This is a genomic window from Clostridium sp. Marseille-P3244 (assembly GCF_900120155.1).
Lineage (GTDB): Bacteria > Bacillota > Clostridia > Lachnospirales > Lachnospiraceae > Mediterraneibacter.
Window position 1 is genome coordinate 2505428 of record NZ_LT635549.1, and the last position, 56907, is coordinate 2562334.

The window sequence follows — 56907 nt, forward strand, 5'->3', positions numbered from 1 at the left end:
TCATCGCACAGGAATACCCTCGGCTGCGTCATCAGAGCCCTGGCAAACACCACCTTCTGCTGGTTTCCGCCGGAGAGTTCGATCATCCTCTGGTCCATCCCGGCCATCTTTATTTTCAAAGCCTCCGCCTTCTCTCTGACGTCTGCTTTTTCCTTCTTCTCATCGAGATATCCGTGTCTGGAATAAGAATCAATACTGGAAAGAAGGATATTGTCCTTTACAGACAGACCTTCTATAATCGCCTTTCCTCTCCTGTCCTCGGAGATCAAAATCATTCCTCTGGCTATAGAGTTGGCCGGAGAAAGTCTGGTCTGCTTCTCTCCATCTATGAAGACGCTGCCTTCCTTAATCGGACGATAGCCGTAAATTGCCTCCAGAAGTTCCGTCCTGCCGCTGCCTCCCAGCCCGAATACGCCAAGGATCTCCTTTTCCCGGACCTGGATCGTGCCATGTTTCATGATCCCGTCCTGGGTCCGGATATCACTTGCCTGAAGCAGCACTTTCCCGAAAGAAGCATTGTGCCGGATCCCCTCTCCGGTCCATTCATCAGTCATCATCGCCACCAGCTGTTCTTTGTCCGTCGATTCCGTATCCACGCAGCCCACCATGGTTCCATTTTTAAATACTGTGATACGGTCCGTCAGACGGAAGATCTCGTCCATTCTGTGGGATACATACAGGACTGCCGTGCCCCGTTGTTTCAGCCTGGCGATAATGTCAAACAAGATCTCTGCTTCCTTATCTGTAAGGGATGCTGTCGGTTCATCCAAAATAAGGAGCCGGCAGTCATTCATCATCGCCCGTATGATCTCCAGGCAGGTCTTCTGGGGCGGCGACAATTCCGCCGCTGTCTGCTCCAGATCAATTTCTATCCCCAGCTGATCCCGGACCTTTTCTACATTTTCCCGCATTTCCTTCCAGTTCACCTGGACCCCGCGATGTGGGTATTCTCTGCCGAGATAGGCGTTCTCTACCCCATCAAATGTAGGAATGAGCGTCCGGTCCTGATGAATCACATTGATACCCAGGTTCCGGCTCTGGGCGGGATCGGTAATATTAACCTTCTGGCCGTCCCAGTATACGGAACCTTCTTCGATCCGGTAGACCCCTGTCAGCATTTTTATCAGGGTGGACTTGCCCGCTCCGTTTTCCCCTACCAGACCATGTACTTCCCCGGCAGCAATCTCAAAATTGACGCCTTTCAGTGCGTAGACCCCGCCGAACTGTTTGCTCAGATTTTCTGTCCTTAAAAGCAATGCTCTGCCTCCGTTCCTCTATGTCCGTAATGATACTTACTCCTGTCCTGCATTTTCCGGGGTAATCAGCGTTGCGTCCGCGTACAGCTCGCCATGCTCTGTCTCCCCTCCGGTAAATAACAGTTCCATCTGCTCCAGCACGATCTGGGCCATGCCCTCGAAATTCTGTTTCACAGTCGCCTTCAGGTTCGTTCCTTCCTGGATCAGAGAGACCGCCTGTTCGTTTCCGTCCACGCCTACTACCAGAATCTCATCTCTCCCCGCTTCCATACATGCCTGTGTGGCGCCGATTGCCGGCTCGTCCCATCCGCACCATATCGCAGTGATAGAATCTTTATCCGGATTGGAGAGCAACAGGTTCTCTACAGTGTCCTGGGCATCATTGATCGGCTGCTCTGCCGGGATATGTTGCTCTGTAATAAGCTCAATACCATCTTCCTCCGCAATCATATCATCAAACGCCTCACACCTCTTCACGACACCCGGATGCGGTCTGTGGGTAAGGGAGATCACTGTTCCCTCTCCACCCATCAGATCATTAAATAGATACTCCGTGATCATCTCGCCCATCTGGTAATTGTCGCTGGTCGCGTTCGTCTCCATTCCTTCGATATATCCGCTGTCACAGCCGAATACCGGTATTCCTGCATCAAAGGCCTCCTGGAGCTGATTCTCCAGCTGAGTTGGATCCGCGCTCACAAGGATAATACCGTCTGTCTGAGCTGTCACCACATCCTCTATCCTGCTGGCCAGAGCAGAAAAATCATTTGCCGTATCAATCACAGTCACCTCTGCGCCTTTCTCTTCGAGTCCGCTCTGCAGATACTCTACCATCTGGTTTGTCGTGACAGAAGAAAGATAGGGAGTCATGATCGATATCTCCTTTCCTTCCAGTCCGTCCGCCGTTTCACTTTCTCCGCCACCTCCACAGGCCGTCAATCCCAGTACCATTGCCAATGCCATCGTCGCTGCTGCAAGTCTCTTTAAATTTTTCATATTCGTCCTCCTTTGTCTTTTCAAAAATTTTTCCAAGATCTTTTGCTGGTTTTATTATAGATTTTATGTTACAATATTTCAATAATAGAAATTAATTTCAAAAGGAGGACTCCTATGTCTGTACTGGATAATACTAGATTAATGGTAGAAGTATGCAAACTCTGCTATGAAGACGGGCTGAGCCAAAAAGAGATCTCCTCCAGGCTCAATATTTCACGGCCTCAAATCTCGCGGATCATGCGCTCAGCCAGAGAAAAAGGTATTCTTACGATCAATATCTCCAATCCTTTTTCTGAAGAATTAAAACTGGAACAGCAGTTAAAAAACCGATTTGGCCTCTCCGGCGCCTTCGTCTGTGATGTCGGAACCGGCTCCTCCGCAGAACAGCTGCCGCTCTTTGCCCGACAGTGTGCTCTTGAGCTGGGAAATTATATCCACGACGGCGACAGGGTCGGTGTTGTCAGTGGTAAAACGCTGAGTGCCGTGGCATCTTCCATGCAGTCTGTCCGGAAAAGAGATCTGCATTTTATTCCGCTGGTGGGCGCACTGGGAAATGTAGGAAACGATTGGAGCGCCAACTCCATTGCCCGTATCCTGGCTTTTAAAATGGATGCATCCTACAGCGTGCTGAACGCCCCCATTCTGATCCGGAACAAGGTTTCCAGAGACATTCTGATCCGGGAGCCGAATATTGCATCTGTCCTGAAGGAGGGAGAATCCTGTGATCTGGCCATCGTCGGCGTTGGACAGGTCAGCACACAATCCACCACTTATCTGAGCGGCGCGTTCAATGATGACGATCTGGTTACCCTCAGAAAAGCCGGAGCAGTTGCCTCTGTTTCCATATCCTACCTCGACAGAAATGGTTCTCTGATCGGCACTGAAATCACCGAACGCTCCATCGCCTGGCAGCTGAGAAAGCGGCCGGGGAGAAAGATCCTTGCAATCTCCACCGGACTGAGCAAAACAGAAGCCCTCCGGGCAGCTCTGCTCAGCGGATATATCGATATTCTTATGACGTCAGTTCCACTTGCAAGAGCCGTCCTCGACAGCGGGCAGGAAGCTTGACAATTCCCGTATTCCACTTTATCCTATTACTATCTTTCAACAGGGAAATTTAAGATAATCTGCCAGAGGAGGAACTGGATATGTCACATATTTATACATCCGTCGGCCAGCTGATCGGAAAGACCCCGCTGCTGGAACTGACGCAGATTGAAAAAGAATACGGCCTGAAGGCCCGCATCCTGGCCAAGCTGGAATACCTGAACCCAGCGGGATCTGTCAAAGACCGGGTGGCGAAAGCCATGATCGATGACGCCGAAGCTTCCGGAAAGCTGAAGCCAGGTTCTGTCATCATCGAGCCCACGTCCGGCAATACCGGCATCGGCCTTGCCGCTGTGGCCGCAGCCAGAGGATACCGGGTGATCATTGTCATGCCTGATACCATGTCCATAGAGCGCCGCCAGCTGATGAAGGCATATGGAGCAGAACTGGTTCTTACCGAGGGAGCAAAAGGAATGGCCGGCGCTATCCGGAGGGCGGAGGAGCTGGCGGCCGAGACACCTGGAAGCTTTATCCCCGGGCAGTTTGTCAACCCTTCCAACCCGAAAGCCCATATGGAGACGACCGGGCCGGAGATCTTCGCCGATACAGACGGCGATGTGGATCTCTTTGTGGCCGGAGTGGGGACCGGCGGCACCGTCACCGGTGTGGGCAGATATTTAAAATCCCGAAAACCGGACGTCCGGGTGATCGCCGTGGAGCCTGCGGATTCTCCGGTTCTCTCCGGAGGCGCGGCAGGCCCTCATCCGATCCAGGGTATCGGCGCCGGCTTTGTCCCGGATGTGCTGGATACCGATGTATACGATGAAGTTATTCCTGTTACAGGAGCTCAGGCTTTCGAAGCCGGGCGCCTGATTGGCAGGCGGGAAGGGATCCTCATCGGCATTTCTTCCGGCGCGGCTCTGTGGGCTGCCATAGAAACCGCCAGGCGGCCGGAAAATGAAGGGAAAACTATCGTGGTGCTGCTGCCGGATACAGGAGACCGCTATCTGTCTACTCCCATGTTTGCGGATTAAACCGGCGGAACAGTCCGCCTCTTGACCTGAAGAAACCCGGTTGGTATAATTTACTGTGCAGACAAAAGCCTGCGGATCATTCATCAGGAGGCGGTCATATATGAAGATTGCGGTAACATATGAAAACGGACAGGTGTTCCAGCATTTCGGACACACGGAACAGTTTAAAGTCTACGAGATCACAGATGGGAAGATCACTTCCTCCTCCGTTGTGGACACAAACGGAAACGGCCACGGTGCTTTGGCGGGATTCCTGAAGGATCTGGGCGTTGACACACTCATCTGCGGCGGCATTGGCGGCGGAGCCCGCACGGCTCTTGACAACGCGGACATCACCCTTTACGGTGGAGTATCCGGTGACACGGACCAGGCGGTAGAAGCGCTGTTGAACGGATCTCTTTCTTTTGATCCCGACGCGTCCTGCAGCCATCATGACGGAGACCATCACGGACATCATAACGGAAGCTGCGGCGGCCATGGAGGAAACTGCGGGCATCATACCTGCGGTTAAATCTGCGAAATGCAGTCCTGCTTTATTAAATGCAGACATAAAAAGTGCCCTCTGGGATTCTCATATATTCTTTGAGAACCTACAGGGCACTTCCTTTTATTTCTTTCTTAAATAACCTTCCGTCTCTCCTGCTGTCTGTTACATTGCCTGTTCCACATCCGCGATGATATCCTCTGCATTCTCCAGACCCACGCTGAAACGGATCAGATCCGGCTGTACGCCTGCCTCTTTCAGTTCCTGCTCATTCATCTGGCGGTGTGTATGGCTTGCCGGATGGAGCACACAGCTCCTGGCGTCGGCCACATGAGTCACGATCGCGATCATCTTCAGTCTGTCCATCATCTCTACTGCCGCGTCTCTTCCTCCTTTCAGTCCGAATGTAAGGACGCCGCATGTGCCATTTGGCATATATTTCTGTGCCAGGCTATAATACTTATCTCCCGGCAGAGAGGGGTAGCTGACCCAGGCCACTTTCTCATGATTTTTGAGATATTCTGCCACTTTCAACGCGTTTTCACAGTGTCTCGGAACTCTTAAATGCAGTGTCTCGAGCCCGATATTTAAAAGGAACGCGTTCTGTGGAGACTGGATAGAGCCCAGATCCCTCATCAGCTGAGCAGTCGCCTTTGTGATATATGCGCCCTTTCCGAACTTCTGCGTATAAACGATTCCATGGTAGGTCTCATCCGGAGTGGTAAGCCCCGGGAATTTCTCCGCATGGGCCTCCCAGTCAAAATTCCCGCTGTCCACAATAGCACCACCCACACAGGCAGCATGGCCGTCCATATATTTCGTAGTAGAGTGAGTCACGATATCCGCTCCCCATTCAAATGGGCGGCAGTTAATGGGCGTGGCAAATGTATTATCTACGATAAACGGAACTCCGTGTCTGTGAGCCGCTGCCGAGAATTTTTCAAAATCCAGTACGACAAGAGCCGGATTGGCAATAGACTCGCCGAACACCGCTTTCGTATTTTCCTGAAAAGCCGCCTCCAGCTCGTCCTCGGTGCAGTCCGGATCCACAAATGTGGCCTCCACGCCCATACGCCTGATGGTATGCGCGTACAGATTGTATGTACCTCCGTACAGGGCGGATGCACACACGATATGATCTCCTGCCTGAACGATATTCATAATAGCATAGAAATTTGCCGCCTGTCCGGAAGAAGTCAGCATCGCGGCCGCCCCTCCCTCCAGGTCGCAGATCTTGGCTGCCACCGCGTCGTTGGTCGGGTTCTGCAGACGGGTATAGAAATATCCTGATTCCTCCAGGTCAAACAGCCGTCCCATCTGCTCGCTGCTTGTATACCGGAATGTCGTGCTCTGGTAGATCGGCACGATCCTCGGCTCTCCGTTTCCCGGTTCATACCCTGACTGTATACATTTTGTCTCGATCCTGTAATCGCTCATCTGTCATCCTCCTGAACTCTGTCTTCTGTTATTTATTTCCATACGATGTTTCACCGCAGCAGTTTTTCTTTTCTGTCTGAAGTTTACATCTGATATAAATATTCCGCCTCCAGCTTACGCACCATATCGCTGTACTTTTCCCGGCATTTTTCATTCTCTCCCTGCTCGATCAGACGGATGCAGGGGTTCAGATAATCTTCCCAGATTTCCCGGTAGATATGATCTGCGTCAGGTTTCCTGCCGATCCGTTTTACGATCGTCGGAGCTATATTATAATATTCTCTGACAAGTTCCTTCCCGTCATCACTGGCGAGAAGATACTCATCCCGATAATTCCTGAGAGCAGTAAGCTCATAGCAGTCGTCCGGCTTATCCAGGCTGCGGCAGACCGCTGTCGTGATGTAGCAGAAAATCCCCTTCTTAAATCCTCCCTTTATATTGCCGTAAGTGGAATGTCCGATCTTGTGTTCGGGCATCTTTGCATTCCAGATTTTTACGATCCGCCTGGTAAATTCCTCCGAGGAAACCGCGGGCATCTCTCCAAGCAGCGGTATAAAGAAAGACACCATATTCATCTTATAATCAAGAGCGGCCGTCTCCCTTTTGCGTTTTGACGGTTCTGACAAAAGTCTTGCCGCCACATATTCCGGCACACATGACGCGACCTGTTCTTTTAACTCTTCATCTGTACTGTCACTAATACGGGCCAGTTCCTGCAGGACAGCCGCATATTTCTCCTTCAGCTTTTCTATATGCGTCTCATAGCTGGCCTTGTGAAAGTCATAGTCCATCGTCACTCTGTAGATTTCTGTCAGTTCATTCTGCAGTTCGTTTATCTCCATGTTATCTCCTCTGTTTCCTTCTACTCGTTCCAGTTATGATACACATCCTGGACATCATCGTCTTCTTCCAGCAGATCTAATGTTTTCTGGATATTTTTAATATCGTCTTCATCCGTCAGCTCCACATAGGTCTGGGGAATCATCGTCACCGCCGCCTCTGCCATCTCTATCCCGGACTCTTCCAGTTTCAGACGGACATCGCTGAATGCCTCCGGCGCGGTCAGGATCTCATAGCTTTCTTCATCCTCCACAAAATCTTCCGCTCCCGCGTCCAGCGCCAGCATCATCAGTTCATCCGCGTCCATGGAGCAGTCTTCCTTTGCCACGAAAATCTGGCCTTTTTCATCAAACATAAAGGAAACACATCCCGGCGTGCCTACATTTCCGCTTCCTTTTGTAAAGGCGTTCCTTACATTGGATGCGGTCCTGTTCTTGTTATCTGTCAGCGTCTTTACGATGATCGCCGTTCCGTTTGGACCATACCCTTCATATGTAATGTGCTCATAATTATCTCCGGATCCTTCCCCTGCCGCCTTCTTGATATTCCTTTCGATGGTATCATTGGGCATATTGTTTGACTTGGCCTTCGCGATGACATCCCTCAGCCTGCTGTTGTTGGCCGGATCGGGACCACCGCCTTCTTTCACGGCAACCGCCAGCTCACGGCCGATCTTTGTAAATATCTTTCCCTTTGCCGCGTCGTTCTTCTCTTTTTTATGTTTGATATTCGCGAATTTTGAATGTCCTGACATATTCTGGATTCTCCTCTTCTCTTTCTCGTACACACGGCGCCCGGCCGCATATTTCGTTTTACAATTCTATCACTCTTTTGTCCTTCTGTAAAGAAGTCTGTGCTATGTAGGCAGTTCCAGACTGATCCTGATGGCCCGGTCCACCTTCCGCATCATTCCACTGTCAACGTGACACACATATTCTTTCAGTCTCTGTTTGTCAATGGTTCTGATCTGCTCCAGCAGAATAACAGAATTCTTTACGATCTTATAATCTTTTGTGCTGATCTCAATGTGGGTGGGGAGCTTTGCCTTGTTCATCTTTGACGTGACGGCGGCGCAGATCACCGTGGGGCTGTGTCTGTTTCCCACATTATTCTGTATGATGAGGACCGGCCGTATCCCGCCCTGTTCCGAACCCACCACAGGGCTTAAGTCCGCATAAAATATATCTCCTCGTCTGATCACCAATTTTTTCACACTCCGATTTCTATACTTGCAGCCCGGCGTTTTTCTTCGCCGTATACTTCAGTATTCCCCGTTTCATCGGATGTATTCAGTTATTTATCCCTCCGTCACTTTTCCGTCTTTTCTGTAGATCCGGGGGATCCGCTTTCCAAGACAACATACGAATTCATAATTGAACCTGCCGCTTAAGGCGGACAGTTCTTCCACGGTAATGCAGTCATCTCCGTCTCTTCCTACCAGCACTGCCCGGTCCATAAATTTGGTCCCGGGAATGTCTGTGACATCCACCATAAACTGATCCATACAGACACGTCCCAGGATTTTCGCCCGTTTCCCGCGGATAAGTACTTCACCTTTATTGGACAGGGATCTGGGGTACCCGTCGCCGTATCCCACCGGGATCGTGGCCACTGTCATCCTTTTATCAGCAATAAAGGTCCCTCCGTAACTGATGGAAGTACCCGGCTCCACCTCCTTGACAAATGTCACGTGGCTGATCAGGGACAGGGCCGGCCTTAGTGGGACAGCCTCCCTGTCCACCTCGTCGGAAGGATACATTCCGTAGGTGGAGATGCCTGCCCGGGCCAGATCATGCTTCATATCCGGGAAATCAATGATCCCCGCACTGTTGTCGCAGTCATAGAACTCAATGGAGAGCCCCTGCTGCTCCATCTGTTCCTTCATCCAGAGAAATTTCCTGTGCTGTTCCAGTGTATAGGATTTGTCTTTCTCATCCGCCTTCGCGAAATGGGTAAACATCCCTTCCAGCCGCACACCCGGCAGCACGCTGATGCGCCGGATGGCGTCCACGCTCTCCTGGTTTACCGGGAACCCCAGCCGTCCCATTCCGGTATCGATCTTGATATGGAAACAGACCGTTTGACCCAGACGCACTGCTTCCGCAGACATGGCCTCTGCCATCTCTTCTGTATAAACAGTAGGTCGTATGTGGCTTTGGATCATCTCTTCATACTGATCCGGGAACACGCACCCAAGGACAAGGATCGGCTTTTGGATCCCGTTCTCTCTCAGAGCCGTCCCTTCTTCCAGACATGCCACCGCATATCCCCACACATAGGGTACATCCTCCAGCATTCGGGCGACAGGTACCGCTCCGTGGCCATAGCCGTCCGTCTTGACTACTGCCATCAGACGGGCGCCCGGCCCGATCCTTTTCTTCATCTGTTCTATATTATATGAGACAGCGTCAAGATCGATCTCGGCACATACTCTGTTATGCTGTTTCATTTTCTTATGTTCTCCTCTGCTTCTTTCATTGCTTTCTCGATCCCGCGGATCAGATCGCCGGCAAGGACGCTGTAGCTTCCTTTTTCTGTCCGGGCCTCATCCCCGCCGCAGGCATGAAGGAACACGCCCAGGGAGGCACACTCCCACCCGGACATGCCCTGGGCGGCCAGGCCGGTGATCACCCCGGACAGCACATCGCCGGATCCGGCCTTCGCCATGGCGTTATTCCCCGCCAGGTTCACAAATGTATGGCGTCCCTGCTCTGCCACCATCGTCCGGCTGTCTTTCAGAACACAGACCACCGGATATTCCCGGACAAACTCCCGGAGCAGATCTCTCCGGTTCTTTGCGATCTCTTCCACACGCTTTCCCGTCAGCCTGGACATCTCCTTCATATGAGGGGTCAGGATAACAGGAGAATGGATTCCCCCAAGCAGCTCCATATGGCCGCTCAGCAGATTCAGACCGTCCGCGTCAATGATACACGGAATTTTTTTCTCTCCCGCCATCTGTATCGTATCGGCCAGAAGATGTCCGGCTGTATCACTTTTTCCGAGTCCGCAGCCGATGCACACCACATCTGCCCATTCCAGAAGCGGCTCCAGCTGATCTCTGTCGTACTCCTTATAGCAGGATATAATGGCTTCCGGAAGAAGCTGCTGCAGGATCGTCCGGTTCTCTTCTGCCGTAAAGATCTGCACAAGCCCGGCCCCCACGGCATAGGCCGCTCTGGCCGACAGATAGGACGCTCCTGCTATCCCGGCGCTGCCGGTAATCATGAGGACTTTCCCGTAAGTTCCTTTATGAGAGTCCGCCTTTCTCCGCGGCAGAAGATCCCCCAGGCAGTCTCTGTCAAAAGTCACACATACGTCCGTATCATTCGCGAAATAATCCGGGTTAATTCCGATCGGAACAGGAATGGTCTTCCCGGAAAAGGACTTGCCCGGGAACAGCTCGCATCCCACTTTCACACAGGCCATGGCCACCGTCAGATCTGCCCGGAAGGCAATCCCCAATACGTTTCCGGTCTGCGCGCACACGCCGGACGGAATGTCCACAGCCGCCTTCGCGCATTTCTGTTCATTCATCCAGCGGATGATACCGCAGTACCTGCCGGTGATCTCCCGGCTTAAGCCTACGCCGAACACCGCGTCTATTATAACAGTATATTCTTCGTCCGGGATATCAGTGAACACCGGAATCCCCATGCGCTCTGTAATCTTCTTCTGAAGCGCGCATTCTTCGCTCAGAGACGTCTCCTTCCCGGCAAAAAGGACTTCCGCGCACAGTCCCTCCTCAGTCAGAAGTCTTGCCACGGCAAATCCGTCTCCTCCATTATTCCCGCTGCCGCACACAACCAGGGCTTTTGTCAGATCCATCCCGCTGCTGCGCATAACTTTTACCGTCTCCAGAGCCGCCCTCTCCATAAGTACCAGGGATGGGATCCCCTGATGTCCGATCGTATAGGCATCCGCGCCTTTCATCTGGATACCGTCCGGAAGATATCTCATCTGCTCCACCGACCTTTCTCTATAAGATACCCCGCAGCAAGCTGCGGGGTTGCCCTTTTTCTATTTCTATTTTCTCTGCCTTTTCTCCTGCCGGCTGATATTGTAAGACAGCTCCATTAGGCTGTCTGAGAGATGAACGCTCTCGATCACTACATCCTGGGGAAGGTTCAGATCTGTATGTGCGAAATTCCAGATCCCCTTGATCCCGTTGGCGATCAGAATGTCACTTACCTCTACCGCCTTTGATTTCGGAATTGTGAGAGCCGCGATCTCAATATCATTATTCTGAAGAAAATCTACCAGCTCATCCATCATCCGCACCTGGATCCCCCGGATCGTCACGCCCTCCAGCCTGGGATTGACATCAAACAGGCTCTTCAGGATAAATCCGCTCCTCTCAAAAGACGCGTAATTGGCCAGCGCCTGTCCGAGATTTCCTGCTCCGATTATAATAAAATTATGCGTCTTGTCCAGCCCGAGTATCTTTCCGATCTCCGTGTAGAGATACTTCACATTATATCCGTATCCCTGCTGTCCGAAGCCGCCGAAATTATTCAGATCCTGGCGTATCTGCGACGCCGTGACATGCATCTTTTTGCTCAGATCATTGGAGGATATCCTCTCCACTCCCGCTTCCAGCAAATCTCCAAGATACCTGTAATATCTCGGCAGCCTTGAGATCACCGCCCGGGATATTTTTCTCTGTTCCAATTTCATCACCTTCCATTCAATATTAAATAAAAAGCGATTCCCTGCCTCTCCTGTATGCTGTCGTGGGCGGAATGCGTCTTCTGTATTTTTTCGTCTGTTTTATTATATAAAATAGTTAATATTATGTCAATTTTTACTTTTTGCTTTTTATTTCTGTCCGGTTCCGCTATAATATAGCGGTACAGCTTACCATATGGCACTTGACATTTACAGTATAGAGGAGGACAGACATGGTACTTGCATGTCATAACATAAAGAAATCTTTTGGAGACCATCTGATCGTCCGGGAAGGATCCTTCCATATCGAAGACCGGGAGAAGGCCGCGCTGGTAGGCGTCAACGGGGCCGGAAAGTCTACCGTACTCAAAATGATCGTCGGAGAGGAGCCTCTGGATAGCGGAGAAGTCATTCTCGCGAAAGGAAAGACCATCGGATATCTTGCCCAGCATCAGGATCTTCTCTCAGACGCTACGATCTATGAAGAGCTCAGATCAGCCAGGGCGGATATTCTCGAGATGGAACAAAAACTCCGCTCCATCGAGAAAGAATTAAAGTCGCTGTCAGGAGATGCCTTAAGCAGCCGTCTTGAGACATACAACCGGCTTCAGTCGGAATTTGAAGCCAGAAACGGCTATGCCTGCGAAAGCGAGATCACCGGTGTCCTGAAAGGGCTCGGTTTTACAGAGAACGAATTTTCCAAAAAGACCAAAACCCTGTCCGGGGGACAGAAGACCCGTGTAGCGCTGGGAAAACTTCTGCTCACGGATCCCGATATCCTGCTGCTGGACGAGCCCACCAACCATCTGGATCTGAACTCCATTGCCTGGCTGGAGACTTACCTGGGCAACTATCAGGGCGCCGTCTTCATCGTCTCCCACGACCGTTTCTTCCTGAACCGCGTCGTCACAAAGGTGGTGGAGATCGAAAACGGAACCATCCGCATGTATATGGGGAATTACCAGGCATATTCTGAGAAAAAGCAGCAGATCCGGGACGCCCGCCTGAAAGAGTATTTCAATCAGCAGAGGGAGATCCGGCACCAGCAGGCCGTTATTGAAAAACTCCGTTCCTTCAACCGGGAGAAATCCATCCGCCGGGCGGAAAGCCGCGAAAAAATGCTGGAAAAGATGACTCCGCTGGAAAAGCCCCAGGAGACGCAGGAGATCCACTTCACTCTGGAACCTTCCTGTGTCAGCGGTAATGATGTACTTTCTGTAGAAGGACTTTCCAAGTCCTTCGGAAGCCTGGAACTCTTCCGGGATGTGCATTTTGAGATCCGCCGTGGAGAGCATGTGGCCGTCATCGGGGACAACGGGACCGGGAAGACCACTCTCCTGAAGATCCTCAACCAAGCGGAGCATGCAGATTCCGGTTCCTTCACCCTGGGAGCGAAAGTCCGGATCGGCTATTATGACCAGGAATACCATGTCCTTCACGATGATAAGACCATCTTCGAGGAGATTTCCGATGACTATCCGGCTCTTACGAACACGCAGATCCGCAACACGCTGGCCGCCTTTCAGTTCACGGGGGATGAAGTTTTTCAGAAGATCCACACATTGAGCGGCGGTGAGAAAGGCCGCGTCTCTCTGGCCAAGCTGATGCTCTCCGAGGCAAACTTTCTCATACTGGACGAGCCCACAAACCATCTGGACATCGCTTCCAAGGAGATCCTGGAAGAGGCGCTCAACAACTACAGCGGGACTGTGCTGTACGTCTCCCATGACCGTTACTTCATCAACCGCACCGCCACCAGGATCCTGGAACTTGTGAACCGGACATTTGTAAACTATATCGGAAATTATGATTATTATCTGGAGAAAAAAGAAGAACTGACCCGCTCTTATGCTCCGGAAAATCCTTCCGGGCCTCTCCCGGCTGCCGGATCTTCCGGGGAAATATCTTCGGGCTCCGACTCCGCGGACAGCGCAGCGTCCGGCTCGAAGTTAAGCTGGCAGGAGCAGAAAGAACAGCAGGCAAAAGACCGCAAGCGGAAAAATGATCTCAAAAAGACAGAAGAAGAGATTGCCAGGCTGGAAGAACGCAATGCCGCCATTGACCGGGAACTGACATCTGAAGAAGTCTATTCCAATTCGGTAAAATGCCAGGAACTGGCCAATGAACGTTCCCAGAATGAAAGCCGGCTGGAAGAACTTTATGAATTGTGGGGATCGCTGGCGGAATAAGGGCAGAACAGTAAAAACGGGCCGGAAGCTGTCTTCCGGCCCGCCGTCTGCCTTTCTGGCTGTCAGTCACAGTATTTAATCGTTATATCCGTTGGGATTCTGACTCTGCCATCTCCAGGAGTCCTCACACATCTCTTCCAGTCCGCGCTCTGCCTCCCAGTGGAGTTCTTTCTTCGCCTTTGACGCGTCGCAGTAGCATGTCGCGATGTCTCCCGCCCGGCGCGGTTTGATCTCATAGGGGATCTCCTTCCCGCAGGCTTTGCCAAACGCCTTCACCATATCCAGCACAGAATATCCGTTGCCTGTTCCCAGGTTGTAGACAGATACGCCGGCCTTCTCTTTCAGCTTCTCCACGGCCCGTACATGACCGACGGCAAGATCCACTACATGGATGTAATCCCGGACTCCTGTTCCGTCAGGGGTGTCATAGTCGTTTCCGAACACGCCCAGGCATTTCAGCTTCCCGATGGCAACCTGTGTGATATATGGCATCAGGTTGTTCGGAATTCCCTTCGGATCTTCTCCGATCAGACCGCTCTTGTGTGCGCCGATGGGATTAAAGTAACGCAGAAGTACCACATTCCACTCCGGATCCGCCGTGTGCAGGTCTGTCAGGATCTGCTCCAGCATCCATTTCGTCCATCCGTACGGATTCGTGCATGTTCCCTTCGGGCACTCCTCCGTGATCGGAATGAATGCCGGGTCTCCGTATACTGTGGCGGAAGAACTGAAAATGATGTTCTTTACGCCGTGATTTCTCATTACATCGCAGAGAGTGATGGTGCCTCCGATATTGTTCTCATAGTATTCCAGAGGCTTCTGAACGGACTCGCCGACTGCCTTGAGTCCCGCGAAATGGATGACCGCCTCCACGTCCTCTTTGTCAAATACTTCATTCAGCGCTTCTCTGTCCCGGATATCCACTTTGTAGAATCTGAGATCTTTTCCGGTGATCTGTTTTACCCGGTCAAGGGCCTTCTCTGACGCGTTGTACAGATTGTCTACTACCGCCACGTCATATCCTGCGTTTAAAAGTTCCACACATGTGTGGCTGCCGATAAATCCTGCTCCTCCGGTTACTAAGATTGCCATAATGATTCCTCCTTACACTGAGTGTGCCCTGGGCACGTGCCGCTCTTTGTCTTCGTTAACAGTATAGCATGAGTCCTCCGGAAAATCTTTATAATTTTAGCTCATATATTGGTAAAAATGTTGCACACTTTCAATCAATCCCACAACTTAATCCCACAGCCTTTGGGGATACATTCCCTGATCCTTCAGTGACTGGACCGCCGCGACCACTACCGGTTTGTCCTCTTTATAGGTAACACCGTACCATTTGTCCTCTGATTCCAGCACCTTTACCGCCGCCCGGCCTTCCTTAAGAAGCCCGCTCACCACTGCCGGCAGGAAATATTCACACTTGAGAGGATTCTCCTTAAGCCCTCTCTCCAGAAATGCCGGGAATCCGGATTGAATCTCATCCAGGATACTTCGGGTAAATCCCCACATATTCATGGATACAAGAGTATCCCCGCTGATCGGTGTCCAGCTTTCTCCATCATCCTCAGAGTACGCGATGCCGCCGTCACGCTTCTCGATCCGGGTGCGCTCCGTTACACTGACAAGCTCCTTCTTTTCGTTGAGTCCGCAGATCCCTCTGGCCACATGCCCGTTGTCGGTGACGGTATTCTTCAGACGGTACGCTACCATTGTATACCGGTACTTATCGTCATCCTCATGGGTCGTAAGATAATCATAGATCGTCTGGAACGCATGGCGCCCATAATAATCATCGGCGTTGATGACCGCGAAAGGCCCGTCGATCTCATCGATGGCGCTTAGGACCGCATGGGCGGTCCCCCATGGTTTTACGCGTCCCTCCGGCACCTGGAATCCCTCCGGGATGTTGGAAAGTTCCTGATAAACATATGCCACCTGCATCACTTTCCCGATCCGGTTTCCGACCGCCTCTTTAAAGTCCGCCTCATTCTCTTTTTTGATAATAAAAACAACTTTCTCAAATCCGGCGCGCTTCGCGTCATAGATTGAGAAATCCATAATGATATGCCCTTCCTGGTCCACCGGGTCGATCTGCTTAAGGCCGCCGTATCTGCTCCCCATTCCTGCCGCCATAATAACTAATACCGGTTTTTTCATAATCGATCTCCCTCCTGTCAATTTATCTCTATTTCATACCGGTTCTATTTTATGATAAACAGCTGTTGTTTTCAAGCCACTTTGATAAATGCGTGCACCGTTTCCAAATAGAACTGAAAAGATCATAAAAACCACAATTTTTTCTTGACTGTAAACCTGGTTGACACCTTATACTTGCCCCGGATACAATAGAACAGCAAGGGGGATCTTACCATGACGATCAAAGAAATCGAGAACCTTTCAGGAATGACCCGCGCCAACATCCGTTTCTATGAAACGGAAGGGCTGCTGACTCCCTCCAGGGATTCAAACGGTTACAGAAACTATACAGAAAAAGATCTGGAAATACTCAAGCGGATCCGGCTTCTGCGCACTCTTCATTTAAGTCTCGCCGATATCCGCGCGGCGGACAGCGGGGAACGCAGGCTGGATGAAGTGCTGGCCGGGCATCTGCATGCCCTGGAAGAAGAAGAGGCCGGTCTGAGCCAGTGCCAGGATGTCTGTGAACAGATGTGCCGTGACCATGTGGTCTATGACACCTTCGACGCCCAGCGCTATCTTGATCTTCTAAACTCCCCGGGCCACAATGACCCGCCGGAGCTGAAGGAAGACACGGTCCCGAAAGTGACTTCTCCCTGGATCCGTTTCTTTGCCCGGGAGATAGACTGGACGCTCTGGAGTCTGGTCTTAAACGCGCTTCTGGCGCTCGTTCTCGGCATCAGCATTGACACCAGCCTTCCCATGGGTGCCCGGACATTTCCTTCCGCCTTATTCTGGTCCGGTATCGGGAGCATTCTCGCCTCCAATATCTTTGTACTGATCTTTGAACCGGTCTTTCTTTCCCTGACAGGGACTACACCGGGGAAATTTGTCTTCGGCCTCAGCGTCACATCCGTAGACGGAAAACGGCTCACTTACCGGGAGGCATTGTGCAGGACCTGGGATGTCCTGAGAAAAGGCTATGGCTTCTTCATCCCCATACTCACACTGATCGACCTGTATCTGTCTTACCGCTCATGCAAAGCGGAAAAAACGCTGTACTGGGAAGAAGATTCTACCCTCCATCTGAAGAGTGAGCGCCTACCTCTCGGCGTTCTGGCCTGTATCTTTACTCTGGCGCTGTCCCTGGGCCTGAACTGTCTGATGGACCAGACCGCAGCTCTTCCCCCTAACCGGGGAGAGCTCACTGTGGCAGAATTCTGCGAGAATTACAATGACACGCAGGATTTCTACAGTGTCGACCGGCAGCTGAACCTCCCGCCATCCGTCAGTTCCGGGATCTCCGGTATCCCGGATTCGGCCCTGTATCTGGATCCGACAGGAAACTGGGAGAAGAAGCCGGGCACTCCCTACATTGTTTCCTCCGGAGAATACGCGCCTCTGCCTGACTTTCATTTCACAGTGTCAGACAAAGTCGTGACAGGCGTAGAATTCTCTTACCGCGTAGAGAATGAAAACGTAAAGATTTCCTCTTTCGGAGAGCTTATGTCTCTTGCCGCAGTCTCCTATATCTGCGCACAGGAAGATTACTCCCTTTTTCCGGATACGCCGGACCGGATCCACACCCGTATAACCGAGGCCGCGGACCTGTTTGAAAATTTCAGTTTTTCAGAAGCGGGAGTTTCGGTGACATGCCAGATCTCTCATGAAGGATATGACCTTGAATTTGGTTCCTTTGACTCTGCAGTCCTGGAACCGGTATACGGAGAGAACGCCTGTTTCAGCATTGAGTTTTCCATGCAGATCGCACACTGATCCTGCAAAGGAGTATCACCCCAATGATTTTTCCATATAGATACAGGGGAAAGTCCAGCTCTGGACAGTTCTGCCGGGATCGGCAGTATATCCCAGTTTCTCATAGAAACCGACAGCCACGTCGCGGCTGTGGAGCACGGCTTTCCTGCACCCCAGCTCCCGGGCCCACTTTTCGGCTTCGGTGACCACCAGGCGGCCAAGCCCCTGTTTTCTGTATTCCGGTAGGACAACGATCCGGCCAAACATCATGGCCGGGATGCCGTCCTCCTGTTCCGGCAATTCATATAACCGGCAGGTGGCAACGGGAAAATCCCCATCCAGTATAACGATATATTTTGTATCAGGTGTATCATATTCATCGAACTCTTCCTGCAGCGTAATGTGATGCTGCCTTGCCATCGCCTGTACACGCACATAATATGCCCCCGCCTGCTGCCATGTCTGCATGGCTCTCATGACTTTAAAATCCATAGGTATCCTCCGTTTTCTCCAGGGTTCTTCTTGTTCCTCTCTCTATTCATCCATATTCATTTATTGTATCATGGTTCTTTTAATATTCAATGTTTTCCCACCGGATCAGTTTCGTAAAAAACTCCGGTCAGGTCTGGTCCCTGCCGGAGTTTCTGATTTCTTTTCTATGATTTCACTGTACATCCGTTTCTTCTTTATCTCTTTACATGAAATGCGTCAAATCCCGGATATACTGCGCCCACGCCCAGTTCTTCTTCAATGCGGATCAGCTGGTTGTACTTCGCCACACGCTCGCTTCTGCTGGGAGCACCCGTCTTGATCTGCCCGGTATTGAGAGCCACCGCCAGATCCGCGATCGTCGTATCTTCCGTCTCGCCGGACCGGTGGGAGGTCACCGCCGTGTATCCTGCTTTATGGGCCATCTTGATCGCCTCCAGTGTCTCGGACACAGATCCGATCTGGTTCAGTTTAATCAGGATCGAGTTTCCGCAGCCCAGATCGATCCCCTTTTTCAGCCTTTCCGTATTTGTAACAAACAGATCGTCACCGACAAGCTGAACTTTTCCGCCCAGCTCTTTCGTCAGGATCTTCCAGCCGTCCCAGTCCTCCTCATCCAGTCCGTCCTCGATGGACCAGATCGGATATTTATCCACCAGTGTTCTCCAGTGTTCCACCAGTTCTGCGGAGGTAAATCTGCTGCCGCATTTGGGAAGTACATACTCTCCTTTCACGCCGCTCTTCCACTCGCTGGACGCCGCGTCCATAGCCAGCACAAAATCTCTGCCCGGTTCATACCCGGCATCCTGTACCGCCTGGAGAATGTACTGGATGGCCTCTTCATCACTTCCAAGATCCGGAGCGAAACCGCCCTCGTCACCTACAGCTGTTGCCAGGCCTTTTGATTTCAACAGCGCGGCAAGTGCATGAAACACTTCCGTACACCATCTCAGGCCTTCTGTAAAACTGTCTGCTCCTGCCGGCATGATCATAAATTCCTGAACATCTACCGTATTCGCCGCGTGGGCTCCACCATTTAAAATGTTCATCATCGGTACCGGAAGGCAGTTTCCGTTGACGCCTCCCAGGAACCGGTACAGAGGAATGCCCAGGGAAGTCGCCGCCGCTCTGGCACACGCAATGGACACTGCCAGGATCGCGTTTGCTCCCAGATTGGATTTGTCTTTTGTTCCGTCTGCCGTGATCATTGCCTTGTCCACCGCGTAAATATTCCCTGCGTCCATACCCTGCAATGTATGGCAGATCACTGTATTGATATTTTCTACTGCTTTGGAGACACCCTTGCCTCCATATCTGCTCTTGTCTTTGTCTCTTAACTCCAGCGCTTCAAACTCACCTGTGGAAGCTCCGCTTGGAGCTGCCCCTCTGGCACTTGTCCCGGCTGCAAGATAAACTTCTGCCTCCACGGTAGGATTTCCTCTTGAGTCAATGATCTCCCGTCCGACCACTTTTTCAATCTCTAAATAATGCATACTTTTTGTCCTTTCCCACGGAGTTCCCTCTGCCCTGATTCAGGCAGTTCAGAGCAAAAGGAATTTCCATGATTCATTCACATATAGTTAGTGTTAACTAACTATATGTATTATACCAAATCCGGTGGTCAGGTTCAAGAAATTTATTGAGATTGATTCTCGTTTATGTCCGTTTCTGTCTTTCTTACAGGCTGTTTTTGCTCTTAACTCTGCTGCTCCCTATTATTTCCATTTTCCCGGTCTTTCATTCCGTTTTTTCTTACCGCCGCTTTTGTCTGTCTCCTTCTTCTGCGATACTGAACTTCTTTTCCTCTGAGAAGCTTTCTTCACGCTGTATCCAAATGTCCCCAGCTTTTTCCCCAGACCGAGATATTCTCCATGAGAATAAGCCATAAGCCCCGTCCTGTTCAGGTCAAACCGGCCATTCTCATCCATATAGTCTTCCTCTGCCTGCACGGCGGTCACTTCCGCCAGGAACATGTGGTGACTTCCCAACTCCTGGACATTCCTAACCTTACATTCGATATTGACCGGAGATTCCTGTATAACAGGCGCATGATCAAGAGATACAGCCCTTCCCTTTGTAAGACCGCATATTTTCCATTTATCCACGTCTTTCCCGGAACGGACTCCGCAGTAGTCTGTTGCCCGTGTAAGGTTCTCCGTAGTAAGGTTAATGACAAACTCTCCGGATTCTTTGATCATATGGTAAGAATAACGCCCCGGCCGCACAGAAATATAGACCAGCGGAGGGTTTGTACAGACGGTCCCGGTCCATGCGACCGTCAGGATGTTCGCATTTCCTTCCCTGTCTGCCACGCTGACCATGACGGCTGGAAGTGGATAGAGCATATTCCCAGGCTTCCAAATCTGTTTTGTCATTCTTTCCTCTCCTTTTGCTTTCTGTCATACCTGCAGGCTTCCCACCAGCGTGGGAACCAGCTGTTTCTTCCTGGATACTACGCCCTTTAACCGGATCCTCTCCGTATCCTCCGGAAGGTCATAGGCATTGAGTATCTTCTCCCGGGCTTCCGGCCCGCTGCACAGCAGTTCCGAAGATTCTGTAATAATGTTTGTCAGCATAAAGAAGATCATGTTCAGTCCATGGCTGTTTCGCGCCTTCTCCAGATGAGGCCCTACAATATCCCGGATCTCTTCCAGTTCTTCCGCACTCATGGAATTCACCTGCCCTACGCCGAACACCGTATCGTTGACGGTAAACTGTTTAAAGTCGAGAAAACAGATCTCCTCCGCGCTTTTTCCTCTCAGGTTACTTCCCGCGTTAAACATTTCCTGAGCCAGTGTCTCGATCTCGACCCCCGCGATCTTTGCCAGAGCTCTGGCTGCCTGCTCATCCAGAGGCGTGCATGTAGGAGAGCGGAACATCAGTGTATCAGAAATGATGGCGGCACACAGAAGCGCCGCGTGGACCGGCTCTACCAGGATACATTCTTCCTGATACATCTGATATACGATGGTCGCAGTACATCCCACCGGCTGGTTTCGGAAAAATACCGGCCCCATCGTCTCGATACTGCTCCCCAGTCTGTGGTGGTCGATGATCTCCAGAACATCTGCTTCCTCTATGCCGTCCACTGCCTGATTTTTTTCATTATGATCCACAAGAACAACCTGTTTCTTTCTGACATTGAGCAGCCGCCGTCTTGAAATCAGTCCCACAAACTTACCCTTGTTGTCCACAATGGGAAAATCCCGGAATCTTTTCTTGGCCATTACTTCTTTCACATCATCCAGGTAGTCCTTCATCCGGAATGTGACCAGATGGTCCCTGGTCATAAAATATTTTACAGGAATACTCTGATTGATATGCTGCGCTGCTGTGAATGTATCATGAGATGTGCGGATGATCACAATCTGTTTCTCCTCCGCCTGCCGGATAATACTCTCAGATATAGGCGCATTCTGACACACGACCATACAGCTCGCGTTTCTGTCCACCGCGCACTGCTGGGCGTCCTTCCGGTTTCCCATGATCACCAGGTCATCCTGGTCGATAAAATCAGACATCAGGATCTTACTGGATGCCGCAATAGCCACCTTCCCTTTCAGGAGATAACTGTGCTCATTTCCCGTCACAACCTCGCCGTCCACTGCCCGGGCAATATTCCGGTACTGGGTCCTGGCTTTGGACAAGATCGTACTGTCATATACTTCCATATAAGTCTTGGCAATATCCCCAATGGTGATCAGCCCTTCCAGCTTTCTGTCTCTTGTCACAGGAAGGGTATGTATATTATACTCCTGCATCTTTTCCCAGGCCGTGCGGATGGACACGCTGCTTCTGAGGCCCTCCACTTCCTTGAGTTCCACATCCCTGACCTGCTGCTTTAAATCTGTCAGGAGTTTGGGTACTTTCACGCCAAAACGTTCCAGTACATACTGGGTTTCTTCATTAAGCTGTCCCGCGCGCCGCGGTTCGTACTCCCGCCCTGTCAGTTTTGTCTTAAGCGCCGCGTATACGATGGCAGAGCAGATTGAATCCGTATCCGGATTCTTATGGCCCACTACGTACACTTTTCTTTCTTTTTCCTTTTCCATATACCTGTCTCCCGTCTGAACGCAGAAGACATTTAAGTCTTCCCGCTTCTTCTTTCCCTATGTCGATGGAATTCTTCTCATTCAAGCTTGCCATTTTTTTGCAGGATAGTCAACCGGATTTTTGTATTTTACGGAATACAAATTTCTTCCGAATGTGTTATCTGTGGCAGTTGTTTTTTGTGCCCCATATATGATATACTAGTAACACTGAAAAACAATTAATGAAGTTGAGGTGCTGCACAATGAGCGAAGAAATGAAAGAAGAATTACAGACAAACGAAACAGAAGGACAGACAGAAGTGGCAGCTGAGGCGCAGCCTGCAAATGAGGAGACCGCCGGATCTGAGACAGAAGCCGCAAAAGAGACCGAGGCAGTTTCAGAGGAGACAATGGCTGACTATGAAGACCATTTTGATGATGCCAATCCCTGGAACAGGGTTACCGAATATATGGAGAAGAAAACGATTCTTCCTGTGAAAGTAGAAGGCGTGGTAAACGGCGGTGTCATCGTCATGGTGGAAGGGCTGAGAGGATTCGTTCCCGCTTCCAAGCTCTCTCTTACCTACATTGAAGATCTTGAGACATATCTTCTCAAGGATATTGAAGTACAGGTCATCGACGTAGACCAGGCAAGCAACCGTCTTGTCCTTTCTGCCCGTGAGATCCTTAAGGCAAAAGAGAAGAAAGCACGGGAAGAACAGATCGCAAATCTGAAAGTAGGAACTGTCCTGGAAGGAACTGTTGAGACACTGCAGAACTACGGAGCGTTCGTCAAGATGGAAAACGGCCTGTCCGGCCTGGTACATGTGTCACAGATTTCCCAGAAGCGCGTCAAGGTTCCGTCTGATGTACTGAATGTAGGCGACAAAGTTACCGTAAAGGTTATCGGAATCAAGGACGGCAAAGTCAGCCTCAGCATGAAGGCGCTGGAGGAAGCCAAATCTGAGCCTGAAGAAAAAGTCGTTATCCCGAAGAGCGAAAACATCGGGACAAGTCTCGGGGATCTCTTCAAAAATCTGAAAATCTGAGTTTATCATTGATTTTTTGAAACGGCGCAGCCTGTGGCTGTGCCGTTTTTCTTTGGGCCCGTTTCCGTTCTGCCAAATAAAGCAATTCCTGTTATACACAGATTTAACCGAAAATAGACCGTTGCTTAATGCTGTACACTATTCATCTTCGCGGCGGTTCCGGCTTTACCCACATACACTTCCCAGTATTTCTTCCAGCGCGTTCTTGCTGCTTGTATGGCATCTCACCACATCTGCATTGCATCTCTCTGCCTCTTCTACCGCACACCGCACCATTTTATGGGATACCGTATTGGTAAAGAGCACGATCAGATCCGGACTCCCTATCTGTTTGCTGAGACTGGCCGACATTTGAGTGAACACTTTTGCCTTACAGTTAAACTGCCTGCAGATCTTTTTATACTGGCACACCATCCTGTCATGACCGCCGATTATAACAACACTCATAGAAAACCTCCTGAAAAGAAATAGAAAAACGTTGTTCCTTCTAGTTAGTTTTATCTAACTTATATAATAATCATACTATATTATGTAAGAATTGGCAATAAAAATTTTGATATCGTTTCTCATTTAACATCTTTTTCTTGTACACCCCTGATGTTCTACTATATAATAAAGCCTAGAATCTAAAAATTTTTTAGGAGGAATGAAATCCTATGCCAAAGAGAACAGATATCCAAAAGATCCTTATCATCGGCTCCGGCCCTATCATCATCGGCCAGGCCTGTGAGTTCGACTATTCAGGCACTCAGGCGTGCAAGGCGCTGCGCAGCCTGGGTTATGAGATCGTCCTTGTCAATTCCAATCCGGCTACCATCATGACGGATCCGGAAATGGCTGATGCCACGTACATTGAGCCCCTGAATGTAAAACGCCTGGAGCAGATCATAGCAAAGGAGCGCCCGGACGCGCTTCTCCCCAATCTGGGCGGGCAGTCAGGACTCAATCTTTGTTCCGAGCTGGCAAAAGAAGGTGTCCTGGAAAAATATCATGTTCAGGTCATCGGCGTTCAGGTAGATGCCATAGAGCGCGGGGAAGACCGCATCGAATTTAAAAAGTCCATGGAAGCTCTGGGTATTGAAATGGCCCGCAGCCAGGTGGCCTACAGTGTGGAAGAGGCCCTTGACATCGCGGACCGTCTGGGTTATCCGGTGGTACTCAGGCCGGCCTACACCATGGGAGGCGCAGGAGGCGGTCTCGTCTACAACAGGGAGGAACTGAAAACTGTCTGTGCACGGGGACTTCAGGCCAGCCTTGTCGGCCAGGTGCTGGTGGAAGAATCTGTTCTCGGCTGGGAGGAGCTGGAGCTGGAGATCGTGCGGGATGCGGACAATAATATGATCACGGTCTGCTTTATCGAAAATATCGATCCCATGGGCGTCCATACCGGCGATTCCTTCTGTTCCGCCCCTATGCTGACGATTTCTGAGGAAGTGCAGAAAAGACTTCAGGAACAGGCCTACCGGATCGTGGAGTCCGTCCAGGTCATCGGCGGGACAAATGTACAGTTCGCCCATGATCCGGTCAGCGACCGTATTGTCGTCATTGAGATCAATCCCCGGACCTCCCGCTCCTCGGCTCTGGCCTCCAAAGCTACCGGCTTCCCCATTGCGCTTGTGTCTGCCATGCTTGCGGCAGGACTTACGCTTAAAGACATTCCCTGTGGGAAATATGGTACTCTGGATAAATATGTTCCTGACGGGGACTATGTGGTCATCAAATTTGCCCGCTGGGCCTTCGAGAAATTCAAAGGGGTTGAGGACAGGCTGGGAACGCAGATGCGCGCGGTAGGCGAGGTCATGAGCATTGGTAAAACCTATAAGGAAGCTTTCCAGAAGGCCATCCGCAGTCTGGAGACCGGACGCTATGGTCTGGGATTTGCAAAAAACTATAATGAAATGTCAAAGGAAGAACTCCTGCGTCTGCTCACTTCCCCGTCCAGTGACCGCCATTTCATCATGTATGAAGCTCTTCGTAAGGGGGCTTCTGTAAAAGAACTGCATGATCTTACAAAGGTTAAGACATGGTTCATCACTCAGATGAAGGAACTGGTAAAAGAGGAGGAAGAACTTCTGGAATACCGGGGAGGCCTTCCCTCTGACCAGCTTCTCATCTCCGCGAAGAAAGACGGATTCTCTGACAAATATTTAAGCCGGCTTCTGGAGCTTTCTGAGGATGAGATCCGAAGCCGCCGTAAAGCGCTGGGTGTAACAGAAGCATGGGAAGGCGTCCATGTCAGCGGGACTCCCGACAGTGCGTACTACTATTCTACCTATAATGCCCCGGACAAAAATCCGGTCAGCACCGGCCGTCCCAAGGTCATGATCCTGGGAGGCGGACCGAACCGCATCGGTCAGGGAATCGAATTCGATTACTGTTGTGTCCACGCTGCCCTTTCTCTGAAAAAGCTGGGATTTGAGACGATCATCGTAAACTGTAATCCGGAAACCGTCTCCACAGATTATGATACTTCAGACAAACTGTATTTCGAGCCTTTGACCCTGGAAGATGTACTGAGTATCTACGAAAAAGAAAAACCTGTAGGGGTAATCGCCCAGTTCGGCGGACAGACGCCGCTCAACCTGGCGTCTGAGCTTGAGAAAAATGGGGTTAACATCCTGGGTACACCTCCTTCTGTCATCGACCTGGCCGAGGACAGAGATCTGTTCCGTGACATGATGGATAAACTTGAGATCCCCATGCCGGAGTCCGGTATGGCGTCCACGGTGGATGAAGCTCTTTCCATCGCGAAACGGATCGGGTATCCGGTCATGGTGCGCCCGTCTTATGTACTGGGCGGCCGCGGTATGGAAGTAGTGTATGACGATGAAAGTATGAAAGGGTATATGACAGCAGCCGTGGGCGTAACACCCGATCGTCCGATCCTGATCGACCGCTTCCTGAATCATGCGCTGGAATGTGAAGCTGACGCCATCAGTGACGGCACCCATGCCTTTGTTCCTGCGGTGATGGAGCATATCGAGCTGGCGGGAATTCACTCCGGTGACTCAGCCTGTGTCATCCCCTCCCTGCACATCTCCGAAGAAAATGTCCGGACGATCAAAGAATACACGAGAAAGATCGCGGAAGAGATGCATGTCAAAGGCCTGATGAACATGCAGTACGCGATTGAAAACGGAAAAGTATATGTACTGGAGGCCAATCCAAGAGCTTCCCGCACGGTGCCTCTTGTTTCCAAGGTGTGCAATATCCGCATGGTGCCCCTTGCCATTGAGGTTATTACCTCCGAGCTGACCGGACGGCCGTCACCGGTGCCCGGCCTGAAAGAGCAGAACATTCCTTACTACGGGGTGAAAGAAGCCGTGTTCCCCTTTAACATGTTCCCGGAAGTGGATCCTGTCCTGGGCCCGGAAATGCGCTCCACCGGAGAGGTCCTTGGACTTTCCGCCGATTATGGAGAAGCTTTTTACAAGGCCCAGGAAGCGACCCAGACATGCCTGCCTTTGAGCGGCACTGTATTGATCTCGGTCAATAAGCGCGACAAACCGGAAGTCGTGGAAATCGCGAAAGGATTCGCGGAATGCGGGTTCCGTATCCTCTCCACCGGAGAAACATGCCGGCTGATCCAGGAAGCAGGGATCAAAGCAGAAAAAGTGAAAAAGCTTTACGAAGGGCGCCCCAATATCCTGGATATGATCACCAACGGAGAGATCGACCTGATCGTCAACTCCCCATCCGGCAAGGAAAGCGTCCACGATGACAGTTATCTGCGGAAGGCTGCCATCAAGGCAAAAATCCCTTATGTGACTACCATTGCGGCCGCCAGAGCTACCTGCAGCGGTATCCGCTATGTGCAGGAGCACGGCAACGGGGATGTCAAATCCTTACAGCAGCTGCACAGCGAGATCCGTCCTGTGTAGAGACGGTAACCTCTTAAGATCTATATACGATTACGGCTCAGCTACGAAAAAGACCGGTTCGGACAAGATTTCCGACCGGTCTTTTAGACGCTGTCCAGCCAAAGTTCTTTTTAATATGGTCCCTATACTGTTGTCCTACTCGTCCAGGATCTTTCCATCCGTGGATATGGTAACCACAGTCCAGGGGATCCGTTTCCCGCTGTTCTTAAGTGCTTCTCTGACCGCATACTCGATCCCGCCGCAGCAGGGCACTTCCATCCGGACCACAGTCACGCTCCTGATGTCATTTTCCCGGATAATCTCCGTCAGCTTCTCGGCATAATCCACGCCGTCCAGCTTTGGGCATCCGACCAGCGTGATGCGCCCACGGATAAACGCCTCGTGGAACCCGGGATATGCATAGCCCGTACAGTCGGCCGCCACGAGCAGCTCTGCTCCGTCAAAATAAGGGGCTTTCACCGGCACCAGTTTGATCTGCACCGGCCACTGGGACAGACGGCTTTCTTTCCTGCGCTGATTCGCCAGCACTGCTTCAAGATCATAGGCTGCGGCCTCCCGCTCAGTAAAGGTAATGGCGTCCACCGGACATACGGGGAGACAGTCTCCCAGTCCGTCACAGTAATCATCCCTCAGAAGTTTCGCTTTTCCGTTCACCATCCCGATCGCGCCCTCATGGCAGGCCTCGGCGCAGGCCCCGCACCCGTTGCATTTTTCTTCATCAATGTGTATGATCTTACGTACCATAATGATGGTTCTCCTCTCAGTTATTTTTATACGATATTTCCTTGACGCTTCATGTGAAGTATGACATAATACGAAACAAAAATCCGTTGTTATAACAACACGAAAGGTGAAATTTATGGAAACAGATCTGTCACGCATACAGCTTTTCTCCGGGATCAAAGATGAAGATATCCCGTCCATGCTCCACTGTCTCGGGGCAAAGGAACGATTTTACAAAAAAGGCGAGACTGTCTTTTCTCCAGGGGTTCCCACTGCACATCTGGGCCTCGTAAAAAGCGGACTAATTCTTATTGAACATATCGATGTCTGGGGCGGCAACAGCATCCTTGGAAATGCCGGGCCCGGAGCCATTTTCGGGGAAGCCTACGCCTGTCTTCCGAATGAGCCTCTCATGATCCATGCCACTGCGGCAAAAGACAGCCGGATCCTGCTGTTAGACGCAGCCAAAATCTGTCAGACCTGTCCCTCCTCCTGCCCTTTTCACGTAAAGCTGATCCGTAATCTTTTGTCTATCTGTGCTTCAAAAAATCTCCAGCTTTCCCGGAAAATTCTGCACACAGGGCCAAAATCCATCCGCGGAAAGTTGAAGTCTTATTTTTCCGACTGCATCCAGGCTTCCGGCAGCTATACCTTTGATATCCCCTATAACCGCCAGCAGCTGGCTGATTATCTTAACACTGACAGAAGCGCTCTGTCCGGTGAGCTGTCGAAAATGCAGAAGGAGGGGCTGATCCGGTATCACAAGAATCATTTTGTAGTGGACCGGGAAATATAAAGCGAAAATTCCGAACGCTCTGTTATTTTTCTGTTAAATTAGTTCATACTTCCCTAACTCTGCTTGTGAGGCCTCAATAAGTTTGATAAAATTAATACAGATATTTATATTTCAAGGAGGAAAAAGGAAATGAAAAAACGTATTCAAAGATTGTTGCTGATCATGTGCGTTTCCGCATCTGTGTTTGCCTTCACTGCATGTGGAAACTCTGACAGCTCTGATCCGGAAACACAGAAGGAAGACGTGAAGGAAGAAGACAAAGAAGCAGAAGATCCGGCTGAAGAAGAACCGGCCGCAGAAGACGCATCCGCAGCGGAAGCTGACGGAGAAGACACTGCAGATCTGCCTTCCGGGAAATTCGCGACAATTGAAGAAATGATCAATTCTGATCTGATGAAAGACACGCTGGAGTCCCAGCTTTCCTCACTGGAAGGCAGCGGCATCAGTGCATCACTTGCAGCTGACGGGAATAAACTGATCTATAATTTCACAATTGAGGATCCCAACCTTGCTGCTGCCATGGATACCGCTACCCTGGAATCATCTCTTGATTCCCAGGCTTCTACTTTTGGCTCCGTTGCTTCCAGTCTGTCGGCTGCGGTAGAAGTAGAAAACCCGGTGATCGTTGTCCGCTATCTGGACAGCAATGGAAATGAACTCGCCTCAAGAGAATTCACCGGCTGATTTTTTCATTGTTCTTAAGGGAACACCTTTTTATAATTGCTGATAAAAAACGATCTCAGACATCATACCCGTGTCTGAGATCGTTTTTATCAGAAGCTTTTTCTTCCCTCTGGCAGAAGCTCTTCCATACTCTTCAGGCTGATTGCCAGTGTGGACGTATTGTGCAGGAGTGCCGAGACAGCAGGACGGATCGCTCCTGTAACGCCCAGGATAATAAGTCCTGCATTGACGCCTACGATGCTCCTGTAATTTGTCTGTATCCTTTTCATCAATTCATTCGCCAGCTGTCTGAGTACCACGATCTCGCGCAGGTCATCCACTGCCATAGTAATATCGGCAATTTCCCTGGCAATCTCTGCTCCGTCACTGATGGCAATTCCGGCATCGGCCGCGGACAGGGCCGGAGAGTCGTTGATACCGTCTCCGATCATAATGACCTTTCGTCCGGAAGCTTTCTCTTTCTCAACAAATTCCACCTTGTCTTCCGGCAGGACTTCCGCATAGTATTCATCTACCCCGATCCTTCCCGCCACAGACGCGGCAGTACGTTCACTGTCTCCTGTCATCATAACGATTTTAGAGATACCTTCTCTTCTGAGCATCTGCACCATATCCCCGGCCTCAGCCCGGAGTGGGTCTTCAATACAGATAACAGCGGCCAGCACTCCGTCCACTGCCAGATACAGATGAGAGTACTCCGGAGGCAGAGCTTCAAACTGTGCCTGGTATTCCGGCCGTATAGTGCATTTCTCATCTTCAAATACAAAATGGCTGCTGCCGATCACCACTTTTTTCCCTTCAATAGCGGAAGAAATCCCGTGAGCCACTACATATTCTACTCTGGAATGCATTTCTTCGTGGAACAGCCTTTTCTTTTTTGCCGCGTCAACTACAGCCTTTGCCATAGAATGAGGAAAATGTTCTTCCAGGCAGGCGGCAATCCTCAGTGCTTCATCCTCGGGATAATCCGAGAAGGCTACAACTTTTATGACAGTAGGTTTCGCCTTTGTCAATGTTCCCGTTTTATCAAACACAATCGTATCCGCTTCCGCGACGGCCTCCAGATACTTTCCACCTTTTACCGTGATCCCATGCTGTCCTGCCTCGCGGATGGCTGAAAGGACTGAGATCGGAATAGCCAGTTTCAATGCACAGGAGAAATCTACCATAAGCACTGCCAGAGCTTTTGTCACATTCCTCGTCAAGATTCCCGCGATACCTGTACCGAGCAGCGTATATGGCACAAGCCGGTCCGCCAGGTGTTCTGCTTTGCTTTCCAGAGATGATTTTAATTTCTCCGAGTCTTCGATCATAGCAACAATCTTTTCAAATCTGGTTGATCCGGACACTGCTTTAACCAGGATCTCAAGTTCTCCCTCCTCCACCACGGTCCCGGCATAGACGGACTGTCCCACAGCTCTTCTGACCGGCACCGGTTCTCCTGTAAGTGAAGCCTGATTCACCATGCCTTCTCCCCCTGAGACTTCACCGTCAAAGGGGATTACATTTCCCATATGTACCACGACAAGATCCCCGGGAGTGATCTCGGAAGCGTCAACGAGCACTTCCTGTCCCTGATTCTTTTGCCATACTTTTTTGATATTTAAGGACATGCTGCGCGCAAGGTCTCTGACCGATTTCTTGTGAGTCCACTCTTCCAGTATTTCGCCCACACCCAAAAGGAACATGACAGAGCCGGCCGTATTAAAGTCTCCCCTAAGAACAGACACCCCGATAGCAGCCGCGTCAAGTACGGGGACTTCCATCTTTTTTCTTCCCAGACATTTCATTCCATTCCAGATATAACCCATGGCCCTCATCGTCATCCATATTTTTCTGAGGGAATAGGGAATGAAAAACCTTCCTCCGTAATGGAGAAGAGTCTTCATGATCAGCCTTTCTCTGTAAATTGAATTCATTTTTCTGCCTGAGCTTGTCAGTACATTTTCAGGTACATCCGCCTTCTCATAGCTGAAAGCTCTTAATATAGAAATCAAATCTTCCCGGCTTCCGTCATAACAGATGACGGCGTCTGCGGTGCGTTCATACACCTTTACATCTGTTACACTTTCCTGCTTTTCCAGAAACCAGCAAAGAGTATCCGCCTGCGCATAGGACATCCTGTCCTGGACAACATGTATACGCAGACGGCCTTTAATCTCATGCTTTATAATAAATTTCATAACCTGTTATACAGTCTCTTCCCTGAGATCATCCGCACCGGCACTATTCTCAGAGAAAATGTCTTCCTGCACGGCAGCAGCCTCCTCGGCCGCTCTCTTCTCATTAATCTGCTGAGCCTCCGCAAGGATATCCTCCGCATTCTCCTGCACAGTTGCCGCCGTTTTCATCACACAATCCTTTGCTCTCAGAGCTGCGGCAGTACAGTTGGTATAGACCTTCTTCGCGTCCTTGCTGGAAAGCATTTTCACACCGGCAGTCCCAAACAGGACACCTCCCGCAAAAAGTCCGATCTTCTTCATAGTCGAAATACTGAACATAAAAATACCTCCTGTAAATCTAAAAATTTTCATTCATCAGTTGTGATCTGGGCTTATTTGTGTCTGTAACCTGTATAAAACAGCATCAGAAAACAGAAAACCGATGCCCACGCCCAGAATTTATGCTGTTTCATGTTCCACCACTTCCTTTAATAAATGCATGTAAATTATCTGATCCTGTCACATCATAGCAATCTTATTTGAAAATAGTCAATTCTAATAAGGCTTAATGAAAAATATTATCAGTTTGAAAATTGGGGACAGGTACCTTTTAAAAGGTACCTGTCCCCAATTTTCGCCAAAATCAGAATATTCTGAATATATCTGTAAAATTACTATTTATGTATTCTAATTTGTGTAATCTTCTGATCTTTAAGATAACCGCACTGCTTCATCCCTTCCCGGATCACTGTATTCCATCTGTTTTGTGACAGATGATACGTTGTATTGTCATCCAGTACGATCACGCACCCATCCCCTGCCGAATCCTCTATTTTCTCTTCTCCGGGATATTCTACTTTGTACATATTCTTCCGGCTGATCGCGCCGATATCCTCCAAAGCGTTTACCATCCGGTACACTGTCGCCACTCCGATCCCGCTGTCTGTCTTTGATGCCTTATAAAAAATCTCCTTACAGCTTGAACAGTCATTTTCAAGAATGATATCAATGAGCATCTGGCGCTGCTTTGTAATACGGCATCCATTTTCTTTCAGTTTTTCTATGATCTGTTCTTTCTTACCCACGACAGATTTCCTCTTTCCGTCCTGCCTTCGCACAGCTCCCACAGTTGCGGATGACAGAGTTTCCCTTATGAGATATTGACAACTTCAAATCCCGCGCTTTCCACGGCCCGCTTCAGTTCACTTTCCTCTATCTCGCGGTCAAAGATCACTTCCGCACTGCCATCACTCAGGCTCACCTTCGCAGATACGCCATCAAGCGCATTAAGTGCGCCTGCAACACTGTTGACACAGTTCTGGCAGTGCATTCCTGAAATCTTTATGACTTTTCTGCCTTTTACCGGTCCGGACAGTTTCTTTTTCTTTGTCCGGACTGTGCCCGGACCGCCCCCGCAGCACGCCCCTTCTCCTTTAAAATGTTTGATCGAATTTTTTACCGCAAAGATAAGAACTACGATCACGATCAGTATGATGATCACATCAGTCATTACAATCCCTCTTTCATCTTTTTGAAATACTGATGACCTGATATCCTGCTTTTTCTACTGCTTTTTTCAGGATGTCATCCCCGACTTCCCTGTCAAGAGAAATCCTTGCCGTGCCTTTCGAAAAATTGATATCTGCCTGTACTCCATCGATCCGATTCAGAACATTTGTTATATCCATCGCGCAATGTGCACATTGCATTCCGGAAATCTTCATAGTCTTTCTTCCAACCACCGGTCCATCCAGCTTTTTCTCCGGCATTTTTACGCTTCCGGGGCAGCTGCCTCCGGCCGGACATCCGATACACTTCACCCCACTTCTTTTTGCCTTTATTATATATGTCACCGCGCCTCCAACCAGAATCACCAGAAGGATTATCACAATAATATTTACCATCAATACCTCCTCTCTGCTTCAACGCCAAAAGGCGGACAAAGCAGATGCGCTTCGTCCACCACTGGCCACTGTAATTATATTCTACGCATGCAGGCTGTATTCTGCCGCAAATTCTCTGTCCGACTTACGGATACGCCATATAATAATGACCGCAAATACCAGAATGGCAATCAGACCCGGAACAAAAGCGGTTCCCAGGGATCCGGTGGCAGATAGAGTCCCGATCTGGTAGACCAAGAAAGCTACTGTATAACCTGTCGCCAGCTGCAGGCATATACCGCCAAACAGCCATTTCCTGCTCTTCATCTCGGAGTTCATTGCTCCGAGAGCCGCAAAACAGGGCGGGGTATAGAGGTTAAACATCAGGTAAGCCAAAGCGGCCGCTTTTGTAAGACCCATGATCGTCGCTACTTCATTACCGCTTCCGACCAAAGCCAGTTCATCTGTATCAATCAGATTCGTAACACCGTATACCACTGCCAGAGTTCCCACCACATTCTCTTTCGCGATAAATCCTGTGATCGCCGCTGCCGCAAGCTGCCATACTCCAAACCCGAGCGGGATAAACAGAATCGCAAAGGGATGCGCGATACTTGCCAGGATAGAGGTACTCTCCGCGCCCTCCTCCACAAGCTGGAACTGCCAGTTAAATGTCTGCATGATCTGTACAACTGTATTGCACACCAGGATGATCGTTCCCGCTTTTATAATATAGGCTTTTCCACGCTCAAGCATAGAGACGCACGCTCTCTTCAGGCTTGGGATCTTGTATTCCGGAAGTTCAATGATAAAGAAAGATTTCCGGTATTTCTGACCTGTGATCCTCTTTACCAGAAGTGCGCCCAGCAGTACCAGCACGATACCGACAAGATACATCGTAGCTGACACCCACCATGCATCTGCGAAAAACGCTCCCGCGAACAGCGCGATTACAGGTATTTTTGCTCCACAAGGCATAAATGGAGTAAGCATTGCCGTTGTTCTGCGCTCCCTCTCATTTCGGATCGTACGGGAAGCCATAATACCGGGGATCGCACATCCGGTACCAATGACCATCGGGATTACCGATTTTCCGGAAAGTCCTACTCTCTTGAAGATCGGATCAAGCACGACGGTCGCACGGGCCATATAGCCACAGTCCTCCAAAAGCGCGATCAGGAAATACATGACCATTACCAGCGGCAGGAATCCCACCACCGCGCCGACTCCGCCGATAATTCCATCTACCAGAAGCGCATACAGAAGCGGATTCGCGTTCGCCATCAGTTCACCGACCCACCCCTGGAAGGTCTCGATCCAACCTACCAGCCAGTCCGCGATCCAGGTCCCCAAAGTCGTCTGGGATATGTAAAATACGAGAAAAATAATTGCGGCAAAAATCGGGATCCCGATAATTTTATGTGTAATGATACCGTCAATCTTATCCTGAATATTTTTATCTTTTGTAAAGACTTTTCTCTTTTCTACCTGCCTGACAATATTATTGACAAACTCAAAACGTTTTCTGTCCGCGGCCTCTACCGCGTCCTTGTCCTTCAGATCGATCTCCTCCTGAATATAGGGCGCTTTCTGGTCCTTGCCCTTCGAAGCGGCAGCTAAAGCAACAGCTTCTTTCAGCCCTTCATGTCCTGAAGATGTAGAAATCGTCCTGATAACCGGGCAGCCCAGTTTCTCTGACAGCAGTTTTCCGTCGATCTTCGTCTGCTTTTTGTCTGTGATGTCACTCTTATTCAGAGCCACGACCACGGGAACTCCCAGTTCCAGAAGCTGCGTGGTAAAAAACAGACTACGGCTTAGATTGGTCGCATCAACAATATTAATGATCACATCCGGATGCTCATTTTTCACATAACTGCTGGTAATGCTCTCCTCGGAAGTAAACGGGGACATCGAATAAGCGCCCGGCAAGTCTACCGCTACCAGTTCCTCCGCCCCGTCATAATACGCCTTTTTGATCAGGCTTTCCTTTCGCTCCACCGTAACACCGGCCCAGTTTCCAACACGTTCGTTTCTTCCTGTCAACGCATTGTACATTGTAGTTTTTCCGCTGTTAGGATTTCCTGCAAAAGCAATTCTCATCTTACAATTCTCCTCCTTTATTGTGATTAGAAAAGACTAACCTTTTTATAAAAAAAATAGTTGACCAGGTCACTATTTTTTATTATATTGATATGGCTTTCGCCAGATCAGTATCAATATTGTATCTGCCATCTTTGATCGAAACCACGCAGCCGCCTCTTACGCGGGAAACTACAGTGATCGGCTCACCGCTGTAACAGCCAAGAGAAAAAAGGAAAGCCTCCAGTTCCTCATCTTCGGTCATAACGTCTTTTACGATATATTCTTCCCCTTCTTTTGCCTCCAGTAAATTCATATTCTAACAGACCTCTCAATATTATATCGTTTCGGATGATTTTCCTGTCATCATCCGAAATCTTCATCTCATCTAACAGAAGATAGTTTAAACTAACACTTTGTGTTTGTCAATGCTTTTGTTTAAAAATTCTCAGAGAAATTTTGAAATTTTGAATGGGAAAATTTTCAGCACACTTTCTCCCCAGTTTAAATCAGAAGTTCTAAAACTTTTATAATTATGATTTGCTGTCACTGACTGAATATGATATACTTAGTGGAAAGTATTTGAAAAAAGTGAGGTGACACCTATGCCCGGAAATGAATCCGCTGAAAACTATCTGGAAACTATCCTGATCTTAAGCCAGAAGCTTCCGGTCGTCCGTTCGGTCGATATCGCGACAGAACTGAATTTTAAAAAATCCAGCGTAAGCGTGGCTATGAAAAAGCTAAGAGAAAACGGCCATATCGTTGTCTCCCCAGAAGGATATATCTCCCTCACCTCGTCCGGAAAACAGATCGCTGACCAGATCTACGAACGGCATACTCTCCTGTCATCCTGGCTGGAACGTCTGGGTGTGGATTCAAAAGTCGCGGCAGAAGACGCGTGCAGGATTGAACATGTGATCAGTTCCGAAAGCTTTGAAGCTATAAAGCAGCATATTAAATAAATCTGCAAAAACCGGCGGTAATACGCCGGTTTTTTCTAAAATATCTTACAATTATGAAAGGCCGATCTCCTTGAGCACGCTCTTTAATTCCTCTGCTGATCTTCTCAGTTTTTCTGTCTCCTCTTTATCAAAATTGATCTCCAGTATCTGCTCTGCTCCACCTCTCCCTATCAATGTCGGAATGCTCAGGCAGAGACCGGACAATCCATATTCTCCGTTCAGCGACACAGAGACCGGCGCCACAGTATGGCTGTCTCTGACGATCGCCTCTGTGATCTTCGCCGCTGCCATTCCTATGCCATAATATGTTGCTCCCTTGCGATCGATAATCTCGTAAGCACTGTCTCGGACCGCATGATAAAGCTCGTCTTTTTCCTTCCGGAAATCTGCAAATCCCTCTATTTTCGCGAACTCATCCAACCCTATCCCATAGATATTCGCGCAGCTCCACACAGCCAATTCACTGTCCCCATGCTCTCCTGCGATAAAAGCATGGACGTTCCGGCTGTCTACATTCAGCTTCTCGCTGATCAGATATTTTAAACGCGCCGTGTCAAGGACCGTACCGGATCCAATCACACGCTCTTTGGGAAATCCGGATTCTTTCAATGCCACCTGTGTCAGGATATCTACCGGATTAGACACGATAAGAAGGATTCCTTCGCATTTCACCCGTTTAATCTCTCCGATAATCATCCTCATAATCTTCGCATTCTTCTGGACCAGATCCAATCTTGTCTCACCCGGCTTCTGATTGGCCCCCGCTGTGATGATAATGACAGATGCGTCCGCGATGTCTTCATAGTCTCCCGCCTGAATATCCATGGCATGGGCAAAAGGAAGCCCGTGGCTGATATCCATGGCCTCTCCTTCCGCTTTCGGTCCGTTTGCGTCCAGAAGTACCATCTCTGAAAACAAACCTTTCTGCATCAAAGTATATGCTATCGTAGAACCTACAAAGCCACACCCGATCACTGCGGCTTTCTGTATATTTACCATATGTGTTGTCCTCCTTTTTTATTTTTATAATCCCTAGTAAATTACTAGGGATTATTTACATCTTTATTATATAGTGATCTCCAAAAAAAGCAATACCATATCTGGTATTTTTTCCCGTACAATTTCATTGCTTTTCATTGATATCAGTTTTATACTATTAACTGTAACAAATAATCCATGAAAGGAGACCTTTACCATGCTAAACGAAAAAATCGCAGAATTATTAAACACACAGGTTAACAAAGAGTTTTATTCGGCCTATCTCTATCTGGCATTTTCTAATTATTTTTCTGAGGAAGGTCTGGACGGATTCGCAAACTGGTACCAGATCCAGGCGCAGGAAGAACGCGATCATGCGATGCTGTTCGTACAGTACATGCAGAATAATGACGCTAAAGTCACCTATGACGCCATCGACAGGCCAGACTTCAAAGCGGACAGCCATTTGGATATTTTAAATGCCGGACTCAGGCATGAACGCTACGTCACAGGTCTTATCAACAATATTTACGGAGCAGCTTATGAAGCCAAAGATTTCCGTACCATGCAGTTTCTTGACTGGTTTGTCAAAGAGCAGGGAGAAGAAGAAACGAACGCCACCGATCTGATCAAAAAAATGGAGCTGTTCGGATCCGATCCAAAAAGCCTTTACCTTCTGGATCAGGAGATGGCCGCGCGCGCATATACCGCACCGTCACTTACCCTCTAAAAGGACGATCCGGGTTTGCCGGAGTGATTCAGGAGACGCCGGGGAGGATGATTAAGCTTAGGGAAATAAAAAAATCTGGCATCGAAAGACGTATTCTGCGGCAACAGAATGGGTGTCTCCGCAGAAAGGTTCTTCCGATTGCCGCTCTTTCCCTTTCCTGCGCTTCGTCCATCCCCCGGCGTCACGATTCATTCCCCGTCAATCTCACGGTTAGAAGGGAATACGTGAAAGGAACTCCATTGGAGAAAAAGACATATACGGATCTCTGGCATATCTCTTCCGGCTTTTTGATGACGGGCTGTACAGTCGATAACGTTCCACTTTCACAATCACTTCTAAATCGCGAGATTGTTGAATGGAGAGGACAGGGAGCCGTGGAAGGAAGAGGTGTCCATCAAGGGCCGTGCAGCAACGCCGGCATTTGGGGCGCGTCCTTTGCGCCCTTATGTGCCGCTGCGTTGCAGCCCCGAGCGAAAGCGTGCCCGAGATGGATATCCTCTTCCTTCCACGGCAGCCACACCCACCCATCAACAACCTCAGATTTTCTTGCGCTTTATTGTTCTTCGCTTTATAATGTAACGGCAATATTTTACAGAACGGAAAGGAGATACACCATGAAGCTAGGTTCACACGTTGGAATGAACGGCAGGGAGATGCTCCTTGGCTCTGCCAAAGAAGCGGTATCATACGGCGCGGACACTTTTATGTTCTATACGGGCGCGCCTCAGAACACTCGCAGGAAAGACATCAGCGAACTCAATATTGATCCTGCCTGGGAATATATGAAAGAGCATAATATCCAGGAAATCATTGTCCATGCCCCTTATATCATAAATCTGGGGAATACTGTAAAACCCGAAACCTTTTCACTGGCCGTCGAGTTTCTGGCGAAAGAGATCGACCGTACAGTAAGCTGCCATAGTCATACCCTCATCCTTCATCCGGGGTCTCACGTAGGAGAGGGAGTACAGGCCGGTACTGACCAGATCATCAAGGGACTGAACGAGGTACTGACCGCAGATACGGAATGCCGGATCGCTCTTGAGACAATGGCCGGAAAAGGTTCTGAGATCGGCCGTACTTTTGAAGAACTGGCCCGCATTTATGACGGTGTCAGGTACAACGACAAGCTGAGAGTGTGCTTTGATACCTGTCATACCAGCGACAGCGGATACGATATCATCCACCACTTTGATCAGGTAATGGAGGAGTTTGACCGGATCATCGGAAAAGAGCAGATCGCCGTATTCCATATCAATGACAGTAAAAATGTCCCCGGCGCCGCGAAAGACCGCCACGAAAATGTGGGATTCGGGCAGATTGGATTTAACGCACTCAACTATATCGTGCGCCATGCGGATTTTACAGATGTTCCTAAAATACTGGAAACACCTTATATCCCCTCCCCTTCAAATCCAAAAAAATCTTACGCGCCCTACAGATATGAGATCGCGATGCTTCGCAGCGGCATTTTTGATCCCGATATGAAAAAACGGATCATCCTGGAAAATGAAGGGGAATGATCTGTTCTGATCCAATTCAGAAATTTCATCAAAATCCAGAAACCTCTTGACAGCCCCCCCCTTGCGTCGTATGATTGTATTATATATATAATACAGTTTGTAAATGAAAGAAAACGAGGTGATTCGATGCCATGGGATCTGGATAATGACCGTCCTATCTATCTTCAATTGATGGAACGTATTCAACATGACATTATTTCCGGGCTTTACAGGCCAGGGGACAAGCTTCCCTCTGTCCGGGATCTTGCTCTTGACGCCGCAGTCAATCCCAACACAATGCAGAAAGCACTTTCAGAACTGGAGCGCAGCGGCCTTGTGTATTCTCAGCGGACCAATGGACGATTTATCACAGAGGATGCATCTCTTTTGAAAGAGACACGGGAGGATCTGGTCCGCAGCCATATCCGTCAGTTTTTTGAACAGATGCGCAATCTGGGGCTGAGTGATGAAGAGACTCTGGAAATAATACAGAAATATTTAAAGGAGAAGAACCATGAGACCAATTCTTGAATGCCAGGGGCTCACAAAAAAATACGGAAATTTTTTTGCTCTTTCCAATCTGACGCTCTCGCTTGAGCGAGGCCAGATCGTTGGTCTGCTCGGGCCCAACGGTAGCGGAAAGACCACATTGATCAAACTTGCCAATGCCCTTCTGATCCCCACGGACGGACATATCATGATTAATGGTCACTCTCCGGGAACAGAAACCAAGCAGATCGTATCGTATCTGCCAGACCGTAATTTTTTGAATGACCACATGCGGGTAAATGATATCCTGTCTTATTATAATGATTTTTATAAAAATTTCAGTATGGAACGGGCCTCAAAGATGCTGGACACACTTGAGATCGACAAACGTGCCCGGCTGCACGCTCTGTCCAAAGGGACCAGAGAAAAAGTACAGCTTGTGCTTGTCATGAGCAGGGATGCCGATCTGTATATACTGGATGAGCCGATCGGAGGCGTAGATCCCGCGGCAAGAGATTATATTCTCCAGACGATCCTGGCAAATTACAATGAAAATGCCACAGTATTAATTTCCACTCATCTGATATCTGATATTGAAAACACTCTTGATCGGGTGCTTTTTCTTCAGAACGGGCAGCTTATGCTTAATGCCACTGTCGACGAGATAAGATCAAAATATGGCAAATCTGTGGATGTGCTGTTCCGGGAGGTGTTTAAATGTTAGGAAAACTGATCAAATATGACTTCAAAGCATCAGCCAAGATCTTCATCCTGTTTCACGCTGCTTTTATCCTTGCCTGTCTGCTGTGCCGTATCCTGTTTGTCGATCATCTGCGGTTTGACGCTCCCATAGATCCGCTGGTCACCTCCATTGCCGTTTTTTCTTCTCTGATGATCTTTTTGTGTATCGCCGTGAACTTTGCTACATGGCTTCAGATTACATTCCGGTTTTACCGGAATCTTTTCAGCAGAGAAGGTTATCTTTCCTGGACTCTTCCGGTCTCGGGAGTGCAGCAGCTTTGGGGGAAGATCATATCCGGATATATTTTTATGGCTGTGGATATCATTGTCATAGCCGGCGGTATCCTCCTTCTGGTCACAGCAAAAAATATCACTACAGCCTACAGTTCCATTGCTCCGGAAATGACAGAAGCGCTGGGAATGCCCCTGAGTACGCTCGCCTTTTATCTGTTCCTCTTCTGTCTTGTCTCCGGCATCAGCGCGGTGATCATGAGCTATTTTTGTATCGCCGTAGGACAGCTTTTCCCCGGACACCGGATCTTATGTGCTGTCGCCGCGTATTTTATCACAAGCTTTGTTGTACAGATTTTTTCACTGATTGTTATGGCCGTATCTGGAATATTTCCAGGATATAACTTTTTACCGGACACAGGCACTACCATATCGGACTATCTGTTCAATATATTTGCGCTGAGCGGTGTGCTGTCGTTTATTGTAACGGTCATTCAATACATTGTCACTCACTATATTATGAAAAAGAAGATCAATCTGATATGATATAAAAAGGGAGCCGCGAATGCAGCTCCCTTTTTATATCCAGCGTCTGAACGGAGTCGAACCGTCGCACATGCCTCCGGAGGGCATTGCTCTATCCACTGAGCTACAGACGCATCAGGCTGTTCCAGAAAAATTTACTGTCTCTGTAAACAGCCTTAATTATCCTAGCATAAATCCCGGAAAAAGTAAAGTCCTTTATCTTAGATGTCCACTATATGACCGCTATATTCTTCTCCGCCCTCCTGTCTTCTTTTTCCGGACCTTTGAACTCCAGAGCACAGCCATTGCCGACAGGACCGTCCCGGCCGCGAAAATACAGATTCTTCCTGCTATGCTGTTATCTCCCGTACTGACCGGCTTTTCCGGCTCCTGCAGTATCGAAACTGTCTGTCGGGGATCATTGATATCTTCGTGTGATGAGATCAGGGTATCCCCCTCCCAAAGATATTCAAAAACTACAATCTCTCTGTCCGGAAAGTTTCCGGTATCCACAGAAAATTCTATCTCAATCCCTTCTGCCCCCTCTTTCCCCGTAAAGTTTCGTTCTCCGGATATTCGCTGTCCCTCCTTAATGAGCAGGTTTCCAGTCTCTTTGTCTGCCAGCACACCTGTCAGAGTGTACTCTTTCTCCGGATCCAGATTTTCCATTATTACAGTATCTACAAGCAGCTTCTCTCCACCGGATGGGATTTCTTTTATTCTGCTCTCCTTCCAGACCGCATAAGTGTCTGTAATCTTTGTCCTGTCATTCTCGACAAGGATAGCAGACTCTGTCTGACCCTCTACCGTCCCGTCTTCTTTTATGGTAAATTCCCATACATCAGAACAGCCGGGATATCCCGACAGACTTTTTGTTTCCCGTACAAAGTAGCTGCCTGGCAGAAGATATTTTAAAACGATCTTTCCCTCTTCATCGGTAACGGAGATGATCCCCTCTTCTTCCGTATCCTCTTTATTCCAGACCGTGAATTCCACTCCTTTCAAAGGCTTTTTTGTACCGCTTTCTGTCTTATATATCGTCACCTCAGTGGGATGATTTTTAATCTCCAGCTTTTCTGTGATAATCTCGATCTTCTGATCTTCATACTGCAGCATCACTTCATAGGGCTTATCAGGCAGGACATATCCCGGCGCCTGCCGGATCTCCCTGATTTCATAGTCTCCCAGATACAGGTGTCCGGAAGTGGCTGTGCCGTCTTCTCCTGTCTCCAGAATTTCTGCTACACTGTCTTTTTCTACCCTTACATTGCCCTGGGGCGTCAGGATATCTTCCTTTGCGCGGATCTCAAATTTTACTCCGGGAATGCCTTCTCCTGTGTCATGATCTGTTTTCCGGATATGGATGACACCTCTGGCAGGTTCATTCTCACATTCAACTGTAAAGGGATCGTTCCAGTCATGTTCCTTTTCTACTGTAAATCCGATCGGCTCCTCGTTCAGCACATACCCTTGCGGCGCCCGGATTTCCTGAAAATAATATCTGCCCGCCGGCAGCTTTTCCGGCAGTACAAAGCTCCCGCTTTCATCTGTCTCAAACACACTGTAGACGGTTTCTTCGGGATAGTGAGATCTCATTGTGATCTCTTCTTTGTCTTCATTGAGGAGACGGAACTGAACCCCTGCCACAGGAATGACCTCACCGGTACTGCTGTCTTTCTTGACCAGTCTTACCGGGGAAAATATCATCTTGTTCTCCAATATATAATGGAGCGTTTTTCCTTCTTCACTGATCGTAATCTCAAACTCTGCGGCCGGTTTTAATCCCGGGGGAGCATTTTCTTCCTTCACTGTATAAATATCATATGGCAGTCCTCCCCGGCCTTCATGCAGCTGTTTTGTGGACGCATACCCGTTTTCGTCGGTCGTAATTTTGTATACCTGTCCTGTTGTCCTGGAGGTAATGGTAAACAGGATTCCCTCCATTGCTGCCTTCCTCTCTGTTTCCGGATCTTCTCTGAACTTCAGGATCTGCAGGTCTCCCCGGATTACCTCTTCTGAGACGGTCGGAGTATGGTATACCGTGTCCTGTTTCCCGTCCGGATCTTCTGTGATCTTCTCCACAATCACCTCCTCGTTCAAGAGATAACCCTCCGGAGCTTTTGTCTCCTGAAACGTAACGGTTCCCAACGGCAGGACCGTATTTCCGGAACTGTTTTGGTAAAATTCATCTCCGCTTACTTTCTGTTCTTCTGTCATGACTATTTTCCCTTCTGCATTGGCTGCCAGCACCCAGGTTCTCTCTGGCGCAACATTGAGCAGAGCCGGATCTGAATCGTAGTACCCTTTATAGTATTTCACAGTGAACTCTGCGCCCTCCAGGCTTGCCGCCCCCTGAGGAACAGAACTCTTTGTCCCGGCATCGATCTTGTGAAGCAGCAGGCCGGCTGAATAACTTTTTGCTCTGTTCACCCAGTCATACTGACAGATTTGATTGTCTTCCACACGGATCTGCTGTCTCTCCCCGCTCAAGGCAAATCCCAACGGGTTTTCGATCTCTGCCATCTCATATGTCCCTATGGGGATATCGTCCAGTCTTCCATAACCGTTTGAATCTGTAACTATCTTCCAGGCAGGGCTGTCCTCACCCGGCCTGTATATTCCGAATACTGCGCCAGCCAGTGAATAACATGGATTGCCTTCCGTCCATTCCGGACGGTCTGACTTTTTTTGGATCTCGACACTTCCCGTACGGTCCTTTCCACTTCCTCCCATGGCCTGGGCGTCCCCGCCCATATTGAACAGAAACGCGTAAAAAGATTCCGGCGGATCCGGGAGAGACCGGATATTCTCGATCTTCTGTTTCAACAGAGCTACTGCTCTCTCTGTCAGTCCGGTAAAAGCCTCGGGGCTCCCTGAATACATATAGGACAGAATACAGTGGCTCATACAGTATTCTTCATCCGCTGTCCGGTTCCCACTGACTCCCAGCATGCCAAATTTCTGAAAGTATATCTCATATCCCGGCCCGCCATATGCATAGTACAGTCCTTTCCGAAGCTGCACGTTTCCCAGAGGCTGTACTTTATAATTTCCGGATAGGGGGGTATCCTTGAGAGGTTCCAGGCAGTATGCCGTCTTTCCGTTAACATCAAAATAATTAGTACTGTAACTTCCGTAAAAAATCTCCCTCCCTACAGTCAAATCTACTGATCCCCCTGTATTCTGTCCGGCAGCGGCCAGAATCAGCGGTTCCCCTTCGTCCGTCTTTTCAATATCTGTCTCAATGTCTTTTTTATCCGTTTCCCCGCGAACAACAACAGGCCAGAACACTGCCGACAGAAGAACTGCAAAAAGGAAAAGTACCGTTCTTTTTATCCGTCCTCTCATCCCATCCTCCTCTCCGCGGGCAGTCCCCTCCCTGCCAAAAGCCTTTCCGAACGCCATTTATACAGATAGGCATGTCCGCTGAGCACTTCTTCCTCAGCCACCTGTGTAGCATTGATCTCTGTTACCATGTCATCCAGATCAGACCACCGAAGTTCCGGTGCCCAGGGAACAATCACTACCTCATGGACACTGCTGGGAAGGATATAGTAATCTTTTCTGAGAATCTGCCCGATCATTTTCAGGACATGGGGATATGCTATACAGGCGGCTCCATAACTTCTGATCTTGTTAGAGAGTACATACATTCCGTCCTTATCCGCTGTTTCCCCAAGAAGAAGGTTCCCGTCTCCTCTCTCATTTGCCGGGGTTTCTCCCAGCATCTCTTTCAGAGCGTGATTCATCGTAAAAAATTCTGCCGGCAGAAGAGTCTTTCCATTTTCCACCGCGGCTTTCCAGAGCGTATCTGTCTCTACCCTCCATTGCTCTGCATGATCATTGCCGATGACCATGGCAGCCGTCCCCTCATCGGTCACTTCCAGGAGAACATAAAACACGATCGAAAGATCCAAAAACGCATAATGAGGCACTGTAGTAAGGAAATCTCTGTTGGCGGCCGTATTGATCAGTTTAAAAACAATCCTGTCCTTTATCCCTTCATAGTTCAGGATCTGATCACAGTCCCAGGCTACTTCCCGCCGCATACTGTTGTAAAAACATTCAATCTCTCCGGCTATCCTGTCGATGGGTTTTCCTTCCAGATAAGCCTGATAATAGTCCTCAAGATAAATCGTCGGAGAAACATGAACTCCCGGCGCCTGAAGCAGCACCCCTGTCCTCTCTTTGCCATTATTTTTTACCGTTGTATATAAACTGGCCTGCACTCCCCCTTTCATCCTTTTACGAATCTCTTTCTCTACCGCGCCTGTAAATTCTCTGTAATCCATTCTTCTCCTTTCTTAAACCGCGCGGTCCATTTTAATATTAAATGAGAAATCCGGTACGAAATGTACCATTGAAATTAGATATAACTTAAAGGAACAATATTATGTGCCCTTGATTATAACTGAATCAATGATAAAAGACAATGGTGCAAAATTCACAAAATCAGGATGATCGTCTCAAAATGAGAGGCCCGCCGGAAAATCCGGCCGACCTCTCTGAAAATCTCAGTTGCCCGATGTAATTTTGTCAGGCGCCTTTTCTGCAGAGCAGTCCGGTACCTTTTCCTCTGAGCTGTTTTTCACTGAGAATAGCGCCTGCTCCGAAAAAGAACGCCCAGATGCCAAGTGTGGTGCAAAAGACTTTCCATCCCGGATAACGGGCACTCCTTTGAAGCGCCAGTCTGTCCCGCCGGACCGCGATGATCTGCCTGGGCTGCTGCATCCACTGCCGGAAAGGCAATATACTGTCCTTCTCTTTCCGGACAATATTTCCTTGTTCTTCCGGGTAAAAACTGCCGGCTTTCCGCCGCTGTTCTGTCAACTCCTGATACTCCTTCCGGAGTTGTTCCATCTGTGCCCACAAATCTTCCTCATCCACTCCTCCGAAAAGCTTTCTCCGGAATTGCAGCTTTTGCAGCCGGCGGGCCATTTCTTCCGTGTTTTTTGCCATCGTTATCTTCCTCCTCTTCTTTGCCTCCCGCGGGAGCGCAGGAACAGGAAGGAGCCGCCCCCTCAGCCGGCTTTTATCTCCCCATTCCAAACAGAATCCCGACTGAGACAGATGATAACTTGCAGAAAAGAGCTCTGATATCCGGCCTTCAGAACTTATGTTACATAATGTGCGTTATGTTGCGTAATGCTCTGCTTTTGCTCTGTTCTTCTTATATCCCGAGGAGATTACAGACGTTTTTGGGTATAACAATAAGACCTTTTCTCTATATTTGAGGTTTCCCTGGGAAAAGGTCTATTTGTCATGTCCGCTATTCGCCATATCTATGTAAAAGCCTCCCGCCCTGGATCTTTCAGATTGACTTTTCAGGCTCTGTATACTATCATTTACATATAAATTATTAGAAAAGTGCTCTGTCCCCTCAGTTTAACGCAACATAACGCACATTATGTTGCGTTTTAGTCTTCTGCTCTTTTTCAGAGGACCAATTGCATCCTCTCTACTTTTCTCCTGTGTTCTGCCCCGGTGGACATAATATAAATCCGGGTCGTATCGATACTGGAGTGACCCAGAAGATCTGCCAGTTTAGCAATGTCTTTCTCAATTCCGTAAAATGTTCTGGCAAAAAGCCTCCTGAGATTATGAGGAAATACCTTTCCCTGTTCCACGCCGGCTCTTTCGCACAGTTCCTTCATTTCCCTCCAGACTGTATGCCGGCTTACCGGCCGTCCCGTTCTGCTAAGAAAAAGTACACCTTCTGTAATCCCCTTTTCCCGGGCATATTGCCGCAACATGTTCCGCAATTTCGGCGGCAGAAATACTGTACGGTTCTTTCCCTTGCAGGACACCTGCACCTGCCCCTGACGTGCTGCCTCCACAGTAATATACTTCAGTTCACTGACCCGGATCCCGGTGGCGCAGATCGTCTGCAGGATCAGGCTCAGCCTTAAGCTCTTCTGATTCCGTGCTGTATTCACCAGCCGCATATACTCTTGTTTTGTCAGTTCTTTTTCACCGGGCCGGAAAGTTTCTCTCTGTATTTTAAACTGCCGCACACAGCTGCCGGCCAATCCGGCAAATCGCAAAAATCCGTTGACCGCAGCTAGCATGCTGTTGGCACTGGTCACAGCGTAATGTTCACGCAGCCAGTCTTTGTACTCCATGATCAGGGATTTCTCCAGTACCCGTTTGCCCGCAAAAGCTGTAAAACATCTAAGATCACGGGCATATTTTTCAATCGTCGCGCCGCTCTTTTCTTCCAGTTTCAGATGTTCCAGATAGGTTCTGATCTGCCCTTCCGATAATCTTGTCTCCATATCTGTTCCTCCAGGTTTTCTTTGATCGCTTTTCTTTTTTTCCAATAGTATGAGTATATCCTGTTATCCTGTCTTCTAAAAGCCATTTCCGGAAAAACAAAATGCCCCTCAGACGGTCCTCTTATGAGGCTCCGTCTGAGGGGTAACCGGTCCGGAATCCGTATGATCATCCGTCCGCCGCGTTCAGTCAGACTCTTGACAGATATTCACCTGTACGGGTATCGATCTTCAGTACATCGCCAGTCTCACAGAACAGAGGGACATTAACAGTAGCCCCGGTTTCCACCGTAGCCGGCTTTGTTGCTCCCTGCGCTGTGTCGCCTTTGAATCCCGGCTCTGTCTCTGTGATCGCCAGTTCTACAAAAAGTGGGGGTTCAACAGAAAATACATTACCTTTGTGAGAACAGATCTTCACAGTCTCATTCTCTTTTACGAATTTCAAAGCGTCTCCGACAACATCTGAATTCAGAGCGATCTGATCATATGTCTCCACATCCATAAAGTTATAAAGATCACCGTCTTTATACAGATACTGCATCTCTTTCCTGTCAATATGCGCGTTCTCAAACTTCTCAGTGGGACGGAATGTCTTTTCCACAACGCCTCCGCTGATGATATTTTTTAACTTTGTCCTGACAAAGGCTGCTCCTTTTCCGGGTTTTACATGCTGGAATTCCAAAATCTGATAAATATTACCGTCTATCTCTACTGTAATACCGTTCTTAAAATCACCTGCTGCGACCATTTATCTTCCTCCTTCGATCACGCGCCTTCCCGGCGCTCCACTTTATAATTCTACCTTAATCTTCCTTATTTTTCAATCTTTTTTTATAGAAATGAAGGACAATCTGTTCAAGGCGGCGTTTCAGTACGATCTGTATCTCTTCTTTCGGATGGATAGGCTTTACGAGAATATTGTAAATCCCTGCTCTCTTTGCCCCCCAGACATCCGTGAAAAGCTGATCACCGACAAACACGGTATTCGTCCTGTCAGTCCCCATGATCTCCATAGCTCTGATATAATTTTTCGTGGATGGCTTGTGAGCATTGTAAATATAATTTGTTCTGATCTCCTGATTAAACATTTTTACCCTGGCCTCCCGGTTGTTTGAGATCAGGCAGGAGGCAAATCCGATCTTTTCCAGCCTTTTAAACAGTTTCTTCGCCCGTTCATCCGCCGGCGCTCCATGAGGCACGAGTGTATTATCAATGTCAAAGATCACCCCTCTGTAGCCTTTCTCATACAATTTTTCAAAAGGGATCTTATACGTGGATACCATATAATCATCCGGAAAAAATCTTTCAAACATTATTATCCATCCAACTCCGTTAATTTTGTGATCAGTTCCTCACAGATCTGCAGGATCGTCTTGTCATCGGTCTGTACTACGATATCCGCGGCCTCTTCGTATTTTTCCCGGCGTTTTTCCATCATATCCGCAATAAATTCCACGCTGTTATTACCGTTCAACAGTGGTCTGTCATTGCCGTCTTTGACCCGCTCGTAGATGGTCTCCGGGCTTGCAGTCAGGAGGACTACTCTCCCGTTCTTTTTCATTTCCACTACATTCTCACTGCGAAGCGCTGCTCCTCCTCCGCAGGAAATAATGCAGTTTCTGCCGGTCTGCAGTTCTCTCAGCAGTTCTGTTTCCAGATTCCTGAAATATTCTTCGCCGTAAGTGGCAAAAATATCCGGAATACTCATTTCTTCCCTGTCAGAAATCTCCTGATCCATCTCCACCAGTTTCATGTCAAACATTGTACTCAGATAATCAGCGATCGTGGATTTCCCGGCTCCCATAAAACCGATCAGCACTATATTATAAGAAAAAAGCTTCCTGGCCTGGATCCGTTTACTGTTTCTTAAGATTCTGGCAAAGACATCCTGTATCTCTTCCCGGTACTTGTTTTCCTTAAGTTTTTCATCCAGCCTTTTCTGCTGTTTTGCCTCCTGTGCCGGCTGCAGGATCGGCATGCCATATTTCTCTTTATATGCCATGATCTTTTCGATGATGGCGTTTCTCTCTACAAGGGCATCTATGATCTTATCGTCACAGATAGCCAGCTGCTCCCTGTACATTTCCAAATCGTTCATTTTGAACCTCCATCTTCAGTCTGACCAGTACAGTATAGCAACTTTCCCATCACTTCGCAACATAGAATCCGGGCCTTTCTCCCCTATGTCTGAGTCTTTTGGATCGCCCTTCCTACATCTGTCCTGAAATCCTCCCACGCATTCTCATCTTCCACAAAATACTTGGGGCAGATTTTTCCGGTGACGTCATAATGACGGATTACATCCTCTTCTGAAAGTCCGAATTTTACGCACAGCCATGATGTAAGCTGCACGAGTGACCGATACGTTTCCTCTGTAAATTTTCCTGTCTCATCAGGATGGCAGACTTCTATGGAGACCGTATCAGAATTCCTCTCATTGGAGGCGTAGGCCACCTCCCATGTGGGAACACACTGAATGATCTCGCCTTCCAGACCGACTATAAAATTGCTGCTGGCTTCTGTTTCCTGAGAATACTGAAGACCATTAAAATAGTCCCGGTTCTCCTGGGCCGTACTTCCGGGATTCGCAGTATAATGGATCACAATTCCTGTGATCCCGTCGCTCTCAATCCCCGGTCTGGAAAATGGATTTACGTCAAGCAGCTGCACATCGATCTCCGGTTGTGACGCGTCCACGTCTACCTGATATCCTCTCCCGGATACACAGGACCGGATTCCCAGCACGATCGTCAGGATTACAAGAATAAGCAGGCCTCCCGCGGCATATTTTCGCCTGATATCCTCTTTTTTGCGAACTGTTTTTCCTCTTCTGTTTCTTCTGTATGAACCCATCTGTATGCCTCGCTGCCATCATTTGTGTTATCTGCCGCTACAGTATATATGCCGGACAGATATTTCCCATCATTGAATCATAACACAGAAATATTTCCGTATGGTGAAAAAACTCTTATAAATTTTTAAAGCTTTCTGCCAAAGCGCAGCGTCCGGCAGTTACACTCTGCCGGACGCTGCGCGTGAATGCTCCCTTTTATTCTTTTAATATTGACCCTGACATCTTTTACTCATCTACACTGTAATTGGGTGCTTCTTTTGTAATATGGATGTCATGAGGATGGCTTTCCTTCAATGACGCGGCAGAAATCTTCATAAACCTGCCGTTTGCTTTCAGTTCTTCTATAGTGTGCGTACCACAGTAACCCATACCGGAACGCAGCCCGCCCATGAGCTGGAAAACAGTATCCTCCACTGTTCCTTTATATGCCACGCGGCCTTCTACGCCTTCCGGCACCAATTTCTTCGCGTTTTCCTGGAAATAACGGTCTTTGCTTCCGTTTTCCATTGCCGCGATCGATCCCATTCCACGATATACTTTATATTTTCTTCCCTGATACAGTTCAAAAGTTCCCGGACTCTCATCGCAGCCCGCGAAAATACTTCCCATCATGCATACATTGGCCCCGGCCGCAATCGCTTTTGTCATATCGCCGGAATATTTAATGCCGCCATCCGCGATGACCGGGATTCCATATTCTCTCGCCGCCTCATAACAGTTCATGACTGCCGTAATCTGGGGAACACCGATACCGGCTACCACACGGGTCGTACAGATGGAACCCGGACCGATCCCTACCTTCACCGCGTCCACACCTGCCTCGATAAGCGCTTTTGCGCCCTCTCCTGTAGCCACATTTCCCGCGATCACCTGAAGGTCCGGATACTGCTCTTTTACCATGCGTACCGTGCGGAGAACATTTGCAGAATGGCCATGTGCTGAATCCATCACGATCACATCTACTTTTGCCCTCACGAGTTCAGCCACACGCTCCAGACAGTTCGCAGTGATACCGATGGCAGCCCCACAGAGAAGGCGGCCCTGGGAGTCCTTGGCGGACAAAGGATACTTGATCTGTTTCTCAATATCTTTTATCGTGATAAGTCCTTTCAGATTGCCTTCATCATCTACAATAGGAAGTTTTTCCTTCCTTGCCTTTGCCAGGATCTTCTTCGCCTCCTCAAGAGTGATCCCCTCTTTCGCGGTGATCAGTCCTTCTGAGGTCATGGATTCTTTTATTTTTTTTGAGAAGTCTTCTTCAAATTTCAGGTCACGGTTTGTAATGATTCCTACAAGCTTACGTCCCTCTGTGATCGGGACTCCCGAGATACGGAATTTTGCCATCAGATTATTGGCATCCTCCAGAGTATTCTCCGGAGACAGATAAAACGGATCCGTGATCACGCCATTCTCTGATCTCTTTACCTTGTCAACCTCCTCTGCCTGCGCCTCGATAGACATATTCTTATGTATGATTCCTATACCGCCCTGGCGCGCCATGGCGATAGCCATCCGGTGCTCAGTCACTGTGTCCATACCTGCGCTCATCATCGGAATGTTCAGCCTGATCTTTTTCGTCAGATCGGTTGACAGATCCACCTCATTTGGAATTACTTCGGAATATGCCGGGATAAGCAGTACATCATCAAAAGTAATTCCTTCCCCAATAATCTTTCCCATTTTGTCTGACCTCTCTTTCTTTTGAATCCACATATGTAAAACTTTTACCTGATATACTACAGAAATTCAATCCGTATGTCAACAGTTTTCCTCCCGGATCATATGAAAGTGTTCCAGAGCGCGCCGGATCCCATCCTGATCCGCTCTTTCTGTCACATAATCCGCAGAATATCTGACTCTTTCTTCTGCGTTTCCCATAGCAACTCCGATCCCCGCATATTTGAGCATGTCAATGTCATTTTCAGCATCTCCAAAGGCCATTGTCTCACTGGGCAGGAACCCCAGTTTCCTCATAAAATACTCCATGCCTCTCGCCTTTCCCCCTCCGGCCGGAATAATATCAATGGCTCTGCTGCTCCAGTGGGTGATTTTGCAGTCGGACCCAAGATCCCTTTCTATTCTGTCCTGTCCGTCTTTTTCAAGATAAGCAATGGCCTGATACAGCGGCTGGCCACTGTATTCCCCCATATCCGGAAGCGGAGTGGATATTTCTGCCTGGGCTTCCCGCACAGTCTGGTCGATCTTGTTAATATAAAACCGGCCTTCCTCGATTAATATGAGGGGGATCTTCCCCGAATGAAATATGGATACAAGCCGTTCTGTCATTTCTCTGTCAAACGGAGCGCCCCACAAAAATTTCTTCCTGCCGTCCAGACACAGCTGCCCATTCAGGGTAATGTATCCGTCGAAATCCATTCCGTCTAACGTCAGCTGCTCCAGCTCGGCCGTGTGCCTGCCGGTAGACACAAAAACTTTTATACCATTTTCCCTCAGTTGTCTTACAGCGGCTCTTGCGCTGTATGGCACTCTCCCCAGTTCGTGAGAGAACAGGGTGTCGTCAATATCGAAAAATACTGCTTTAATCATGTTAAATTTCTTTGTTCCTTTATTTTCTGCCTGTTTTATCAGGCAGTCATTTTCATTCTCAATTGTTGATTATATCAGACAATCTATTATAAGACAAATTCGAGGAACGCGTTATTCTGTCCGGCATTACCGATTTGTATCTGTAATGTATGCTGTCCCCAGACCCGGAAAAGGACGTACAGCCCTCTGGCTATACGTCCTTTTTGCTTTATACTTTATCAACGGTGTGAAATTACATCATACCCATTCCGCCTGCGCCGCCTGCCGGAACTGCCGGTGCCGACTCTTTGATCGTGCTTACCACTGACTCTGTCGTGAGCAGTGTGGAAGCTACGCTTGTGGCGTTCTGCAGAGCGCTTCTTGTAACCTTGGCCGGATCAAGGATTCCCTTTCTGACCATATCCACATATTTTTCTTCATATGCGTCAAATCCTCTGCCCGGTTTTGACTCTTTTACTTTATTAACGATAACCGCACCCTCAAGACCGGCATTTTCAGCGATCTGATACAGAGGAGCTTCCAGAGCCTTCAGAATGATCTTTGCGCCTGTCTTCTCGTCTCCTTCCAGAGTCTCTGCCAGCTCTGCCACTTCCTTGGCAGCATGGATATACGCGGAACCGCCGCCTGCGATGATACCTTCTTCTACCGCTGCCCTTGTAGCATTCAGAGCGTCCTCCATACGAAGCTTTGCTTCTTTCATCTCAGTCTCTGTAGCCGCGCCTACACGTATAACCGCTACGCCGCCTGACAGTTTTGCGAGTCTTTCCTGAAGCTTCTCTCTGTCAAAATCAGAAGTTGTCTCTTCAATAGCCACCTTGATCTGGCTGATTCTGTCGTTGATCGCATCCTTAGATCCGCATCCGTCAACGATAACAGTATTTTCTTTCTGTACTTTAACGGATTTTGCCCGTCCAAGCTGTTCCATCGTTGTTTCTTTCAGCTCAAGGCCAAGCTCCTCAGAGATAACCTGCCCGCCTGTCAGGATCGCGATATCCTGAAGCATTTCTTTTCTCCTGTCGCCGTATCCCGGAGCTTTCACTGCGACTACATTGAATGTTCCGCGCAGCTTGTTGACGATCAGAGTCGTAAGAGCTTCTCCTTCAATATCCTCTGCGATGATAAGAAGTCTTGCTCCGGACTGTACGATCTGCTCAAGGATCGGAAGGATATCCTGAATATTGGAGATCTTCTTGTCTGTGATCAGGATATACGGATCGTCCAGGACTGCCTCCATCTTCTCCATATCTGTTGCCATGTAAGCGGAAATATATCCGCGGTCAAACTGCATTCCTTCTACAAGATCCAGCTCTGTCTGCATCGTCTTGGACTCTTCAATAGTAATAACACCGTCATTGGAGACCTTCTCCATTGCATCGGCCACCATCTTTCCTACTTCTTCATCTCCGGAAGAAACTGTGGCAACTCTTGCGATCTGCTCCTTGCCCTTTACTTTGCTGCTCATAGCCTGGATCGCCTCAACAGCCTTGTCTGTGGCCTTCTTCATACCTTTTCTCAGTACGATCGGGTTCGCGCCTGCTTCCAGGTTCTTCATTCCTTCATGCACCATAGCCTGTGCCAGAACAGTCGCTGTCGTTGTACCGTCTCCGGCCACATCATTCGTCTTGGAAGCTACTTCTCTGATCAGCTGTGCTCCCATATTCTCAAATCCGTCTTCCAGCTCGATCTCTTTGGCGATCGTAACGCCGTCGTTCGTGATCAGCGGCGCGCCGAAAGATTTGTCAAGGACTACATTCCTTCCCTTTGGTCCAAGTGTTACCTTTACTGTATCTGCCAGTTTATCAACGCCTTTTTCCAGTGCTGCCCTGGCTTCAGCTCCGTATTTGATTTCCTTTGCCATCTCTGAACATCTCCTTTATTCTTTAATTATTCACTCACAATCGCAAGAATGTCGTTCTGTTTTACGATAATGTATTCCTCGCCGTCAAGTTCCACTTCTGTTCCGGCATATTTAGAATAAATAACCTTCTCTCCGACTTTCACCTGCATAACGACTTCTTTGCCATCTATATTTCCGCCGGGTCCCACAGCGATAACTTCTGCTTCCTGCGGTTTTTCTTTCGCCTGTCCCGGGAGCACGATACCGGACTTTGTCGTCTCTTCTGCTTCTAACTGTTTTAAAACAATTTTGTCACCCAAAGGTACTAACTTCATTGTAATTCCTCCTTAAGCTTTGTTTATTAGCACTCATTTCTTTCGAGTGCTAAACCTCATGAATATAAAATAGCACTCTGCTCTCGATTTGTCAACACAGTTTATGAGGTTTTTATAAAGAACCTTTTACGGATTCGTAATTATACTGTTTTCCCATCATAAAAAGCGTGCCGCTCAGGCACGCTTTGCAATACTTTTTCCTTCATATACATTATAAAAACCGTTTTCGATCCGGAACTTCAGGAGATTTTTATTTTCCATGCAGTACCGCTCCTTTACCACACCTGTACAATACAGTAATTCAGTCTTTGTGGATATATAGCACCGGTACTTCGCGTCCAGAGAAATGGCCGTCAATTCATCTTCCTTAAGCTCCAGATAAATATTATCCTCTTCCGGGTCATATTTATGGACCCTGCACTGGCGGGTAGAATCATCAAAAATGCCGTCCGCCGAAATGTTCTTTTCCATCCGAAGATCTACAGGATTGCCTTCATACATAACAGCCTGCCTCCTGATCACATACGCTCTTTTTTGATCTTATCAAGCTCGGCAAACACATATTCATTCAGAACTTTGATATATGTACCCTTCATCCCTGATGAACGGGACTCGATCACCCCCGCGCTCTCAAACTTACGCAGCGCGTTGACGATAACAGAGCGGGTAATTCCAACACGGTCCGCGACTTTGCTCGCCACAAGGATCCCTTCGGTCCCTCCCAGCTCGTCAAAGATATGCATAATCGCCTCCAGTTCAGAAAAGGAAAGTGTACTTATGGCAGACTGTACGATATGTTCCTTTCTTGTCTCCTCCGCGTTTTCTTCATTGACAGAACGGAGCATCTCAAGGCCAACTACAGCAGTACCATACTCACTGAGTATGATATCATCAATAGAATAAGTGGAACCTTGTTTGTAAATGAACAGTGTCCCCAGTCTTTCTCCGGCAATATCTATCGGTGTGATGATCGCCTGGTATCCCTCCACTGCTTCCGGAGAAAATCCCAGAGTTTCAAGATTTACATTTTCTTTCGTTGAAAGGATACTCAGCAATCTCTCATTCAGCATCTCATCGATATGGGACCCCACTGATTCTGTGATAAGTTCATGAATTTCTTTCACTTCAGGACCTTTCCCCACTCCGAGTATCTTGCCCTTTCTGCTTACGACCAGCACATTTGAGTCAAGGATCTCTGTGAGAACCGCACAGATATCATTAAACACAACCTTACTCGAATTATTATTGTGCAGCAGCTTGTTGATTTTTCTTGTTTTAT

The 56907-nt window shown here is 48.8% G+C and carries 54 protein-coding genes and 1 tRNA gene (2 of these 55 only partly in view); 15 read left to right on the forward strand and 40 right to left on the reverse strand.

Going from position 1 to position 56907, the window contains the following annotated elements; translation table 11 throughout:
* Both BQ7367_RS13710 and BQ7367_RS13715 read right to left on the reverse strand, forming a co-directional pair.
* A protein-coding gene (locus tag BQ7367_RS13710) for a sugar ABC transporter ATP-binding protein (protein WP_072525944.1) crosses the window boundary here: on the reverse strand, positions 1–1256 show its 5' portion. 226 nt of this gene lie to the left of the window's left edge; only the first 1256 of its 1482 coding nucleotides appear in the window; the start codon lies at positions 1254–1256; its stop codon lies off the left edge, out of view.
* Between the two features lie 36 nt (positions 1257–1292).
* Positions 1293–2252 carry a sugar ABC transporter substrate-binding protein gene (locus tag BQ7367_RS13715; RefSeq protein ID WP_072525945.1) on the reverse strand — a complete coding sequence of 320 codons (960 nt, stop codon included), beginning with the start codon at positions 2250–2252 and terminating at the stop codon, positions 1293–1295.
* 114 nt (positions 2253–2366) lie between these two features.
* On the opposite strand from BQ7367_RS13715, the gene BQ7367_RS13720 reads away from it, so the two are divergent.
* The 3 genes from BQ7367_RS13720 to BQ7367_RS13730 all read left to right on the forward strand — a co-directional run bounded on the left by BQ7367_RS13720 (position 2367) and on the right by BQ7367_RS13730 (position 4844).
* On the forward strand, positions 2367–3320 hold the full coding sequence (locus tag BQ7367_RS13720) for a sugar-binding transcriptional regulator (protein ID WP_072525946.1): 954 nt from the start codon (positions 2367–2369) through the stop codon (positions 3318–3320).
* A gap of 80 nt (positions 3321–3400) precedes the next feature.
* On the forward strand, positions 3401–4333 hold the full coding sequence (cysK, locus tag BQ7367_RS13725) for a cysteine synthase A (RefSeq protein ID WP_072525947.1): 933 nt from the start codon (positions 3401–3403) through the stop codon (positions 4331–4333).
* A 100-nt stretch (positions 4334–4433) separates the two neighbouring features.
* Positions 4434–4844, forward strand: coding sequence for a NifB/NifX family molybdenum-iron cluster-binding protein (locus BQ7367_RS13730; RefSeq protein ID WP_072525948.1), 411 nt, complete (start codon positions 4434–4436; stop codon positions 4842–4844).
* Positions 4845–4982: 138 nt separating this feature from the next.
* Here BQ7367_RS13730 and BQ7367_RS13735 read toward each other — a convergent pair whose 3' ends face one another.
* From BQ7367_RS13735 to BQ7367_RS13765, 7 genes are all read right to left on the reverse strand, one after another.
* The gene (locus BQ7367_RS13735) at positions 4983–6254 is read right to left on the reverse strand and encodes an O-acetylhomoserine aminocarboxypropyltransferase/cysteine synthase family protein (protein ID WP_072525949.1); all 1272 of its coding nucleotides are present in this window, start codon (positions 6252–6254) and stop codon (positions 4983–4985) included.
* 83 nt (positions 6255–6337) lie between these two features.
* Positions 6338–7096 (reverse strand): CFI-box-CTERM domain-containing protein, encoded by a 759-nt coding sequence (locus BQ7367_RS13740; protein ID WP_072525950.1) that lies wholly within the window; start codon positions 7094–7096, stop codon positions 6338–6340.
* Positions 7097–7116: 20 nt separating this feature from the next.
* Positions 7117–7848, reverse strand: a complete 732-nt coding sequence (locus tag BQ7367_RS13745; protein ID WP_072525951.1) for a YebC/PmpR family DNA-binding transcriptional regulator — start codon at positions 7846–7848, stop codon at positions 7117–7119.
* Between the two features lie 102 nt (positions 7849–7950).
* Positions 7951–8298, reverse strand: coding sequence for a type II toxin-antitoxin system PemK/MazF family toxin (locus BQ7367_RS13750; protein WP_072525952.1), 348 nt, complete (start codon positions 8296–8298; stop codon positions 7951–7953).
* Between the two features lie 93 nt (positions 8299–8391).
* Positions 8392–9543, reverse strand: a complete 1152-nt coding sequence (gene alr, locus BQ7367_RS13755; protein ID WP_072525953.1) for an alanine racemase — start codon at positions 9541–9543, stop codon at positions 8392–8394.
* On the reverse strand, positions 9540–11054 hold the full coding sequence (locus tag BQ7367_RS13760; RefSeq protein WP_072526237.1) for a bifunctional ADP-dependent NAD(P)H-hydrate dehydratase/NAD(P)H-hydrate epimerase: 1515 nt from the start codon (positions 11052–11054) through the stop codon (positions 9540–9542). Before BQ7367_RS13760 ends, alr begins: the two co-directional genes overlap by 4 nt.
* A 66-nt stretch (positions 11055–11120) precedes the next feature.
* Positions 11121–11771, reverse strand: coding sequence for a redox-sensing transcriptional repressor Rex (locus BQ7367_RS13765; protein ID WP_442855405.1), 651 nt, complete (start codon positions 11769–11771; stop codon positions 11121–11123).
* Between the two features lie 224 nt (positions 11772–11995).
* On the opposite strand from BQ7367_RS13765, the gene abc-f reads away from it, so the two are divergent.
* Positions 11996–13951, forward strand: coding sequence for a ribosomal protection-like ABC-F family protein (gene abc-f, locus BQ7367_RS13775; protein WP_072525955.1), 1956 nt, complete (start codon positions 11996–11998; stop codon positions 13949–13951).
* Between the two features lie 75 nt (positions 13952–14026).
* On the opposite strand, the gene galE is transcribed toward abc-f, so the two are convergent.
* Positions 14027–15043, reverse strand: coding sequence for a UDP-glucose 4-epimerase GalE (gene galE, locus BQ7367_RS13780; RefSeq protein WP_072525956.1), 1017 nt, complete (start codon positions 15041–15043; stop codon positions 14027–14029).
* 147 nt (positions 15044–15190) lie between these two features.
* Positions 15191–16111 carry a nucleotidyltransferase family protein gene (locus tag BQ7367_RS13785; protein ID WP_072525957.1) on the reverse strand — a complete coding sequence of 307 codons (921 nt, stop codon included), beginning with the start codon at positions 16109–16111 and terminating at the stop codon, positions 15191–15193.
* A 213-nt stretch (positions 16112–16324) separates the two neighbouring features.
* Between BQ7367_RS13785 and BQ7367_RS13790 the strand changes: the two genes are divergently transcribed.
* On the forward strand, positions 16325–17866 hold the full coding sequence (locus BQ7367_RS13790; protein ID WP_072525958.1) for a MerR family transcriptional regulator: 1542 nt from the start codon (positions 16325–16327) through the stop codon (positions 17864–17866).
* A gap of 15 nt (positions 17867–17881) precedes the next feature.
* Here BQ7367_RS13790 and BQ7367_RS13795 read toward each other — a convergent pair whose 3' ends face one another.
* From BQ7367_RS13795 to BQ7367_RS13810, 4 genes are all read right to left on the reverse strand, one after another.
* Positions 17882–18337 carry a GNAT family N-acetyltransferase gene (locus BQ7367_RS13795; RefSeq protein ID WP_072525959.1) on the reverse strand — a complete coding sequence of 152 codons (456 nt, stop codon included), beginning with the start codon at positions 18335–18337 and terminating at the stop codon, positions 17882–17884.
* Positions 18338–18531: 194 nt separating this feature from the next.
* Positions 18532–19827 carry a phosphopyruvate hydratase gene (gene eno, locus BQ7367_RS13800; RefSeq protein WP_072525960.1) on the reverse strand — a complete coding sequence of 432 codons (1296 nt, stop codon included), beginning with the start codon at positions 19825–19827 and terminating at the stop codon, positions 18532–18534.
* 222 nt (positions 19828–20049) lie between these two features.
* Positions 20050–20709, reverse strand: a complete 660-nt coding sequence (locus tag BQ7367_RS13805; protein WP_072525961.1) for a flavin reductase family protein — start codon at positions 20707–20709, stop codon at positions 20050–20052.
* 24 nt (positions 20710–20733) lie between these two features.
* Positions 20734–22386: a putative manganese-dependent inorganic diphosphatase gene (locus tag BQ7367_RS13810; RefSeq protein ID WP_072525962.1), complete on the reverse strand. Its 1653-nt coding sequence runs from the start codon at positions 22384–22386 to the stop codon at positions 20734–20736.
* Between the two features lie 242 nt (positions 22387–22628).
* On the opposite strand from BQ7367_RS13810, the gene BQ7367_RS13815 reads away from it, so the two are divergent.
* Positions 22629–23414: a S1 RNA-binding domain-containing protein gene (locus BQ7367_RS13815; protein ID WP_200786745.1), complete on the forward strand. Its 786-nt coding sequence runs from the start codon at positions 22629–22631 to the stop codon at positions 23412–23414.
* Positions 23415–23579: 165 nt separating this feature from the next.
* Here BQ7367_RS13815 and BQ7367_RS13820 read toward each other — a convergent pair whose 3' ends face one another.
* Positions 23580–23861 carry a DUF2325 domain-containing protein gene (locus BQ7367_RS13820; protein WP_072525963.1) on the reverse strand — a complete coding sequence of 94 codons (282 nt, stop codon included), beginning with the start codon at positions 23859–23861 and terminating at the stop codon, positions 23580–23582.
* A 209-nt stretch (positions 23862–24070) separates the two neighbouring features.
* Between BQ7367_RS13820 and carB the strand changes: the two genes are divergently transcribed.
* Positions 24071–27295, forward strand: coding sequence for a carbamoyl-phosphate synthase large subunit (carB, locus tag BQ7367_RS13825; RefSeq protein WP_072525964.1), 3225 nt, complete (start codon positions 24071–24073; stop codon positions 27293–27295).
* Between the two features lie 135 nt (positions 27296–27430).
* On the opposite strand, the gene BQ7367_RS13830 is transcribed toward carB, so the two are convergent.
* Positions 27431–28039 (reverse strand): ATP-binding protein, encoded by a 609-nt coding sequence (locus tag BQ7367_RS13830; RefSeq protein ID WP_072525965.1) that lies wholly within the window; start codon positions 28037–28039, stop codon positions 27431–27433.
* Between the two features lie 115 nt (positions 28040–28154).
* On the opposite strand from BQ7367_RS13830, the gene BQ7367_RS13835 reads away from it, so the two are divergent.
* Together BQ7367_RS13835 and BQ7367_RS13840 are read left to right on the forward strand one after the other, a co-directional pair.
* A complete protein-coding gene (locus BQ7367_RS13835) occupies positions 28155–28814 on the forward strand; it encodes a Crp/Fnr family transcriptional regulator (protein WP_072525966.1) in 660 nt (219 codons plus the stop codon).
* Between the two features lie 129 nt (positions 28815–28943).
* Entirely contained in the window at positions 28944–29498 is a 555-nt protein-coding gene (locus BQ7367_RS13840; RefSeq protein WP_072525967.1) for a DUF4854 domain-containing protein, read from the forward strand.
* An 89-nt stretch (positions 29499–29587) separates the two neighbouring features.
* Here BQ7367_RS13840 and BQ7367_RS13845 read toward each other — a convergent pair whose 3' ends face one another.
* From BQ7367_RS13845 to BQ7367_RS13875, 7 genes are all read right to left on the reverse strand, one after another.
* Positions 29588–31681 (reverse strand): heavy metal translocating P-type ATPase, encoded by a 2094-nt coding sequence (locus BQ7367_RS13845; protein WP_072525968.1) that lies wholly within the window; start codon positions 31679–31681, stop codon positions 29588–29590.
* A 6-nt stretch (positions 31682–31687) separates the two neighbouring features.
* Positions 31688–31999 (reverse strand): DUF6110 family protein, encoded by a 312-nt coding sequence (locus BQ7367_RS13850; RefSeq protein ID WP_072525969.1) that lies wholly within the window; start codon positions 31997–31999, stop codon positions 31688–31690.
* Positions 32000–32334: 335 nt separating this feature from the next.
* Positions 32335–32745: a Fur family transcriptional regulator gene (locus tag BQ7367_RS13855; RefSeq protein ID WP_072525970.1), complete on the reverse strand. Its 411-nt coding sequence runs from the start codon at positions 32743–32745 to the stop codon at positions 32335–32337.
* A gap of 65 nt (positions 32746–32810) precedes the next feature.
* Entirely contained in the window at positions 32811–33170 is a 360-nt protein-coding gene (locus BQ7367_RS13860) for a heavy-metal-associated domain-containing protein (RefSeq protein WP_072525971.1), read from the reverse strand.
* Positions 33171–33183: 13 nt separating this feature from the next.
* Positions 33184–33564, reverse strand: a complete 381-nt coding sequence (locus BQ7367_RS13865) for a heavy-metal-associated domain-containing protein (RefSeq protein WP_072525972.1) — start codon at positions 33562–33564, stop codon at positions 33184–33186.
* 81 nt (positions 33565–33645) lie between these two features.
* Positions 33646–35643, reverse strand: coding sequence for a ferrous iron transport protein B (feoB, locus tag BQ7367_RS13870; RefSeq protein ID WP_072525973.1), 1998 nt, complete (start codon positions 35641–35643; stop codon positions 33646–33648).
* A gap of 82 nt (positions 35644–35725) precedes the next feature.
* The gene (locus BQ7367_RS13875; protein WP_072525974.1) at positions 35726–35938 is read right to left on the reverse strand and encodes a FeoA family protein; all 213 of its coding nucleotides are present in this window, start codon (positions 35936–35938) and stop codon (positions 35726–35728) included.
* A gap of 289 nt (positions 35939–36227) precedes the next feature.
* Here BQ7367_RS13875 and BQ7367_RS13880 point away from each other — a divergent pair, with 289 nt between their 5' ends.
* Entirely contained in the window at positions 36228–36587 is a 360-nt protein-coding gene (locus tag BQ7367_RS13880) for a metal-dependent transcriptional regulator (protein ID WP_072525975.1), read from the forward strand.
* A 51-nt stretch (positions 36588–36638) separates the two neighbouring features.
* Here the strand turns inward: BQ7367_RS13880 and BQ7367_RS13885 are convergent, their stop codons facing one another.
* Complete coding sequence (locus BQ7367_RS13885) at positions 36639–37586, reverse strand: L-lactate dehydrogenase (protein ID WP_072525976.1); 948 nt, start codon at positions 37584–37586, stop codon at positions 36639–36641.
* A gap of 196 nt (positions 37587–37782) precedes the next feature.
* Between BQ7367_RS13885 and BQ7367_RS13890 the strand changes: the two genes are divergently transcribed.
* From BQ7367_RS13890 to BQ7367_RS13910, 5 genes are all read left to right on the forward strand, one after another.
* Positions 37783–38295: a ferritin gene (locus tag BQ7367_RS13890; RefSeq protein WP_072525977.1), complete on the forward strand. Its 513-nt coding sequence runs from the start codon at positions 37783–37785 to the stop codon at positions 38293–38295.
* A 614-nt stretch (positions 38296–38909) separates the two neighbouring features.
* Entirely contained in the window at positions 38910–39818 is a 909-nt protein-coding gene (locus BQ7367_RS13895; RefSeq protein WP_072525978.1) for a deoxyribonuclease IV, read from the forward strand.
* A 126-nt stretch (positions 39819–39944) separates the two neighbouring features.
* Positions 39945–40328 carry a GntR family transcriptional regulator gene (locus BQ7367_RS13900; protein ID WP_072525979.1) on the forward strand — a complete coding sequence of 128 codons (384 nt, stop codon included), beginning with the start codon at positions 39945–39947 and terminating at the stop codon, positions 40326–40328.
* Positions 40312–41010 carry an ABC transporter ATP-binding protein gene (locus BQ7367_RS13905; RefSeq protein ID WP_072525980.1) on the forward strand — a complete coding sequence of 233 codons (699 nt, stop codon included), beginning with the start codon at positions 40312–40314 and terminating at the stop codon, positions 41008–41010. The genes BQ7367_RS13900 and BQ7367_RS13905 overlap by 17 nt, the downstream gene beginning before the upstream one ends.
* Positions 41004–41804 (forward strand): hypothetical protein, encoded by an 801-nt coding sequence (locus tag BQ7367_RS13910; RefSeq protein ID WP_072525981.1) that lies wholly within the window; start codon positions 41004–41006, stop codon positions 41802–41804. Before BQ7367_RS13905 ends, BQ7367_RS13910 begins: the two co-directional genes overlap by 7 nt.
* Positions 41805–41845: 41 nt before the next feature.
* Here the strand turns inward: BQ7367_RS13910 and BQ7367_RS13915 are convergent.
* The 15 genes from BQ7367_RS13915 to codY form a co-directional block, all read right to left on the reverse strand.
* A tRNA-Arg gene (locus BQ7367_RS13915) sits at positions 41846–41917 on the reverse strand.
* A 109-nt stretch (positions 41918–42026) separates the two neighbouring features.
* Positions 42027–45131, reverse strand: coding sequence for a SpaA isopeptide-forming pilin-related protein (locus BQ7367_RS13920; RefSeq protein WP_072525982.1), 3105 nt, complete (start codon positions 45129–45131; stop codon positions 42027–42029).
* Entirely contained in the window at positions 45128–46075 is a 948-nt protein-coding gene (locus tag BQ7367_RS13925; protein WP_072525983.1) for a DUF5688 family protein, read from the reverse strand. Before BQ7367_RS13925 ends, BQ7367_RS13920 begins: the two co-directional genes overlap by 4 nt.
* A gap of 244 nt (positions 46076–46319) precedes the next feature.
* The gene (locus BQ7367_RS13930; protein ID WP_072525984.1) at positions 46320–46742 is read right to left on the reverse strand and encodes a hypothetical protein; all 423 of its coding nucleotides are present in this window, start codon (positions 46740–46742) and stop codon (positions 46320–46322) included.
* A 476-nt stretch (positions 46743–47218) separates the two neighbouring features.
* A complete protein-coding gene (locus tag BQ7367_RS13935) occupies positions 47219–48058 on the reverse strand; it encodes a tyrosine-type recombinase/integrase (protein ID WP_072525985.1) in 840 nt (279 codons plus the stop codon).
* Between the two features lie 187 nt (positions 48059–48245).
* Positions 48246–48803, reverse strand: a complete 558-nt coding sequence (gene efp, locus BQ7367_RS13940) for an elongation factor P (RefSeq protein ID WP_072525986.1) — start codon at positions 48801–48803, stop codon at positions 48246–48248.
* A gap of 55 nt (positions 48804–48858) precedes the next feature.
* A complete protein-coding gene (locus BQ7367_RS13945) occupies positions 48859–49368 on the reverse strand; it encodes a YqeG family HAD IIIA-type phosphatase (protein ID WP_072525987.1) in 510 nt (169 codons plus the stop codon).
* A gap of 2 nt (positions 49369–49370) precedes the next feature.
* On the reverse strand, positions 49371–50153 hold the full coding sequence (locus BQ7367_RS13950) for a shikimate kinase (RefSeq protein ID WP_072525988.1): 783 nt from the start codon (positions 50151–50153) through the stop codon (positions 49371–49373).
* 83 nt (positions 50154–50236) lie between these two features.
* On the reverse strand, positions 50237–50908 hold the full coding sequence (locus tag BQ7367_RS13955; protein WP_072525989.1) for a peptidoglycan recognition protein family protein: 672 nt from the start codon (positions 50906–50908) through the stop codon (positions 50237–50239).
* A gap of 226 nt (positions 50909–51134) precedes the next feature.
* Entirely contained in the window at positions 51135–52589 is a 1455-nt protein-coding gene (guaB, locus tag BQ7367_RS13960) for an IMP dehydrogenase (protein ID WP_072525990.1), read from the reverse strand.
* 78 nt (positions 52590–52667) lie between these two features.
* Positions 52668–53456 (reverse strand): Cof-type HAD-IIB family hydrolase, encoded by a 789-nt coding sequence (locus BQ7367_RS13965; RefSeq protein WP_072525991.1) that lies wholly within the window; start codon positions 53454–53456, stop codon positions 52668–52670.
* 232 nt (positions 53457–53688) lie between these two features.
* The gene (gene groL / locus BQ7367_RS13970) at positions 53689–55314 is read right to left on the reverse strand and encodes a chaperonin GroEL (RefSeq protein ID WP_072525992.1); all 1626 of its coding nucleotides are present in this window, start codon (positions 55312–55314) and stop codon (positions 53689–53691) included.
* A gap of 26 nt (positions 55315–55340) precedes the next feature.
* Complete coding sequence (locus BQ7367_RS13975; protein ID WP_072525993.1) at positions 55341–55628, reverse strand: co-chaperone GroES; 288 nt, start codon at positions 55626–55628, stop codon at positions 55341–55343.
* Positions 55629–55802: 174 nt separating this feature from the next.
* Positions 55803–56129: a hypothetical protein gene (locus BQ7367_RS13980; protein ID WP_072525994.1), complete on the reverse strand. Its 327-nt coding sequence runs from the start codon at positions 56127–56129 to the stop codon at positions 55803–55805.
* 17 nt (positions 56130–56146) lie between these two features.
* A protein-coding gene (gene codY / locus BQ7367_RS13985) for a GTP-sensing pleiotropic transcriptional regulator CodY (RefSeq protein WP_072526240.1) crosses the window boundary here: on the reverse strand, positions 56147–56907 show its 3' portion. It continues 19 nt past the right edge of the window; 761 of the gene's 780 nt are visible here — the last part of the coding sequence; its start codon lies off the right edge, out of view; it ends in the stop codon at positions 56147–56149.

What these genes read in the sequence shown, in the direction of transcription:
- BQ7367_RS13910 (WP_072525981.1), top strand. Translation starts at nt 41,004, where the DNA reads ATGTTAGGAAAACTGATCAAATATGACTTCAAAGCATCAGCCAAGATC.
- BQ7367_RS13765 (WP_442855405.1), bottom strand. Translation starts at nt 11,771, where the DNA reads ATGAAATTGGAACAGAGAAAAATATCCCGGGCGGTGATCTCAAGGCTG.
- BQ7367_RS13810 (WP_072525962.1), bottom strand. Translation starts at nt 22,386, where the DNA reads ATGGAAAAGGAAAAAGAAAGAAAAGTGTACGTAGTGGGCCATAAGAAT.
- BQ7367_RS13715 (WP_072525945.1), bottom strand. Translation starts at nt 2,252, where the DNA reads ATGAAAAATTTAAAGAGACTTGCAGCAGCGACGATGGCATTGGCAATG.
- BQ7367_RS13950 (WP_072525988.1), bottom strand. Translation starts at nt 50,153, where the DNA reads ATGAACGATTTGGAAATGTACAGGGAGCAGCTGGCTATCTGTGACGAT.
- BQ7367_RS13860 (WP_072525971.1), bottom strand. Translation starts at nt 33,170, where the DNA reads ATGACTGATGTGATCATCATACTGATCGTGATCGTAGTTCTTATCTTT.
- BQ7367_RS13925 (WP_072525983.1), bottom strand. Translation starts at nt 46,075, where the DNA reads ATGGATTACAGAGAATTTACAGGCGCGGTAGAGAAAGAGATTCGTAAA.
- BQ7367_RS13815 (WP_200786745.1), top strand. Translation starts at nt 22,629, where the DNA reads ATGAGCGAAGAAATGAAAGAAGAATTACAGACAAACGAAACAGAAGGA.
- BQ7367_RS13835 (WP_072525966.1), top strand. Translation starts at nt 28,155, where the DNA reads ATGGAAACAGATCTGTCACGCATACAGCTTTTCTCCGGGATCAAAGAT.
- BQ7367_RS13840 (WP_072525967.1), top strand. Translation starts at nt 28,944, where the DNA reads ATGAAAAAACGTATTCAAAGATTGTTGCTGATCATGTGCGTTTCCGCA.
- BQ7367_RS13740 (WP_072525950.1), bottom strand. Translation starts at nt 7,096, where the DNA reads ATGGAGATAAACGAACTGCAGAATGAACTGACAGAAATCTACAGAGTG.
- BQ7367_RS13795 (WP_072525959.1), bottom strand. Translation starts at nt 18,337, where the DNA reads ATGGATTTTAAAGTCATGAGAGCCATGCAGACATGGCAGCAGGCGGGG.
- BQ7367_RS13920 (WP_072525982.1), bottom strand. Translation starts at nt 45,131, where the DNA reads ATGAGAGGACGGATAAAAAGAACGGTACTTTTCCTTTTTGCAGTTCTT.
- BQ7367_RS13865 (WP_072525972.1), bottom strand. Translation starts at nt 33,564, where the DNA reads ATGGTAAATATTATTGTGATAATCCTTCTGGTGATTCTGGTTGGAGGC.
- abc-f (WP_072525955.1), top strand. Translation starts at nt 11,996, where the DNA reads ATGGTACTTGCATGTCATAACATAAAGAAATCTTTTGGAGACCATCTG.
- BQ7367_RS13735 (WP_072525949.1), bottom strand. Translation starts at nt 6,254, where the DNA reads ATGAGCGATTACAGGATCGAGACAAAATGTATACAGTCAGGGTATGAA.
- BQ7367_RS13730 (WP_072525948.1), top strand. Translation starts at nt 4,434, where the DNA reads ATGAAGATTGCGGTAACATATGAAAACGGACAGGTGTTCCAGCATTTC.
- BQ7367_RS13885 (WP_072525976.1), bottom strand. Translation starts at nt 37,586, where the DNA reads ATGGTAAATATACAGAAAGCCGCAGTGATCGGGTGTGGCTTTGTAGGT.
- BQ7367_RS13895 (WP_072525978.1), top strand. Translation starts at nt 38,910, where the DNA reads ATGAAGCTAGGTTCACACGTTGGAATGAACGGCAGGGAGATGCTCCTT.
- BQ7367_RS13890 (WP_072525977.1), top strand. Translation starts at nt 37,783, where the DNA reads ATGCTAAACGAAAAAATCGCAGAATTATTAAACACACAGGTTAACAAA.
- BQ7367_RS13830 (WP_072525965.1), bottom strand. Translation starts at nt 28,039, where the DNA reads ATGGTACGTAAGATCATACACATTGATGAAGAAAAATGCAACGGGTGC.
- BQ7367_RS13980 (WP_072525994.1), bottom strand. Translation starts at nt 56,129, where the DNA reads ATGTATGAAGGCAATCCTGTAGATCTTCGGATGGAAAAGAACATTTCG.
- BQ7367_RS13820 (WP_072525963.1), bottom strand. Translation starts at nt 23,861, where the DNA reads ATGAGTGTTGTTATAATCGGCGGTCATGACAGGATGGTGTGCCAGTAT.
- BQ7367_RS13905 (WP_072525980.1), top strand. Translation starts at nt 40,312, where the DNA reads ATGAGACCAATTCTTGAATGCCAGGGGCTCACAAAAAAATACGGAAAT.
- carB (WP_072525964.1), top strand. Translation starts at nt 24,071, where the DNA reads ATGCCAAAGAGAACAGATATCCAAAAGATCCTTATCATCGGCTCCGGC.
- efp (WP_072525986.1), bottom strand. Translation starts at nt 48,803, where the DNA reads ATGGTCGCAGCAGGTGATTTTAAGAACGGTATTACAGTAGAGATAGAC.
- BQ7367_RS13930 (WP_072525984.1), bottom strand. Translation starts at nt 46,742, where the DNA reads ATGGCAAAAAACACGGAAGAAATGGCCCGCCGGCTGCAAAAGCTGCAA.
- BQ7367_RS13965 (WP_072525991.1), bottom strand. Translation starts at nt 53,456, where the DNA reads ATGATTAAAGCAGTATTTTTCGATATTGACGACACCCTGTTCTCTCAC.
- BQ7367_RS13935 (WP_072525985.1), bottom strand. Translation starts at nt 48,058, where the DNA reads ATGGAGACAAGATTATCGGAAGGGCAGATCAGAACCTATCTGGAACAT.
- BQ7367_RS13845 (WP_072525968.1), bottom strand. Translation starts at nt 31,681, where the DNA reads ATGAAATTTATTATAAAGCATGAGATTAAAGGCCGTCTGCGTATACAT.
- BQ7367_RS13900 (WP_072525979.1), top strand. Translation starts at nt 39,945, where the DNA reads ATGCCATGGGATCTGGATAATGACCGTCCTATCTATCTTCAATTGATG.
- BQ7367_RS13745 (WP_072525951.1), bottom strand. Translation starts at nt 7,848, where the DNA reads ATGTCAGGACATTCAAAATTCGCGAATATCAAACATAAAAAAGAGAAG.
- BQ7367_RS13760 (WP_072526237.1), bottom strand. Translation starts at nt 11,054, where the DNA reads ATGAGATATCTTCCGGACGGTATCCAGATGAAAGGCGCGGATGCCTAT.
- BQ7367_RS13955 (WP_072525989.1), bottom strand. Translation starts at nt 50,908, where the DNA reads ATGGGTTCATACAGAAGAAACAGAAGAGGAAAAACAGTTCGCAAAAAA.
- BQ7367_RS13785 (WP_072525957.1), bottom strand. Translation starts at nt 16,111, where the DNA reads ATGAAAAAACCGGTATTAGTTATTATGGCGGCAGGAATGGGGAGCAGA.
- BQ7367_RS13790 (WP_072525958.1), top strand. Translation starts at nt 16,325, where the DNA reads ATGACGATCAAAGAAATCGAGAACCTTTCAGGAATGACCCGCGCCAAC.
- BQ7367_RS13805 (WP_072525961.1), bottom strand. Translation starts at nt 20,709, where the DNA reads ATGACAAAACAGATTTGGAAGCCTGGGAATATGCTCTATCCACTTCCA.
- alr (WP_072525953.1), bottom strand. Translation starts at nt 9,543, where the DNA reads ATGAAACAGCATAACAGAGTATGTGCCGAGATCGATCTTGACGCTGTC.
- BQ7367_RS13975 (WP_072525993.1), bottom strand. Translation starts at nt 55,628, where the DNA reads ATGAAGTTAGTACCTTTGGGTGACAAAATTGTTTTAAAACAGTTAGAA.
- BQ7367_RS13945 (WP_072525987.1), bottom strand. Translation starts at nt 49,368, where the DNA reads ATGTTTGAAAGATTTTTTCCGGATGATTATATGGTATCCACGTATAAG.
- guaB (WP_072525990.1), bottom strand. Translation starts at nt 52,589, where the DNA reads ATGGGAAAGATTATTGGGGAAGGAATTACTTTTGATGATGTACTGCTT.
- cysK (WP_072525947.1), top strand. Translation starts at nt 3,401, where the DNA reads ATGTCACATATTTATACATCCGTCGGCCAGCTGATCGGAAAGACCCCG.
- feoB (WP_072525973.1), bottom strand. Translation starts at nt 35,643, where the DNA reads ATGAGAATTGCTTTTGCAGGAAATCCTAACAGCGGAAAAACTACAATG.
- BQ7367_RS13880 (WP_072525975.1), top strand. Translation starts at nt 36,228, where the DNA reads ATGCCCGGAAATGAATCCGCTGAAAACTATCTGGAAACTATCCTGATC.
- eno (WP_072525960.1), bottom strand. Translation starts at nt 19,827, where the DNA reads ATGCATTATTTAGAGATTGAAAAAGTGGTCGGACGGGAGATCATTGAC.
- BQ7367_RS13850 (WP_072525969.1), bottom strand. Translation starts at nt 31,999, where the DNA reads ATGTTCAGTATTTCGACTATGAAGAAGATCGGACTTTTTGCGGGAGGT.
- groL (WP_072525992.1), bottom strand. Translation starts at nt 55,314, where the DNA reads ATGGCAAAGGAAATCAAATACGGAGCTGAAGCCAGGGCAGCACTGGAA.
- BQ7367_RS13720 (WP_072525946.1), top strand. Translation starts at nt 2,367, where the DNA reads ATGTCTGTACTGGATAATACTAGATTAATGGTAGAAGTATGCAAACTC.
- BQ7367_RS13875 (WP_072525974.1), bottom strand. Translation starts at nt 35,938, where the DNA reads ATGAATTTACTGGAGGCAAAAGAAGGGGAAGAATATATCGTAAAAGAC.
- galE (WP_072525956.1), bottom strand. Translation starts at nt 15,043, where the DNA reads ATGGCAATCTTAGTAACCGGAGGAGCAGGATTTATCGGCAGCCACACA.